Raw genomic sequence first — 57380 nt, 5'->3', positions numbered from 1 at the left:
GGAATTGTCGATCACAAGAGTGACAACAGTATCGCGGAACTGCGTGTCGCGTTCCTTCTTGAAGGAGAGCGGCTGCATCGGATCGATAATCAGGCGCACGAGGCGTGCCGGATCGAGATAGCCTTCTTCCAAGTCGAAATCCCAGGAGCGGTTCTGCTGCGCCATCAGGCGGCGCTGCAGTCGGTTTGCCAGGCGACCGACCGCACCTTGAAGATGCGCTAGCTGCTTGTCGAGGAAAGCGCGCAAACGATCGAGTTCCGCCTCGTCGCAAAGCTCTTCGGCCGTGATCTCCTCGTCGAATTCCTGCGTGAAGATGTGATAATCCACCTTCTCGTTGAAATCGTCGAACGGGCTGTTCGGCCGGCGGGTTTCGCCGGGCGTTTCGGAATGGTCGTCGGCCTCGTCGGACATTTCGTCGTCCGACATTTCGGCACCGTCCATCTCGCCTTCGTCCATCTCCTCGTCGGCAGCTTCGCTCTGCTCGGCGGGCGCTGCGTCGGAGCCGGCCTCTTCCTCGACCTCTTCGTTTTCGGTCTCGCCGCTGCTCGGCTGATCCTCTTCCGACTGGTTCTCGATCTCTTCCGGCTCGTTCTCGTCGCCGTCCAGATCCTCGGCCATCTGCATGGAGGACAGCATGTGGCGGACGAGCTTTGCAAACGCCTGCTGGTCCTCGATCACGTTTTTCAGGTTATCGAGATCGGTAGAGGTATTTTGCTCGATGAAGGGACGCCAGAGATCGAGCACCTTGCCAGCGCTTTCCGGCGGCTTCTGGCCGGTCAGCTTTTCGCGCACCAGCATGGCGACCGCCTCGCCGATCGGCGCTTCCTCCTGACGCTCGATGCCCGAAAAATTCGCCTTGGCGTATTTCTCTTCCTGCATCGAGTTGAGGTTCGCAGCGACACCGGACATGCGAAGCGCACCGATGGATTCGACACGCGCCTGCTCGACGGCATCGAAGATCGCCCGGGCATCCGACCCCTGTGGCGAAAGCGTCGCGTGAACGTTGCTATCGTGGCAGGCGATCCGAAGAGCCATGGAATCGCCCAGACCACGGGTCACGGCAAGCTCGTGCGCGGTTGGCCGCTTGGAAATTTCCGGCAGGCGGATACGCTCGCCGGCTAGTCCCGGACGCTCGTTGGCGAAGGAAACCTCCACCTCGTGATTGCCGGCAATCGACCGCACGCAGCCGGTTATCGCCCGCCGCATCGGCTCGGTATCGACCGGACCGGCGGGCTTGCCCCTGGAATTATCTCCGCGACCTGCCATAGGCTTCGCTTCCTCTGCGTTATGCTCCCAGAACGATGTTGGCGGCGCTTTCCTTCAGCTCGACGCCGAAGGCGCGCTGGTACTGCTCGGCCACCAGGGTCCGCTCCAGTTCATCGCACTTGTTGAGGAAGGTAATGCGGAATGCGAATGCCACGTCACCGAAAATCTCGGCGTTTTCCGCCCAGGTGATGACGGTACGCGGGCTCATCACGGTCGACAGGTCGCCGTTGATGAAGGCCGAACGGGTGAGATCGGCAACGCGGACCATCTTGGAAACAGTCTCGCGACCTTCCTTGGTGGCGCCGAAAGATTTTACCTTTGCGGCAACGATATCGACTTCCTTCTCATGCGGCAGGTAGTTCAACGTCGTCACGATGGACCAGCGGTCCATCTGCGCCTGGTTGATCTGCTGCGTGCCGTGATAGAGGCCGGTCGTATCGCCGAGGCCAACGGTGTTTGCCGTGGCGAAAATACGGAAGGCGGAGTGAGGACGGATGACGCGGCTCTGGTCGAGCAGCGTCAGGCGGCCCGAACTTTCCAGAACGCGCTGGATAACGAACATCACGTCGGGGCGACCCGCATCATATTCGTCGAAGACGAGCGCGACATTGTGCTGGTAGGCCCAGGGCAGGATGCCGTCCTTGAATTCGGTAACCTGCTTGCCGTCTTTGAGAACGATCGCGTCCTTGCCGACGAGATCGATACGGCTGACATGGCTATCGAGGTTGATGCGCACGCAGGGCCAGTTGAGGCGGGCGGCGACCTGCTCGATATGCGTGGATTTACCGGTGCCGTGGAAGCCGGAAACCATGACGCGTCGGTTATGGGCAAAGCCTGCGAGAATGGCGAGCGTCGTATCGCGATCAAAGAGGTAATCCGGATCGAGGTCCGGCACGTAAGGGTCGCCGTTGCTGTAGGCGGGAACTCTCAGATCGGTATCGATGCCGAAAACTTCCCGAACGGAAACGGTGGTGTCGGGGAGGTTTGTAATATCCAGGTCAATCTTGCTCATCATAACTCCAGGGCACGGGCAACCGCCCGGCCATCATCATCGCTGCCTTGATTTTTGAGGCTTAGCAGAAACCCGCCTGCTTCAACAACTGATATGCTTGCACCACCGCACGAAAACGTTCTTCGGATCCGCGGTCGCCGCCATTGGCGTCCGGATGATGCTTTTTCACCAACTCCTTGTAGCGGGCCTTGATCTCGCTCGACGTGGCGTTGGCGCCGAGTTCCATCGTATTGAAAGCCTTTGCCTCCAGCGTCTTCAGCTTGCGCCCTTGCGTTTCGTATCGACCGCCGCCGCCGGCGCGCGCCTGCGCAACAAAGCCGAACGGATCCTTGAAACGCTGCTGCGTATAGGCCGAACCCGAGCGTGCCGACGAATGAATGGGAGCATCCTTGGCGTCTTTGTTGACGCCAACCTTCCATGTCGGGCGGTGACCGGTGATCGCTTCCTTCTGGTAGCGCGCGATCTCACCATCCGACAGGCCGGAGAAATAATTGTAGCCCTTGTTGTATTCCTTCACATGCTCGAAGCAGAAGATGAAGAACTGGCCTTCGGCATTGCGCCCGACCGGAGCCTTGTGCACACCCGGCCTGTCGCACCCGTCCCATTGGCAGGTCGGCGCTTGCGGCGGGGCATCTTGCTGCCTTTTCCGGCGCGTCCGGATACGGTCGAAATATTTGGAGTCGAGCTTCATGAGGCACACATTATGGGGCCCAAGATCGGGCCAAACAAGAATTGACAAAGCGGTTTGTTGCTGGTTTCTGGATCACCCTCTTGCGCCGACCACCGGAGCCTAAAAATGTCCGTCAAATCCCGTATCGAAGCCGCGCTTCGCGATAATCTCACACCCGAAAGGCTCGATGTGATCAACGAGAGCCATCAGCATGCCGGCCACCAGCCGGGCATGGACGGAGATGGCGAAACACATATGCGGGTGCGTATCGTCGCAGCGGCATTTTCGGGCATGAGCCGGATCGACCGGCACCGGGCGGTCAACGCTCTTTTGAAACCTGAACTGGACGCCGGTCTTCACGCGCTCGCGGTGGAAGCCGCAGCGCCGGGAGAACCGACACGCTGGTGATGGGGTCTAGATGGGGATTGGCTGGGCAAAGGCCAAGAGCCGGGATCGCGAACAGGCCCGCATCGATTTCTCCTGAGACGACCCTGAAGCTCCAAAAGACGTGATGTAGTATCTGATTTAGGCTGCGATCTGTGGCTCTTCGGCGATAACCACCGTATTGCGTCCGCGGTGTTTGGCCTCGTAAAGCGCTTCATCGGCTCGCTGGAGAAGCTTTTCGATCGCCATCTGCGCAGGCATGGCCGAAGCGACGCCTAGACTTGCGGTCACGACACCATGATCCGACTTGCCATGTGGGATAGCAAGCCCCTCAACCGCTCTGCGGATCTTTTCAGCCGTCGCCAGAGCCTGCAGAGACGTCTGACCCGGCAATAGGACCAGTATCTCTTCTCCACCAAAACGGAAGACGCAATTCGCCTTGCCCACGGTCGCACAGATGTGCTGCGAAACCGTGCGGATGCAGGCATCTCCATCGATATGGCCGTAGAGATCGTTGAATCGCTTGAAGTGGTCGATGTCGAGCAGGATGGCGGAAACGACCGGCGTCTCCGCTTCCGCGCTCCAGCTCTCACGCCCGATACGCGCCAGCGATCGGCGGTTCAAAAGCCCGGTCAGCTCGTCTCGCTCGGAGTTTACCTCCAGCTGTCGATACAGAAGTGCGGCACGCAACTGGTTAAGAAAATTGCGTCGGTCAGTGCGCTCCAGAAAATAGGCGGCAGCGGCAAGGAATATCGACAGCATCAGGTAAAACGTGACGATGCCGCCAAAGGTAACGGCGTCGAACGCGCCAGTGAGATAGGCCGCAGAAAGATGCGAGAGGCACATCAGCGCCAGTCCTGCGAGCATGGCGGGAAACAAGGGGCGAAGCGCGATGACGAAAAACAGGAACGCCGCGGAGTTGTAGTTCTGCTAGATCAGAAGGTAGGAACTCTGGCTACCGACGGCCGCCGCCATTGGCAGGCTGACGCCCAGCACGGCAACCAGGACGCTCAAGGCATCATAAAGACGTGAACTCGGCCAATGGCGCACCGCGAAGGCGGATGCGATGACTACAGGCGTGAATACGAGAAGTCTGAGAGCCGTTACTTCGGTCAACACATCGGGGATCATGGCCCGATCACCGAAATAGACCAGATCGTAGATCAGAAGACCGATCACGGCCCAGATGCCGATGAGGCGATTGCGCTCCGCGACATAATCCTGCCTGAACAGCAATTCGATTTCCGGCTTGAAACGCAGAAGCGCGAAACGATGCGCGATCTGGGCCTCTACCTGCTCCAATGTCACGATACTCATGGCAATACCTTAAACATACGGTAGTGCCGGCGTTAGGTTACAAAACTAAAGATTGAGCTAAGCTTTTGTGATCATTTGTCGGCATTGCGCACGCCGCCCGAGCCGAACTACTCCGCAGCCGGCACCGCATCGTCCGCCGGCCTGATCCTCAGCCGGGTGATCCGGTTCTTCTCCCGCTTCATCACGATGAAGCGCTTGCCGTAGAAGGTAAACGCCTGCCGTTCTTCGGGAATGAGCATGGATGAGTTGATGACGAGACCCGCGATCGTCGTCGCATCGCCATCCGGCAGGTCCCAGCCGAGCGCACGGTTGAGGTCGCGGATAGTCACCGATCCGTCCACCACGACCGAACCGTTAGCTTCCTTGCGCACGCCCTGGATCTCGACATCGTGTTCATCGGCAATGTCGCCGACGATCTCTTCCATGATGTCTTCCAGTGTGACGATGCCCTGCACCTCGCCATATTCGTCGACCACGACGGCGAAATGCACCTTTCGCTTCAGGAAGGCCGCAAGCTGGTCCTTGAGACTCGTGCTGTCGGGCACGAACCACGGCTTCTGCATGATTTTCAAAATATCGACATCGGCCGGCGTCGTGTCCGGCTCCAGAAGCGCGCGCAGCAGGTCCTTGGCATGCACCACGCCGATGATGTTTTCAGTCGAATTGCGCCACACCGGCATGCGGGTATAGGGGCTTTCGAGCACCGTGCGCACGATCACGTCCGCCGGATCATCCGCATTAACGGCGACCATGGCCATGCGGTGGCGCATCACGTCGGAAACTTCAAGTTCGATGAGATCGAACAGCTCGCTCAGCCGGTCGCGGTCCTCGGCACCGAAATTGCCCTCCCGATGCATGGCATCGAGCGCGGCATGCAGCTCGTCATGACCACAGAGTGTCAGCGTTTGGCCGTTGAGCGATGTCCCGGTCGCACGCATCAGCCCACGGATGACCGCGTTTATGCTGCGCGAAAGGAGGCCGCCGACAGCTGTCATTTTGCGAGCTTTTCTTTCAGGAAGCTCAGGACTTCCGAAGATGGAACATCGTCAGCGACAAATGACTGGCCGATACCGCGGGTGAGAATAAAGGTCAGCTTGCCGCCCTTCACCTTCTTATCCTGCATGATCGCATCGAGAAGCACGTCCGCACCCGGCAGATCACCCGGAATCTCACTCATCCTGGTCGGCAGGCCGACAGCCTTCAGATGCGCCTCGACGCGCTTTGCGTCATCCGGGCTTGCGAGATTGAGGCGGGTGGAGAATTCATGCGCCAGAACCATGCCGATCGCCACACCTTCGCCATGCACCAGCCTTGCGCTGTCATACTGCGTGGCCGCTTCCAGCGCGTGACCGAATGTATGGCCGAGATTGAGCAGCGCGCGACGCCCCATCTCGCGTTCGTCCTCGACGACGACATCGGCCTTGGACTGGCAGCTGACGGCGATTGCCTCGATCCGCTCCGGGCCGCCTTCGAAAACTTGTTTCCAGTTCTTCTCCAGCCATTCGAAAAAGGCCGGATTGTCGATCAGCCCGTATTTCGCCACTTCCGCATAACCGGCGCGGAATTCACGCGGCGAAAGCGTATCGAGAATGGATGTGTCGGCCAGAACCAGATCCGGCTGGTGGAACACGCCGAGCAGGTTCTTGCCGTGGCGCGAATTGACGCCGGTCTTGCCGCCAACGGAACTGTCGACCTGCGACAGAAGCGAGGTCGGGATCTGCACGAAGCGCACGCCGCGGCGCACGATACCGGCCGCAAAACCGGCAAGGTCGCCGATCACGCCGCCGCCGAGCGCGATCACCGCGTCATTGCGCTCGATGCGGGCCGCGAGCACCATGTCGCAGACGGTTGCCAGATGATCGAAGCTCTTGGTCTTCTCCCCGGCAGGCAGCGTCAGCGACACGGCTTCGATACCGTCGGTCTGCAGCGCATCCATCAGGGCTTCGAGATAGAGCGGGGCGACATGTTCGTCGGTGATGATCGCAGCCTTGCGTCCCTTGAGCCGCGAGGTGATCTCGCCGCCGGCACGGGCCAGCAATCCCGGACCGATCAGGATATCGTAGGCCCGGTCTCCGAGCGGCACATGCACAAGGCGTTCGGGGGATCGGGACTGCACTGTCATTCTGTATCACCTTGTTGGGCCGGATCGGACTGGACCACACCGGATTGAGCCAAACCGGTAATTGCCTCCAGAACCGCGTTGGCCATCAATTCCTTGCGAATATTCACCGACATCACCGTCAGATCGGCCTCGGCATAAATCGGGTAACGCTGGATCATCAGGTTCTCCAGCGTCTGTCTTGGATTTTCGGTTTTAAGCAGCGGACGGTGGTCTCGCCGGCTGACCCGGTCCCACAATGTATCGAGATCGGCATTCAGCCAGATCGACAGGCCGCCCTGTTTGATCTGGGCGCGGGTCGCTTCATTGATGAAGGCGCCACCGCCTGTGGATACGACCCGCGGCCCCTGTTTCAGCAGCCGTTCAACCACCCGCGTTTCCAGCGCCCGGAACTCCGTCTCACCATATTGTGAAAACAGTTCCGCGATCGTCATCCTGGAAACGGACTCGATTTCCGCGTCGGTATCGACAAACGGAATTCCGAGCGTCTGGGCGACCAGCCGGCCGATAACCGACTTGCCCGCACCCATCAGGCCGACAAAAATCAGGTTGCGGTCGCCGAGCGCTTCGCGAGCCTGGTCCCGTAATGTCTGTCGCTCGACTGTTAGTTCTTCACTCATGATGCCGTCCGTTCGCAAAAACGGTATCAACAAATGTTCATTCAGCGTCAAGCCACGCACGCGACCAGATCCCTCAAGATCACGCCGCAGATGCAGTTCTTGTCGATCTGTAAACCATTCGGGCTATAGTGCGCCGTAACGATACGGAGCCTTTTCATGCCCACTCTCTTCCGCTTCCTGTTCATCCTGGCTGCCATTGCCGGCGTGATCTATGGCAGCATGGTCGCGCTCGTGGTGCTGGTCGAGCCGAAAGACCGCGAAATCACCATCAGGGTCCCCTCCGAACGGCTCAACCCGCCCGCGCAGCAATAGGCGAGGCCATTCTCATGCGAGATCTGTCCGCTGCCCATATAGAAGCTTTTCTGGAAATGCTGAGCGCAGAACGGGGCGCTGCCGAAAACACGCTTCAAAGCTACCGACGGGATCTGGACGACCTCTATGATTTCCTGATTTCCCACAAGACCACGCCGCTTCTGGCCGAAAGCAAAAACCTGTCAGCCTATCTTGCCAATCTGGGAAAACGCGCCTTTGCGCCCTCCTCTCAGGCGCGCAGGCTCTCCGCCATGCGCCAGTTCTACAAGTTTCTTTATGCGGAAGGCCTGCGCGGCGACGATCCGACCGCAGTGCTCGATGCACCGAAGAAACAGCGCGCCCTGCCGAAAAACCTGAGCGAGGCGGATGTCACCCGGCTTCTGGAACGCGCAGCACTGGAAGCGGCCGAACCCGCAAAGGATCGCCTCAACCGCCTGCGCATGCTGGCGCTGCTGGAACTGCTCTACGCAACCGGCATGCGCGTCAGCGAACTCGTCTCCCTGCCGCTGAAAGTGCTCGAACAGGACGGGCGTTTTCTAATGATCCGCGGAAAGGGCAACAAGGAACGGCTCGTTCCGCTGTCGCGATCTTCGATCGCAGCACTGAAATCCTACGGCGAAGCGAAGAAGGCGGCGGGAACCGATGGCGAGCCCAGCCCGTGGCTGTTCCCCTCGCATGGCAGCGCGGGTTACTTACCGCGCCAGGTCTTTGCCCGCGACCTCAAGGGATTGGCGGCAAGGGCCGGCATAAAGGCCGCGTCCATATCGCCGCATGTCATGCGCCACGCCTTTGCCAGCCATCTTTTGGCGCATGGCGCAGACCTGCGCGTGGTACAGGAACTGCTTGGACATTCAGACATTTCGACCACTCAGATATATACGCATGTGCTGGAAGAAAGGCTTCGTCAACTGGTGGAAACACATCACCCCCTTGCAAAAGAAGCCAAAAACCGGGATTAGAAGCCCCAAATGAAAAATGGGAGCTCTACGTTCCCATGGGAAAACAACGGGAAACCGGATCTGATGCAGACTTATCTCGATTTCGAAAAGCCCATCTCGGACCTCGAGGGCAAGATTCACGAGCTGAAGAAGCTCGCGACCGAAGACGAGAGCATCGACACGTCGGACGAAATCACCAGGCTCGAGGCGCGCGTCAAGGAAGCCACCCGCGAGATCTATTCCAAGCTCGGTGCCTGGGAAAAGACTCAAGTTGCACGTCATCCGCAGCGCCCGCATTTCGTCGATTACGCGGCGCATCTGTTCACCGAATTCACGCCGCTCGCCGGTGACCGCAATTTCGGCGAGGACGCCGCCATCCAGGCAGGCCTTGCCCGCTTCAACGGTATTCCGGTCGCCCTGATTGGCCAGGAAAAGGGTAGCGACACCAAGACTCGCCTGAAGCACAATTTCGGCAGCCCGCGTCCTGAAGGATACCGCAAGGCGATCCGTATCATGGAAATGGCCGACCGTTTTGGCCTTCCCGTTATCAGCCTTGTCGACACGGCCGGTGCCTATCCGGGCGTTGGGGCGGAAGAGCGCGGCCAGGCTGAAGCCATCGCCCGTTCGACGGAGATGTGCCTTGGCCTGAAAGTTCCGATGATCTCGATCGTCATCGGCGAAGGCGGCTCGGGCGGCGCAATCGCGATCGCTACCGGCAACCGCGTCTACATGCTCGAACATTCGATCTATTCGGTCATTTCGCCAGAAGGTGCAGCCTCAATTCTCTGGCGCGATTCGACACGCGCCCGCGAAGCGGCGACCAACATGAAGATTACCGCGCAGGACCTGAAGGGCCTCGGCATTATCGACGACATCATTCCGGAACCGAATGGCGGTGCGCATCGCGAGCCGGTCACGGTCATGGATGCTGCCGGCAAGGTCATTTCGTCGGCTCTGACAGACCTTTCGAAGCTCTCGGGCGAAGAAGTACGCAACGCACGCCGCCAGAAATTCCTGGAAATCGGCCGGAACCTCTAATTGTCGCCTTCTTCATCGAAGGTTGCCAATTTCGGCCACATTGATCATAACAGTGGAGCGCGGAGGTTTTGCTGGACAGGCGATTTTGAGCGGTTAAGAAAATGTAAAGCTTACCGTATCATTATCGCACGCCTCTGCCCCCGGTTTGATGACGAACTAGATATGTGGTCCGTTCCGATGCGTCTGAAGCACATCGCCCTCGCTCTTCTGGTTGCAACAGCCCTTACAGGCTGCAACGATACGCTGGATTCAGCGACCAGCGTCGACATTTCCAAGGTCAAGAACAAGGTCGAGCAGCCTCTGCCGGCAAAGATCGTCGCCGACATGCAGGCGAAGAACATGCCGCGCAATTCGCCGATCATGATCCGCATCCTCAAGGAAGAGGGCAAGCTGGAAATCTGGAAGGCGAAAGCGGACAACCGCTTCGAGGTGATCAAGAGCTACGACATCTGCGCGTGGTCGGGAAAGCTCGGCCCGAAGATCAAGGAAGGTGACCGTCAGGCACCCGAAGGTTTCTACAGCCTGACGCCGGCGCACCTGAACCCGAACTCGCAATATTATCTCGCGATCAACACCGGCTTCCCGAACCGCTACGATGCAGCCAACGGACGCAACGGTACGAACCTGATGATCCACGGCGCCTGTTCGTCGTCGGGCTGCTATTCGATGACCGACGAGCAGATCCTTGAGATCTATGCCTTCGCCCGTGACGCTTTCAAGGGCGGCCAGACCTCCGTGCAGCTGCAGGCCCTGCCCTTCCGCATGACGGCGGAAAACATGGCGCGCCATCGCGATAGCGAGCACAGCGACTTCTGGAAAATGGTCAAGGTCGGCTACGACAATTTCGAAGTCACCAAGCGCCCGCCGGAAGTGGCGGTCTGCGGCAAGAAATACGTCTTCAACCAGGAGGCCAAGGGGCCGCTCAGCGCAGCCGCTGCCTGCCCGGACATGTCGACACCGCCGGCACTGGTTTCGGCTCTTTCCTCCTACAACAAGACGTATGACGTGGCTTTCGAAAAGGCCGTCGACAAGCTTGGCAAGAAGGTCTGGTACGAGCCGAGCGAAGCCGAACGCAAGGCAGTCGTTGCTGAAAAGCGCAAGGGCCGCGAACTCGCCTACGCACCGACAGGAACCTCGCTCGAAGCCGGCAAGCTGATGAGCCAGTCCGAATTCCAGGAAATGATGCAGAAGCGCATGGCTGCCGGCCAGCCGAAGCCCGCATCGACCCAGCTAGCTTCGCTTTCTGCCGCTCCGCAGCCGGCAACCGTTGCCGAGCGCATGAAGCAGGATCGCCTGCCGGCAGCAACCGGCGCCATTCCGGCTGCGACAGGTGCAACCGTCGCCAGCACGGGCGCACCGACGATCCAGACCGCAGAAGGCCGCACGGCAGCTGTTCCGGTTCCCGAACAAAACCCGATGAACCCGCTCGCCTATGCAGCGCCCGCGGCACCGGTCAGCGAAGCCAAGAAGCCTTTCTGGAAGTTCTGGGACAAGCAGTGACCTCGCCGACAGACATGATCTATGACCTCAGGGGGCTGAAATGCCCTCTGCCGGTGCTGAAGACCCGTCGCAGGCTGAAAGCTCTTTATGACGGCGACCGTCTCATCGTGGAGACCACCGATCCGCTCGCAGGCATCGATATCCCGCATTTCTGCAGCCAGGAAGGTCACGAACTCCTAGACAGCGAGAAGACGGCGGAAGGCCACCGCTTCATCATTCGCAAGGGTGTTTCTGCTATCGGCTGAAGCCGGGCACGGCCAGCGGATTGTCTTCCAGCGCCGCCCGGTCCGGGCGGTCGAGCCGCGGCTCGCCGGTAAACGCCGCGAAAAGATCTGCGACGAATTCCTCCGTCAGCCCCTTGGTGATCAACACCATCCGGGTTTTCTGGTCGGAACCGTCCGGCCAGCGCGGCAGACGCTGCGGTGGATGGAAGATCGCCTGCACGCCATGCAGAACCAGCGGCCGCTCCGGATTGTCCGACAGCTTCACCACCGCCTTCATCCGCAGAAGCTTCTCGCCATGGGCGGATCTTAAGAGATCTATGAACATGTCGATCGCCATCGGATCGATCGGCCGGTCATGCACGATCGAAAACGACCTTATATCGTCGCCATGACGGCTCACATCATGATGATGGTGGTGGTGCCTATGGTCGTGTGTGTGGTGATGACCGTGATCATGGGCATGCCCGCAATCGCATTCATCATCATGATCGTGGTGATGATGGTCGTGATGATCGGCAGCAATCTCATCGCGCAGCCAGCGATCCACATCCGCTATCTTCGAAGATGGATCATAAAGTCCGTTTGCCAGCATCGACAGGCTGCTGACGGAAGCATCGTCGCCATCGGAAAGCGGCGCACGCGGATTGAGCGCGGCAAGCCGGGCACGAAGGGCCGACAACTGCCCGGCATCCGCCAGCGTCTGTTTCGAGACGATCAGTCGGTCGGCAACCGCCACCTGCTTCACCGCTTCCGCATGGGCGTCGAGCGTCGCAAGGCCATTGACCGCATCAACGACCGTCACTACGCCTTCGAGCTCGAAATTCTGGGCGATCACCGGATTGCCCATCACCGACTGCATCACCGGCGCCGGGTCGGCAAGGCCGGTGGTTTCGATGACGACACGCGTGATCGGCTTGGCGCGGCCGGTCTGGATCGCGTCCATCATCGAGGCCAAGGTATCGACCAGCTCGCCGCGCACCGTGCAGCACAGGCAGCCGTTCGAAAGTTCGATCATCGAGTCGCCGGAAGCCTCGACCAATAGATTGTCGATCCCGACCTCGCCGAACTCGTTGATGATGACGGCGATATCCTTGGCCGCAGGATCGCGAAGCATCCTGTTGAGCAAGGTCGATTTTCCGGCACCGAGAAAGCCGGTGATGATGGAGACCGGGATGCGGTCCTGACCGAGGGCCATATGCTGTTCCAATCAGAATGTCGGACGCGGTACCGGGATCGGGATATTGGCGTAGGTTTTTTCGCCGATCTTCGTTTCGACCGGTTCGGTTCCCGGGATCAGGCCGGCAAACACATAGGCAGGCGGATGCGTCATTTCGTGAAGATAGGGCGAGTGCATGATCGTCCGGCCTGCATCGTCGCGCGTTTCGCTGCGAACCTTTGCTGCTTTCGGATTGCAGATGTCCTGGGTGAGGTCGTTGACCACGGCCGTATCGCCGTAAGGCGCGAGCGACGCCAGCGGTGTGCCCTGGCTGCCCGTCGTGGTCAGGCCCTGCTGCAGCAGATTGGCGGAATCGTCTGCACGGCCCGCAAGGCTGTCCGCCCCGAGCACGACCGAGATCACCGTGCGCCCGTTGCGGGTGGCCGAAGACACCTGGTTGAAACCGGCCGCACAGATGAAACCGGTCTTCATCCCGTCGGCACCGTCGAAACGGCCGATCAGCGTGTTGAAGTTCGGATACTGCTTCTTGCCGGTATCGATGCCTTCGATGGTGAAATAGGTCGAATATTGCGGGAATTCCCGCTTGATCTGCATCGCAAGGATGCCGAGGTCACGGGCCGTCGTATATTGTCCCTTGCCCGGCAATCCGTGCGGATTGATGAAATGCGACGAGGACATGCCGAGCCGCTGCGCCTCGGCATTCATCATCGCCACGAATTGGTCGGTAGAGCCGCCGACGGTCTCCGCCACGGCAACAGCCATATCATTGGCGGACTTCACCAGCATGATCTTCAGCGCATTGTCCATGGTCAGCTGCGAGCCGGGCCGGAAATACATCTTGCTGGCCGGCTGGTCAGTGGCGAATTTGCTCATCGTCACCGTGCTGTCCAGCGACAGGCGACCGCTCTTCAGCGCCCGGAACGTGACATAGGCCGTCATAAGCTTTGTCAGCGAAGCCGGGTACCATTTCCGGAAAGCATCCTGATGCGCGATCACGCGGCCCGTATTGGCATCGATGATCATGCGCGGGTTGGCGAGCGCAGCATTGGCGGAGGCGAAAACTCCGAATGCCGTCACGAGGCAGGCAAGCCGTCTGGCGGTGCGGTGGCGAATATTTAGGTGCGGCAAGATCGTCCTCGTCCGAATGTTAACGAGTGGGGCCATTAGATGGCCTATATGTCGAAGCAATGGCAAAGAAGATTGATTACGTCAATCACCCGGCGCACTATGCAAGACGGAGGGTGAACATAACCACGTGAAGCCGGATCGCATCGGGCAGGAATGCGGGTGGGCTTCGCGGCCGCGACTGCGGAAAACGAAAGGAGGAGCATTGACGGCACCAGCATCTTTGCCGGAAATGCTCTGGACGTTCAGGAAAGAGATACTATGCCCATATTGAACCGCGCAGCCGAGCTTCAGGGCGAAGTGACCGGCTGGCGACGATTTCTGCACCAGCATCCCGAAATTCTCTATGACGTTCACAATACCGCGGCCTTCGTGGCGGAAAAGCTGCGCGAATTCGGCGTCGACGAGGTCGCAACCGGCATCGGCCGCACCGGCGTCGTCGGCATCATCCGCGGCAAGGGCGAAGGCACGCGCACGATCGGCATGCGCGCCGACATGGACGCTCTTCCGCTGACGGAAATGACGGCCAAGGACTACGCCTCGACAACCCCTGGCAAGATGCATGCCTGCGGCCATGACGGCCACACGTCGATGCTTTTGGGTGCCGCAAAATATCTCTCCGAGATCCGTAATTTCAACGGCAGCGTTGCCGTCATCTTCCAGCCGGCCGAAGAGGGCGGCGCCGGTGCGCTGGCGATGGTCGAAGACGGCCTCATGGACCGTTTCGGCATCGAGGAAGTCTATGGCATGCACAACATGCCGGGAATTCCTGTCGGCCAGTTCGCCATCCGCAAGGGCGGCATCATGGCAGCCCCCGACCGTTTCACCATCACCATTACCGGTCGCGGCGGCCACGCCGCCCAGCCGCACAAGACGATCGACCCGATCTTCATCGGCTCCCAGCTTGTCGGCAGCCTGCAGGCGATTGCCGCCCGCAATGCCGACCCGGTCCAGTCGGTTGTGATATCGGTAACGCGTTTCGACGCCGGAACCTCCCATAACATCATCCCCGACACGGCAACGATCATGGGCACGGTCCGCACCCTGAGCGAGGATACCCGCGATCTGGCGCAGAACCGCATAAAGCAGATCGTCGACGGACTGGTGAGCGCCCATGGCGCGAGTGCAGAGATCGAATATTACCGGCAGTGCCCGGTCACCTTCAACCACGACCTGGAAACCGACCACGCGATCGAGGTGGCGACCGGCGTGGTGGGGGCCGCCAATGTCGATGCGAATGTCGACCCGACCATGGCCGGCGAGGACTTTGCCTTCATGCTGAAACAGCGCCCCGGCGCCTTCATCTTCATCGGCAACGGCGACACTGCCCCGCTTCACAACCCGAAATACGATTTCGACGACGAATCGATCGCCTACGGCATTTCCTATTGGGTAAAACTCGCGGAGAAACGGCTATCGGAATGATCGCCGGAAAAAGGCTTGGCTAATCCGGACGGCTTTTGTATGGATGAGCGCAAGTGGTCCCATAGCTCAGTAGGATAGAGCGCAGGATTCCTAATCCTGAGGCCGATGGTTCGAATCCATCTGGGATCACCACTTCCACAAAATCTTATCGACAACGCCGCCCTCAAGGCCGCGCCGGCTGCGGCATGTCGCTTTGCGGACCGATCGAACTTGTAAACGTCCGGTCGACCGATTGAAGACGCGTCCAGGAGACGGACACGCCGAAAAGCAGGATCGCGATGATCGGGATAACAAGAAGCACAACGCCGCCACTGATGCGCATGACCAACTCCAAAACTACATAGTCATGGGTGGGACCTTGTGCGCAGCAGCTTAACGGTTCGTTAATTTGCGCCGGTTTTACACAAGAGCAAGGCTTGCTCCTGCCTCCTTTTGAAACAAAGGCGGCCAGGCACAAAATGGCCGAAAAATGGCCTCAATCGCCACCGCGGACGCAGCTAAACCGGATCAACTGGACTCGAGCCTGCAAACTTACGATCAGCTGATCATCAGTCCAGTAGCTCGCGAATCCGAACGGCAAGCTCTCGCGCGGTATAGGGCTTCTTCAGCCAGCTTCCCGACAGGGCAAGTTCTCGCCCCGCAATTGCCGGCTCTGCGTAACCCGAGGTGAACAAAACCGGGATATGCGGCTTTTCCGAGCGGACGCGGTTGGCCAGTTCATCACCCGTCATACCACCCGGCATCACCACGTCGGTAAACAGAAGCGCGATATCCTGATGGCGATCAAGCTGGGAAAGCGCCTGACTGCCGTTCTCTGCCTCGATGACCTCGTAACCAAAGCTCGTCAGACGTGAGACCGTGACACGGCGCACTCGCGGATCATCCTCGACAACCAGAATTTTCTCCGGTCCACCGGGAAGCGGGCTTTGCGCCTGATGCACCACGGCATGAAGATTTTCACGATCGACTTTCTTCTTTGCGGCGGGCAGGAACATCCTCACCGACGTCCCCTGCCCCGGCTCGCTGTAGAGCTGGATATTGCCGCCCGACTGCTTGACGAAGCCATAGACCATGCTGAGGCCAAGCCCCGTGCCGGCGCTCACACCCTTTGTGGTGAAGAACGGCTCGAAGGCTTTTTCCTTCACCTCCGGCGTCATGCCCGTGCCGGTATCTGTAACGGCAACCAGAATGAACTCGCCTGTCCGCATGTTGGAATACATCTGCGCATAATCGACATCGAGCTTGATCCGGGAAATCTCGACCGTCAGCTTGCCGCCACGCGGCATCGCATCACGCGCATTGATGACGAGATTGAGGATGGCGTTCTGCAGTTGCGACGCATCGACAAGCGCCTCGTTCGGCGCACCTGCAATGATCGTCCTGAATTCGATCGCCTCGCCGAGCGTGCGGCGCATCAGCTCGGAGAAGCTCGAGACGAGCTGCCCGACATCCACCAGCTTGTTGTTGAGCGGCTGGCGTCGCCCGAAGGCCAGCAATTGGCCGGTCAGCTTCGCGCCGTCATCCGCAGCCGCCTGGGCTTCCTGCAACAGGACACGAAGATTGGGATCTTCGAGCTTGTATTCCATCATCTCAAGATTGCCGCTGATGACTGTCAGGAGATTGTTGAAGTCATGCGCAAGACCGCCGGTCAGCTGGCCGATCGCTTCCATCTTCTGCGATTGGCGAAGCTCCTCCTCGATCTTCTGGCGGCTGGTGAGGTCGCGGATGAAACCGGTAAAGATGCGCTTGCCGCCAGTGCGCGCTTCGCCAACCGCCAGTTCCATCGGGAAGGTCGTGCCGTCCTTGCGAAGCCCGGTCACCACACGGCCGTAGCCGATGATACGCCGCTCCCCCGTTTCCATATAGTTGGAAATGTAACCGTCATGAGCATCGCGATCGGGATTGGGCATCAGCATTCTCACATTCTGGCCACAGACTTCCGAAGCGCCGTAGCCGAACAGCCGCTCTGCGGCGGCGCTGAACGAAGTGACCGTCCCTCTATCGTCGATGACGATCGTGGATTCCGGAACGGTGTCGAGGATCGAGCGCAGATGCGCTTCCCTTTCTGCCAGATCGGTCTGTACCCTTTTCATCGCGGTCACATCGTTGTTGGTCTGGATGATTATGGGCGCTCCGTCGACCGACAGGGAGACGGCAACCAGACGCGTTGCAACGAAAACCGCAAGGCCGTCGCGTGTGCGGTGCTCCAGCTCTCCCTGCCAGGAATACTCCGATGCCAGCTGCTGCCTGATTTCATCGAGCGGCTTGGGAAAGCGCGTCTGCAGCAACTGGTGAACGGACTGGCCAACCGCCTCCTCACGCGACCAGCCATAGAGCGCCTCACAGCCCGAGCTCCACCGGGTGATGATACCGTCACTCCCGTGGACGATGACATTGGCATCGTCCAGAAGGTGAAGAACCGCATCCAGTTCAGCCTGGGTTGTGAGAGTGTTTCTTATCTTGTGTGGCATCAAATATCCTGGCTGCGCTGCGGCTTAGTGGTGGCGCCGATCTTCGGCTGCACCTGCATCTCCCCAGCCGTATTCATCGTCGTCTCCAGCCAATTGTGCAAGCAACATCGGCTTGATGACCTTCACCGAATGACGGCCCACGCAGCCCAGAACGCCCTTGGTGCTGAGTTTGGTGATCGTGCGCGAGACGGTCTCGATCGTCAGGCCGAGATAGTCCGCCATGTCCTGGCGCGTCATCGGCAGCTGCACCATCGACTGGACGTCGCTCTTGGCCGCCGCCCTGCGAAGGTGCTTCAACAGGAATGTGCAGAGGCGTTCCTCAGCGCTCTTGCACGAAAGCAATACCATCTGGTCCTGGGCAGCGGCCATTTCATCACAAACCCGTTCGAACACCTGCGGGCGCAGTTCTTCCGAATCTTGTACGGCTGCCTCGAAATTCTTTCTGGTCAGCCGGCGAACCTTTGTCCCGACAATCGCTTCGGCGCTGTAGAGGTAATTGCGCTTCAGCGACACGCCGAGAAGATCACCGTCGAAAACAAAACCGGTGATGACCCGGCGACCGTCCGAAATGATCCGGAAGATGCGCAATGCGCCTTCGACGACCTCGAAGACATGCTTCGCTTCGTCGCCCTCGAAGAAGATCGACTGGCCGGGGTGAATAAACTCGACCGGCTGCCGCGAGAACAGACCATTGAGCGTTTCCGGCTCTGCTTCATGAAGAAGAGTTGCTGCTGTGCGTTCGCGATTATAGCTGGTGAGAAGCATGGTATTAACCCCGTCGTTTGATAGGGGTAGTTGACCTGTCGGCAGTAACACGCGAATGCTACAGCCGTAAAAGACGGTTCGAATTGGTAACAGTTTGTAACAGCCCGGCTAGTTTTAATGTCTATTGACCCAGCCCATGCGGCACACATCCTCGTCGTCGATGACGATCCTCGTATCCGCCAGATGCTTTCCCGATATTTCGAGGGTGAAGGCTATCGGGTTACGACCGTACCCGATGGCGTCGAGATGAACGTTGCGATGCGTCAAAATAGTATCGACGCCGTGCTGCTCGATCTCTCGCTTCCGGGTGGACGCGACGGCCTCGACCTTGCGCGCGATATCCGTGCGAAATCCGACGTGCCGATCATGATGCTGACCGGCCGCGACGACGTCGTCGATCGCATCATCGGCATCGAGATCGGCGCCGATGATTACATCGCAAAACCTTTCCATTTGAGAGAAGTCCATGCCCGCCTAAAATCCATATTGAGGCGGCGGCAGCCAGCCACACCGCGGGTTGTGCAGGAAGAGGATCAGGTTATCCGCTTCGAAGGCTGGGCCCTTAACATCTCTCGGCGGCAGCTGCTCGATCCTGCTGGGGCCGAAATTGAACTGACGACCGGCGAATTCGACATGCTCGCAGCGTTCCTCAACCACGCAGGACGTGTGCTGACGCGTGACTTTCTCATGGACATGACACGCGGCCGACAGCTTGAGGCGTTCGACCGCACGATCGACGCCCAGATTGTCAGGCTTCGACGAAAGATCGAGGCGGATGTCAAACATCCCCAGTTCATCAAAGCGATCCGCGGCGTGGGCTACATTTTCACCGGCAAGATAGGATAATCCAGCGGGACTTCGTCATCGATCCCGCAAATTAGGCCATGGTCCCATGGTCCGCGCTCCAGGAAGCCGGTCAGTACGGACCAATCCGGAGGCAGGGCAGTCCATATGTGGATCGTTCGGCACTTTTCCTTGATCGCAAAATTTCTGACAGCTGAAAAAAGTAGGCCCAGCACCTGTCTGTTGTCGACAAGGCTCACCGATACAAAGAGCGGGACTTCGACCTGGCGTCGCAGGTCCCCGTCACCTCTAACCGCGACATAGGCGATGCCCCGGATATAGCCCATGCTGTCCTTGACGATGAACCAGCAGCGGCACAACAATGTCGTGGCCGTGAGCGCCGTCCACTGCTCCAGATCGACTCCCGGCATGGCTCGCTCAATCAGTGCATAGGCACGCAACACGTCTCTGGGGCTAAGTGTGCCGATCTTGTAGCCCATTCGCTTCGTCCGCACCGTCTGCACGTTCATTGTTGATCAGATGACAGCCGAGCTATTTTGACGCACCCAAAGGATGTCACCTTGATACTAATCAACCGCAGGCTGGAATGATGAAGGCACAGAAGCGCGGATTACTGCAGCGCTTTACCCCTGATGCGGGAAAAGGCTTTCGACCGGGCCTCACGACGAAACCGTGCCGCCGTGCCAAACAGCGCACTGACGCTCGCCGCACAGAACATGCCGATCAAGACACCGGCTCCGCACCATATCACTCCGGCTAAACTGACTGGCAAAGACGGCATGAAGCCCCGCCAGGCATCGCTTAAAATTCTGTGATCTGGCTGCCTTGCGATCACCACAGGCCTCAAGACAGAAGAGGCAGCGGCAAGATCTTCAAGTTGGTCCGAAAGCAACTGATATCGCGCTACGCTTCGCCGCATTGCATCAACCTGCTGATGCAGAGAGCTCTCGTTCGAGGAGGCGTAAATATTCAGTGCCGTTTGCCGGTCGAGGCCGGCATGATTCGCCTGTTCGTCGAAAATCTGGATGGCGGTTGTAAGCTCGTCTATCGCACTGGCGAGACGGTATCGATATTGCTGGGCGAATTCCGGCGCCTGAGAAAACAGCAGGGCGCAGCCTCCAACAATCAGAACTACCAGCACCCGGCGAACAAGAAACACGGCCAACCCTCGGCTTCGTCATAGTCGTCAACGAATCCGGATCGCAAAGGTTGCAATTCGAAGTAAGCCCCACCCCGCGCGGATAAGCCTTATCGTGTGGGACGCGGCTCCCTGACCCGCTCCATCCTGAAGCCGAGGCCGATCAGCCGACCGGAAAGATGCGCAAGCACCGGCCATCGGGCGATCCCGCGAATGAAGCCGGGTGGGCCTTTGCGCTTGTGCTCATTCGCCTGATCCGCCCGCCGGCTGCTGCGCATCATTAACTGCAACTTCTGCGTCGCTCGGGTGGGAAAGCTGCGGCGTTTTTCGACGGCCGCGAGATCAGCATCGGCAAGCCTGCCTTCGCGAAGCGGGCGCGAGAGGATATTTGCCGCCGCGACGGCATCCTGGATGGCAAGGTTCACGCCTACCCCGCCGATCGGAGACATGGCATGTGCCGCATCGCCAATGCAGATCAATCCCGACCGCCACCATTGCCTGAGGCGATCGATCCGCACCGTCAGAAGGCTCGTATCGGAAAATGACCGTATTTCGTCCATTCGCGATGCCGGAAGCGGCGAGACATCCGCCACCATCTTTCGGAAAGCTTCGATGCCATGATCGCAGATTTGAGCGAATGTCGTCCGACGGACGACATAACCGCATTGCCAGTAGTCACCGCGATCGATCAGGACGAAACCCTGCCTTGGGCCTGCATGGCCCATGACCTCGTTGGGATCGCCATCCTGTTTCGAAAGCTTCATCCAGACGACTTCGCTCGGCACGCCGAAATTTTCGACACGCAGCCCAGCTTTGGCGCGAACGACGGAATTACGGCCATCCGCACCGACGACAAGATCACTCTCAATTTGAATGTCGCCTTCTGCCGTTCGGGCAACAACGCCCGAGACCCTGCTAACATCTTCGACGACGCGGGTAATCTCGGCATTCATGATCAACCGGAAATTGGGAAGCCCTTGCGCGGATGCCGCCAGGAAATTCAAAAAGTCCCATTGCGGCATGAAGGCGATGAAACGGTTTTTCACCGGCAGGCGGGAAAAGTCCGCAATCGTGATCCTCTTTCCTCCCATCTCGGCCGAGAGCTTTTCAGCCCGCGTATGCGGCAGGGCGAGAAATGCGTCGATCAGGCCGAGCTGATCGATCACTTCAAGCGTCGAGGGATGGATTGTGTCGCCGCGAAAATCCCGCAGGAAATCCGCATGTTTTTCGACGACGGTGACATCGACGCCGGCCCGTGCCAGCAGAAATCCGAGCATCAGCCCGGCGGGGCCGGCACCGGCAATGACACAGGTCGTCTTGATCTTCACGATTTCACTCATCGCTCCATTTCGCTCTGATCAGCCGCCGGATCAAGTCGTATCAGATCACATCTGCCTCGTCCCAAGCGCTCTTGTGGCAGCCATCGTTCACTTGTAGACCAACGGCAACAGTGAATATGGAAACGGCATGGCAGACATGGATAGACGCCGCATCAGCATTCTCGGGTCGACCGGCTCGATCGGTGTCAACACGCTCGACGTGGTAGCGCAACTGGGCGGACGGAACGCGTTCGACATCGCCGCAATCACCGGCAACAGCAATGTCGCGCTGCTCGCAGAACAGGCCGTGACGTTCGGCGCCCGCCTCGCCGTCACGGCCGACGACAAGCAATATGCGACGCTGAAGGATGCGCTTGCCGGCACCGGCATCGAGGTTGCGGCCGGCCGTGCGGCCCTGGTGGAAGCAGGCCAGCGCCCGTCCGATTGGGTCATGGCTGCGATCGTCGGCACCGCCGGCCTCGCGCCGACGGTCGCTGCCGCCGAACGCGGCGCAGATATCGCGCTTGCCAACAAGGAATGTCTGGTTTCAGCCGGCGAACTCTTCGTCAAGGCAGTCGCGGATGGCGGCGGCAAACTCATTCCAGTCGACAGCGAACATAGCGCGATCTTCCAGTCGCTGGAGGATGACCAGCGCCACGCAGTCGAGCGGATCGTGCTCACCGCATCCGGCGGGCCTTTCCGCACCTGGAGCCGCGAGCAGATGGCGAATGTGACCGCCGATGTTGCGCGCGCCCATCCCAACTGGTCGATGGGCCTGAAGATCTCGATCGGCAGCGCCTCAATGTTCAACAAGGCGCTGGAGATGATCGAGGCCAAACACCTCTTCAATGTCCGCCCTGACCAGATCGAGGTGATCGTGCATCCGCAGTCGATCATTCATTCCATGGTCGGCTATACCGATGGCTCAGTGCTTGCCCAACTCGGTTGCCCCGACATGCGCACCGCAATCGGTTATGCCCTGACCTATCCGGAACGCCCGAAGCTCGATGTCGAACGGCTGGACTTCGCCAAACTGGCGCGGCTGGACTTCGAGGCGCCAGACGAGACGCGTTTTCCGGCATTGCGGCTTGCGCGCACCGCCATGGATCGCGGCGGCGTACAAGGTGCGGTGATGAATGCGGCGGAAGAAACCGCCTTCAACGCCTTCCTGGAAAAGCGCATCGGCTTCCTGCACATGGCGGATATTGCCGAGGACGTGATGGAAGACATGGTCGGCTACGGTTCTGCCATCACCATGGACGACGTCTTTGCTGCCGACGCGGAAGCCCGACGGCGTGCTGCTGAAGCAATTGCCCAAAAGGAAATGGCCGCGTAAGCGGCCATTTTTCTTTAACTCTGGATTTTTGGATCAAGCCACATGCCGCGCCAGCGCGCAGCGTGACCAGAGTTGATGCAGCGAGCCGACCAGATGCTCGAGATCGGCATCCGAATGTAGCGGCGTCGGCGTGATGCGCAAACGCTCGGTCTTGCGCGGCACGGTTGGATAGTTGATCGGCTGCACATAGATATTGCAGTTATCCATCAACAGGTCCGAAATCCACTTGCACTTGGCGGCATCGCCGACCATGACCGGCACGATATGGCTGGGGTTCGGCATATGCGGAATGCCCTTGGCATCGAGCATGCTGCGCAGCTTGCGGACACGCTCCTGATGGCGCGCGCGCTCCATCTGGCTGACCTTCAGATGCTTGATCGAGGCGATCGCGCCGGCAGCAAGAGCCGGCGGCAAGGATGTCGTGAAGATGAAGCCGGAAGCGAACGAACGGACAAAATCGCAAAGTGCCGCCGACGCCGTGATATAACCGCCCATCACGCCGAACGCCTTGGCAAGTGTGCCCTCGATGATCGTCACACGATCCATCAGGCCTTCGCGCTCGGCAATACCGCCGCCGCGCGGGCCGTACATGCCCACCGCATGAACTTCATCCAGATAGGTCATCGCGCCGTATTTGTCGGCGAGATCGCAGATCTCCTTGATCGGCGCGATATCGCCGTCCATCGAATAGACGCTTTCGAACGCGATCATCTTCGGCGCCTTCGGATCGGCCGCCGCAAGCTTGGCTTCAAGGTCGACGAGATCGTTATGCTTCCAGATCACCCGCTCACACTTGCCGTGGCGGATGCCTTCGATCATCGAAGCGTGGTTCAGCGCGTCGGAGAAAATGATGAGACCGGGGATTTTCTGGCCAAGGACGCCGAGCGTCGCCCAGTTCGACATGTAGCCGGAATTGAAGATCAGGCCGGCTTCCTTGCCATGCAGATCTGCGAGCTCGCGCTCGAGAAGAACGTGGTAGTGGGTGGTGCCAGAAATATTCCGGGTGCCTCCCGCACCCGCGCCACAGTGATCGATGGCTTCATGCATGGCCGCGATCACGGCCGGATGCTGGCCCATACCGAGGTAGTCGTTGGAACACCAGACGGTCACATCCTTGGTGCCATCAGGCGTGTGGTGCGTCGCTCGCGGGAAACTTCCACGCTGTCGTTCGAGATCGGCGAACACGCGGTAACGGCCTTCCTGATGCAGTCCGTCCAGTTCGCTTTTGAAAAATGCCTCGAAATCCATGCTTACGCTCCAAAACCTGCGTCAGGCCTTTTTTTGATTTTTGCCATCTTCTTCGTCAACCCGAAAGAGGCTGCTTGCGCTTGCCTGCGGCAATAGGCCCATTTTAGATTTATTCCAATCCGAATCTTAGCGGTAGCCGAAATGTGAAGATTGACCCACATCAAGCATCTGGCGAATAAATTTGCCCCAACTGGACACAAGCAACGTTGACAGACAGTGATTGAAGAACCGGCCTCGCCACTATCCTGGGCAGCATTCTTGCATCGTTTTCGGCAATCCGAACAATAAAATACATTGCTCATATGGACTCTTTACAAGCGAGACCTATTGTTCCAACGGAAACGTAGCGCCGTCAGGGAATGGTTGCGACGAAACGGAACTGGAGGAAGCCATGAAGAAGGCTCTGATTATGTTGATGGTGGGCGCATCGCTCGCAAGTTGCACGGCGACCGAGCAGGGAGCTGGCATTGGAGCTGCATCAGGCGCCATTATCGGTGGCGTTGCCACCGGCAACGTTCGCGGCGCGGCAGTCGGCGCAGCCGTTGGCGGCGTGGCCGGTGCGCTGATCGGCAATGTCTCCGAGCAGCCGGGCCAGTGCTACTATCGCGACCGCTATGGTCGCCGCTACATCGACGATTGCCCGCGCCGTTATTAAAGCGCAGGAACCGACATAACGTCAGATATTTCAAATATGTGGCCCCGAAGCCAGCTTCGGGGCCTTTTATTTCATCAAATCATCATGCAGCCGAGATCAAGGGTACCCCTTTTAGGATTTTCCGGGTACAGAGGTTTCAAGCGACCATGAGGGTCTTCACCGACAGCTGCGATACTTAAGTCTGCGTATGGAAAAGAGAAAAGCTGGGAGGATGAGCGACTGGAGCAGCCGGCGGAGAAGCCTGGCCTGCTTGCTGGCTGGTAGCCTGGCTCTTTCGCCCGTCTTTGCGCCGGAGGCATACGCATTCAAGATATTCGGCATCACGTTGTTCGGCAGCGACGAGGAAACCGTCGAAGTCATCGATCCGGTTCGTTATGAAGCAACGATCGAAACAGGCGACGCGGACGGCGACCTGGCTGACCGGTTGAAATCGGCCGCCGCACTTGTGAATGACGACGAAAAGCCGGTTTCCGGTGATCTCGGCATCATCGTCAAGGCGCGCGAAGACCGGGACCGCCTGGTGGCCGTTCTTTACGAAGAAGCCCGATACGGCGGTATCGTCAACATATCGATCGCCGGAACCGATATCGACCAGCTCCCCCCTAATCCGACATTCGACCATTCCAAGCCTGTTCCGGTAACCGTGAATGTGACGCCCGGTCCCGAATTCAAGCTCGGCGCAGTGCGCTTCGAGGGAGACGCGGCGGGTAGAAACCCTGCTGATTACGATCTGGAACCGGGCGGACCGGCCGGCTCGCTGATCATCCTGAAAGCCGGCGAAAAGATCGTTGTCGATTTGAAAGAAGAGGGGCGCCCGCTTGCCCACCCTCTTCAGCGACAGATCACGGCAGATCATGCAAAGCGGACAGTCGATGTGGTGCTTGGCGCCATCGGCGGACCTGTGGCGCCGTTCGGCACAGTAACGGTCAAGGGCGCTCGGGCCGTCAATCCTGACTTCATCCAGAGTTACTCCCGTCTCGACCGGCGCGAACGCTACTCCCCGGAACAGCTCAAAAAAGCCTCGGAACGTCTACGCCAGCTTGGCGTATTCTCCAGCATCACCATCCATGAGGCCGACAGCTTGGCTCCCGATGGTTCCCTGCCGCTTGCGATCGAGGTATCCGAAGGCAAGTTTCGCTATTTCGGCTTCGGTCTTGAATACGCGTCGACTGATGGCGCAGGGGTTCAGGGATATTGGGGACATCGCAACCTGTTCGGCCAGGCGGAATCGCTGCGGCTTGAGGGGGCTGTTTCCGGCATCGGCGCCACGACAGACGTGACGACATTCGATTACTCCGCCGGCATCACCTTCACCAAACCCGGTTTCTACGTCCCGGAAGCGACCTTCGTCTCCAAGCTCGAAGCCAAGAGCGAAAATCCCGAAGACATCTACGAAGCCCAGTCGATCACCTATTCCGCCGGCATCGCTTACGAACTTAACGCCACCGACAAGGTCACTGGTGGCGGCGAGATCTCCTACATCCGCGCCGACGACGCGTTTGATCGCAATGACTACCTGACCTTCAGCCTGCCGGTATCCTTCGAGCGCGACACGCGAGACAACAAGCTTGATCCGACCGAGGGCTATTACGGAACAGTCTCCGCCAAACCGAGTTATGAGGCACTTAAGGGCAATGTCTTCTCGTCATTCGAAGGCTCCATCGCAGGTTATTATGGGCTTGGCGCCGAAGACAAGGTGGTTCTCGCAGCCCGGCTGGGTGCTGGCACATTGGTCGGAACAGGCGACTTGCAAGATATTCCGGTAACCCGTCGCTTCTACCAGGGCGGGGGCGGATCGGTGCGTGGTTACAGCTATCGCGAGATATCGCCCTATAATGACGATGACGATGCGGTAGGTGGCCGCTCTTACGTTTTGGCGTCTTTCGAAACGCGCGTAAAAGTGTCAGAGAATATCGGCATCGTTCCGTTTATAGACGTCGGAACGGTAGCAACCGAAATCGTGCCTGATTTCTCTGATATTCGTGCGGGTGCAGGACTGGGTCTGCGTTATGCAACGCCCTTTGGCCCCATTCGCTTGGATTTCGCAGTTCCGCTCAGGCGCTATGACGGTGGAAATTCGTTCGGTATCTATGCTGGCATCGGCCAGGCTTTCTAAAGAGGCAGCAATACAATTATGACATTCATCGTCCGCCTTCTGAAATGGACATTGAGAGCCGCAATCGCGGCTGTCGGCGTTCTTTTCGTCATGGCGCTCGGCGTTGTTCTTTTCGTCGCCTTCACGCCCGTGGGCGGCGATATCGCTGCCAGCCGCATATCGTCACTTGTGTCCACTCCCGATCGTTCGATCACCTTCTCGCGGCCGGAAGGCCTTCTGACCGGTGACCTTCGCGTCGGCGCACTGACGTTGTCCGACAGCAAGGGCCCTTACGCCCAGATCAACGGCATCGAGATCGACTGGTCGCCGACAGCGCTGATCACCGGCGAGTTCCGTGCCGACCGCATCACCGCAGGCGCGATCGACGTCTATCGTCCACCGGAACCAACCGCCGCAAAGCCTGCCACAACCACGACTTCGTCGGGGGGCACGACATTGCCCGTCGGCATCAGGGTCGCACAGCTCGACCTGCCGGACATCAATCTCGCTCAAGCGCTATCGGGCCGTGACTTCGCACTTTCGCTGAAAGGCTCGATCGATGCGACGGGGCCGAATATCGCGCTAGATCTTCAGGCGACCCGCAAGGATGAGCCGGATGCCAGAGCGCTTGCCGACATCGTTTATGCTCCCTCCGAAAATCGGCTGACACTTAAGGCATCGGTATCCGAGCCACAGGGCGGGCTTCTTGCACGCCTGCTGCGGCTACCCGGCGCTCCGGCCGTGCAACTCGCCCTCGACGGCGAAGGCCCCTTGTCCAACTGGGCTGGCAAGCTTTCCGGGAATGTCGACGGCCAGCCGGTTATCTCGGTCGATGGTCGGCATGTAATGGTCGATAATGGCGGGCACCGCGTCGAGGTCAAAGGCGGCGGCCAGCTTGCCACTCTGATGCCGCCTGCACTTCGCGACTTGTTCGACGGCACGACCGATATCGATATCGCGGCAACCTATTCGAAATCGGGCCGCGTCGATTTCCAGCGCGGCCAGCTGACCTCGGGTGCCGTACGCATTTCCGCCAAGGGCGCGTGGGACCCAAAGGGTGACAACAGCTTGACTGCAAGCCTTGCTGGCACCAAGGGACCGGTCGAAGTGGCATGGCCGATCAACGGCCAGCCAAGCCGTTTTTCGCTCGAAACCCTGAATTTCACCCTGACCGGAGCCGCCGCGGCCGCGCGCTTTAACGCGACCGCATCCCTCCCCTATGCCGAGCTTCCGCAAGGGCGGTTCCGCCAGATCAGGCTTCAGGCGGAAAGCGAAGACCTTGATCTGATTGCTCGTGCAGGCAGCATCCGCAGCCGCTTCACCGTGGGCGACCTGAATTTTACCAATGCCGATATCGGCCGGATGGTGCGGGGACCGGTAACGCTCGATGCACCGCTGCGCCTTGCGCCACCCGCCATCGGGCTTGATGCCGCCACCTTCGAAAGCGCAGGCTTCAACGGCACCGTCAGCGGTGCTTATGACACGTCCAAGCAGGCGGTGACCGGCAATTTCCGCCTTTCAGCCAATCCGAGCATCCTGCCGCCGGCACTCGCGCCACGCTTCGAAGGTGCTATCGCTGCAGAAGGATATGTGGACGTCGTTCAGGGCGGCCGCATGAGCCTGGAAAACCTTGTTATCAAGTCGAACGCGCTAGAAGCCCATGGCAACGTGCTGATGGAAAACGGCAACGTTTCCGGCCGGCTTGCCGGTCGCCTGCCGGATATCAAACGCTGGCTGGGTGACGCGGAAGGCGCCGCAGGCTTCGACATTTCCGCGAAGGGCCCGCTGACCGGCGCGAATGTCAGAGCCGTCATCAATTCAGCCGAAGCCCGGCTTGCCGGTCGCAGGCTGGAAGACCTGAGCCTCATCCTAGAAGGCACGGCAAATCCCGATGCGCCGCAGGGCCGCCTTACCGTCAACGGCTCGATCGACAGCAAGCCGATCCGCATCAGCAGCGACCTGGCATCGGCGAACGGCGAAACCCAGGCACCGGCGATCAATGCCGAAATCGGCCCGAACAAGCTGACCGGTGCCTTGACCTTCTCTCCGGAATTCATGCCGTCCGGCCAGCTCCAGTTCGATTTCCCCGACGTATCGCTGCTCGCAGCGCTGGCCGCTCAGCAGGCCCAGGGTGATCTCAAGGGTTCCGTCACCTTCAATCGCGAAGACCAGACAACCGGTGCCGTCATCAAGGCGAACGGTTCGGCAATTCGACGCGGCAGTGCAGGCCTGGTGCAGCCGGCAATCGACCTGACCATACCGGACATCAAGACGATCGCCGCACAGGGCTCTATCCGTGCCGCGCGTCTTGGAACCGACAGCATCTTCCTTGAAGGCCTGAATGTCGGATTGGATCACTCCGGCACAACGACCTCGATCGACCTGTCAGCCAATTACGACGGCGCGCCTTTGACCACCAAGGCGACGATCGAAACCGCAAATGGTCTTGCCATCGGCCTGCAGAATTTCGAGGCAACACCGCGCAAAATCCCGGTACGTCTGGAAAATCCGACACGCATCGTCATCGAGAACGGCGGCGCACGCCTGTCGAACCTCACCCTTGCGACCGGCACCGGCAGCGTTTCTGTAAACGGCACGGCCGGCTCGACGCTCGATGTGGCCGCAACGATCAATGCGCTGCCGGCAAGCCTGCTCAACACCTTCCTGCCCACCATCCACGCGGCAGGCAACATTTCGGGCACGATCAATGCAACGGGCACAAGCTCTGCTCCCGCAATACGATATGATTTAGAATGGAGTGATGCCCAGCTTCGCCAGATGCGCGACGCTGGCATCAGTCCGTTTCGCATCTCTGCGACCGGCACCTTTGCAGATGGCGCAGTCACACTAGACGAAACGCGCATTGCCGGCAGCGGCGGCATGGAAATCACCGCCGACGGCAAGGTACTTCTCAACGCGAACGGTGGCCCGGCGCTGAACATCAATGCTCGCGCCAAGGCTATTCCCGCCAGTATCGCCAATTCCTTCGTTCCCAGTCTCGGCGCCGAGGGCATGATTTCCGGCACTGTCACAGCCACCGGCACACCTCAGGCACCTGCAGTCCGTTACAATCTCCGCTGGGACAATGCAGCCGTCAGCCAGACCTCGACTGCCGGCGTTGCAGCAGTCGACATAACCGCTGAAGGCACATTTCAGGATGGCCGCGTTACCGTCGACACTCGCCTTTCCGGCGGAGGAGGCATCGCGCTCTCGGGCGGGGGCACAGCCGTGATTACCGGTGACCGGCCGCTCGATCTCAAATTCTCCGGCAGCCTTCCCTTCTCCATTCTTGCAGGTCAGCTTTCCGCCCAGGGCTTCATTCTGGAAGGCACCGGCAATGTCGATATCGCAGTCCGAGGCAATGCAGCGTCTCCGGCGATTACCGGCACGCTTGTCACATCCGGCTCGCGCTTCATTGATGTCCGCCGAAACCTCGCGATCAATTCGCTTACCGCCAATATCGCATTGGACGGCAAGACCGCACGTCTCTCGGGCATCTCGGGTTCGCTATCAGGCGGCGGCACCGTCACAGTTGATGGCACCGTCGGCATCGAACCCGCATCCGGCTTCCCCGCAGACCTGACGATCAGGCTGGCCCAGGCGAGTTATGCCGATGGCACCCTGTTTGCGATCACGGCAGACGGCACTCTCACATTCAAGGGTCCGGTGATGTCCGGCCCCATACTGGGCGGCGACATCGCGCTGACCAAGGCTTCGATCACCGTTCCGGCCAAGCTCCCGACCTCGCTCCGTTCGATCGATATCCGGCACCGCAACGCACCAGCTGCAGTTCTGCGACAGATGGAAGAGATCAGGCCGAAACAGGCATCGGGCAGCTCCAACCCCATCAGGCTCGAACTCAAGGTACGCGCACCAAACGGCATCTTCGTCCGTGGCCGCGGCATCGATGCGGAGCTCGGCGGGGAACTGACCGTCGCAGGCACGGCGATCGAGCCGCAGGTATCGGGCGGCTTCGAAATGCGCCGCGGCCGTATCATCATTCTGACCAAACGTCTCGATTTCACCGAGGGCGATATCACTTTCGGCGGCGGCCTGATCCCGGTCCTCAACATGTCGGCCGACACGACATCCGGCTCCACGACGATCACAGTCGGTGTAACCGGAATGGCCGACGACCCGACCATCGCCTTTTCTTCCTCCCCTGCCCTGCCGCAGGATGAAGTTTTGGCGCAGCTGATCTTCGGCCAGTCCATGTCACGGTTGTCGCCGCTGCAGATCGCCCAGCTGGCAGACGCTGTTAGCCAACTTGCCGGCGGCGGTTCGACCTCGCTTCTGCAGACGTTGCGCAGCAATCTCGGCGTCGATGATCTGGACGTCAACACCGATGCAACCGGCCAGACAACCGTTTCGGTTGGCCGTTACATCAATAACCGCACCTATCTTCAGGTAGAACAGGGCGGCGAAGGTGGGGCGCAGGCGACGATCAATCTCGATGTCGGCCGCGGCGTGAAGCTCAAGGCAGGAGCCGGCACCGAGGGCGGCAAGGCCGGTATCTTCTACGAGAAAGAATATTAAGGCCTTAGCCTCTAGACCGCGATTTTGCGTTCTATGATTTATGTTTGAGAAATAATCCTCGATTAAAGTCGGCATCGCGCAATCTGAGATTCGCCGTGCTTCGGCGCCGGATTGCGACGTGATGGGATTTGCACCTGAATTCGTCAGGCGCGGTGACCACCATGCGGGCAACGGACAGCTGGGGCATTTCTGATGGCGACCACGATCAATTCCACCATGTATAACGGCGAAATGCTTGAGATCATCGCCTTCCGTCTTCACGATCAGGAATTCTGCGTCAAGACGACGACGATCCGCGAAATCCGCGGCTGGGCACCGTCCACGCCCCTCCCACATGCACCGAAGGACGTCATCGGCGTCATGAACCTGCGCGGCTCGGTCATTCCGATCATCGACCTTGCCTACAAACTCGGCATGAAGAGCACTGTTGCCAACGAGCGCAGCGCCATCGTCGTCGCCGAAGTCCACAACATGGTAATCGGCATGCTCGTTGACCGCGTTTCCGACATCCTCACCATCCCCTCGAGCCAGGTTCAGCCGGTTCCGGAAGTCTCCGCCTCCTTCGATAAGTCCTTCTCCGAAGGGATCATCGCCAACGAGCACGGCATGATCTGCTTCCTGAACCTCGCCAAGATGTTCAAGGGCACCGAAATGGAAGATATTGCCGCCTGAGGCAAGCTTTCACAGCAAAACCAAGTCAAAGAGCCGCGAAAATGCGGCTCTTATTTTTCCTGGCTAATAATTGTAGTTTTAATAAAGGTCGCATTAATTTTTTGATGTCCTAATATAAGTGGAAGTTCAGCGCGTTGTCTGAAGCGCAACCTCCATTGACTATATGGCAGTAGCCGCCACAAGGTTACGTCTGAGGGACACTCAATGCTGGGACTGGGCAAGACGGCAGGTGCGCTGGACACTCTCGCCGCGATATCGCGATCGCAAGCAGTCATCGAATTCGATCTTGGCGGAAACATCCTAAACGCCAATCCCAATTTCTGCGAAGCGCTGGGTTATTCGCTTGCAGAGATCAAGGGAAAACACCACCGCATCTTCTGCGAAGCGGACTATGTGGCATCGGCCGAATACAAGGCTTTCTGGGCCAATCTTGCAGCCGGAAATTTCGACGCCAAAGAATATAAGCGGATCACCAAGTCCGGCCGCGAGATCTGGATCCAGGCCTCCTACAACCCTGTTTCGCGCGGCGGCAAGCCCTACAAGGTCATCAAGCTCGCAACCGATATAACCGCAGCGAAAATCAAGGCAACCGAGGACGCCGCAAAGCTTTCCGCCATCAGCCGCTCGCAGGCTGTCATCGAATTTCTCCCAGATGGCACGATCCTGGATGCAAACGAAAACTTCTGCGCCGGCCTCGGTTACGACCTGTCGGAGATCAAGGGCAAGCATCACCGGATGTTCTGCGAACCCGGCTACGCCGCATCACAGGACTACGCGGAATTCTGGCCGCGCCTCGCCATTGGAGAATTCATTGCCGATGAATTCGTCCGTTACGGCAAGGGTGGTAAGGAGATCTGGATCCAGGCGGCCTATAACCCTATCACCGACCTGAACGGCAAGGTCTGCAAGGTGGTGAAATTCGCCACCGACGTGACCCCGCGCATGAGCGCGATCGGCATGCTCGGCACGGGTCTTCGCGATCTGGCCGACGGCAAGCTCGATCAATCGATCGAAACCCGCTTCGTTCCCAGCATGGAATCGACCCGCCAGGATTTCAACTCGGTCGCCGCCAAGTTGCGCGACGCGATGAAGGTCGTCTCGCAGAACGCTTCCGGCATCGCCTCTGCATCGAGTGAAATCCGCGACGCGTCTCAAGAACTGGCAAAACGTACCGAGCAGCAGGCCGCATCGCTGGAGGAAGCTGCAGCGGCGTTGGAAGAAATCACCCGCACGGTCGGCGATTCCAGTCATCGCGCCGAAGAAGCCGGACGGCTTGTCACCAACACACGCCAGAATGCCGAACAGTCCGGCCTTGTTGTCCAGCAGGCAATCGCCGCCATGGACGAGATTGCCAAGTCATCCAATGAGATCACCAACATTATCGGTGTCATCGACGACATCGCCTTCCAGACCAATCTCCTGGCGCTCAATGCCGGCGTCGAGGCCGCCCGCGCAGGCGAGGCCGGCAAGGGATTTGCAGTCGTCGCCCAGGAAGTCCGCGAACTGGCGCAACGCTCAGCCAAGGCCGCCAAGGAGATCAAGACCCTGATCAATACCTCCAGCCATCAGGTTTCCGGCGGTGTCGAGCTTGTCGGACGTACGGGAGGCTCATTGCGCGATATTCTCGGTCAGGTCGCGAGCATCCACGACAACGTCTCTGCCATTGTCGAAGCTTCTCGCGAACAGGCATCGAGCCTCCGCGAGATCAGTCAGGCGGTGAACCATATGGATCAAGCGACGCAGCAGAATGCCGCCATGGTGGAAGAGACGACCGCGGCCAGCCACTCGCTGGCAAGCGAGGCACAGAGCCTGCGCGATCTTCTGATGCAGTTCGATATCGGTGAAGGCACGCGGCTCGCATCCCGACCGGCCGCCCATAGCGCTCCTCAAACCTCACATTTCGGCACGGCCCCGTTGCGAATGGCGCATGCCAATCTCAAGAAGGCAGCCGGCTGGGAAGATTTCTGAGCAGAAACGGAAAAAGGGAGGCCGATCCGGCCTCCCTCACGATCTCAGCCCTTCGGCTCGAAAGGAGCCGGACGCCGGCCCACCCCCTGCCGCTCCAGCATCCAGCCCGGATATTCCGGCATCAGCGCACTGACCTCGTCGAGCTTTTTCAGGTCCTCAGCATCGAGTTTCACAGAAACAGCCTTCAGGTTTTCATCCAGTTGCTCAATCCGCTTGGCCCCAATGATGACGCTGGTGACGAAAGGCTTGGCAAGGATATAGGCCAGCGCCACCGCAGCCACGCTCGTTTCATGCCTGGCCGCAATCTCCCGCATGGCGGCAACGCAGGCCCAGGCGCGGTAATTGTCGACCGGCGGGAAATCGAATTCCTGACGCCGTCCCTCGCCATTTCCGGGCGCGCCGGGGCCGTATTTACCCGAAAGCAGACCTCCGGCGAGCGGCGACCATACCATGAGGCCGAGCTTTTCCTCCTGCATCAACGGCACGATCTCACGCTCCAGGTCACGGCCGGCAATCGAATAATAGGCCTGCACCGTTTCGAAACGGGAGAAACCTCGCCGTTCCGAAATGCCGAGCGCCTTGGCAATCCGCCACGCTGCCCAGTTAGAAAGCCCGATATAGCGAACGAGCCCGCGTGAAACGAGATCGTCGAGCGCTCTCAACGTCTCGTCGATCGGCGTGACGGTATCCGTGCCATGGATCTGGTAGAGATCGATATGATCGACCTGCAGCCGCTCAAGGCTTCTCTCGACCGAATCCATGATATGCCCGCGCGATGCCCCGCGGTCGTTGGGCTTGTCGCCCATCTGGCCTAGAAATTTGGTTGCGATCACGATGTCCTTGCGGGCAACGCCGACATTGCGGATGGCCTGGCCGAGAATCCGCTCCGAAGTACCGAAGGAATAGACATCCGCCGTATCAACGAAATTGACCCCGGCCTTGATCGAACGGTCGAGGATCTGGTCGGCAGCATCCTGATCGACGCCGGCGATCTTGCCCCACAAGGCGGCGTTGTCAGCCTCGCCGAAGGTCATCGTGCCGAGGCACAGTTCGGATACGAACAGCCCTGTATTGCCCAATTGATTGTATCGCATGAACGGCTCCATCTGGGAGATATGCTATGTGAAATGAGAAGATGCCCCGGCCGCAGGATTGCACAATCCGCGAAAGACACGGCGCATCAATAACCGACATTGATCGGTTTGGCAAGATAAACGGAGGCATCTCCGTTTATAAAAGCTGCCCGGCCGCTGACATCAGGCCAAAGGCATCACGCCACGTCGGCGACAGATCCCGTGCCGATGCGCTCCGCACCGGCAAATATCTCGAAATCCTCACCGCGCGTCAGCGCCACGAGCGTCATGCCGGCTTCTTCCGCGGTACGAATGGCAAGCGCTGTCGGTGCCGAGATCGCCACGAGCGTCGAGCTTCCAAGGATTGCCGTCTTCTGCACCATCTCCACCGAGATGCGGCTGGTGACGACGACGATGCCCTGACCACCCTCTCGCCCAGCGCGGATCACCGCTCCGGCAAGCTTGTCCAGCGCATTATGCCGGCCGACATCCTCGCGCACCGCGATCAATCCCTCGCCGGGAATGAAAAAACCTGCTCCGTGAACCGCATGTGTCTCGGCATGCAAAGGCTGCGCGCCGTTCAAAGCTGCCATCGCAGCCGTAATGTCTTCAGGCGTCAGTAGCACCGCAACATCACTGACATCCGGAACGACCCGCATGGCCTGCTCGATCGACTCGATGCCGCAGAGCCCGCAGCCAACAGGCCCGGCCATATGCCGCCGCCGGGCGCGCAGGGCGTCCTCCTTGTTTTCCGCAAGCCGCACCTGCACGTCGAGGCCCTGGCCCTCCTCCAGAACCGCGACCTCCTCGATCTCGGCCAGTGAAGCGATGATACCTTCCGTCAGGCTGAAACCGATGGCGAAGTCTTCTAGATCCGCCGGTGTGCCCATCATGACGGCATGGGTGGAGCCACCGTAGGAAAAGGCGATCGGCACTTCCGCAGGCACCACACGCGAGCCTGCACGGACCACTCCATTCCGGCGAATGATCTCCTGCGCCACGATCGTCGTCCTGAAGCCGGTCATGACCTCTCCTCGATTGCCTTATCTATTTACGGTGCCACCACTATCACGTAGTGCTTCCGTGATCGATCGCCAGTCGCATACTGCCGATCGTGGATCCTTGAAAACTATATCTCTGCCATGTCCCTGCCGAGGCCCCTCGCCTCATGCAGCAGAGCAGAGACTAGGGGAGTAAACGGCTCCCGATAAGGTGCAACCAGCCCCACCATGTGTTTCGCTTCCGGCTCCACAATTGGGATCATGCGGAGGCTCTGCGTGAAGCCGAAGGATTTTGCGACATTGCGCGGCATGATGCTGGCCCAGCGCCCGGTCGCCACATGCGATAGCAGCACCACCATCGAATTCGATTCCAGCATCGGCGTGATCGACACGCCTGCATTGGAAAGATGCTGGTTGATAATCCGCCGGTTCTGCATGTCCGGCGTCAGCAGGCACAGCCGCAGATCCGCCATCTCGGCCCACCTCACACTCTCCCGGTCCGCGAGAGGCGTCCCTTCAGCCGTAACAAGCGTATAGTTTTCCGAATAGAGCGGAACGCTGGTCACGCGCCCGAGCGGCTCGTTGTCCAGATAGGTAATCCCCGCATCGATCTCGAAATCGTCGAGCTGCGACAGAACCTGCAGCGAATTGCGCGAAACGATTGAGAAGGTCACGTTCGGATGTTTCTGCTGAAACGGCTCCGTCAGCCGCGGCACCATGGCAAGCGCGGTGGGAATGACGGCAAGCCGGATATGTCCCGCCAGCCCCTTCTTCGCCGCCCGCATTTCCTCGCGCATCGTCCGGGCATCGCCGACGATACGTTTGGCCCATTCAAGAACCCGCTGCCCTTCAGGCGTCAGCCCCTGAAAGCGGGACCCGCGCACCACGAGCTGAACACCGAGCTGCTCTTCCAGCTGGCGAATGGCGGCCGACAACGAAGGCTGGGCAATGCCGCACTCCTCGGCAGCCCGCCCGAAATGACCTTCCCGCGCCAGAACGATGAAGAATTCCAGCTTGTCGATCATCGCGGCACCGCAAAAGATTTGAGGGAATAGGCGGCATCTGATGGCAGCTGGCCCTCGATGGAACGCCACGCTTCGGCAACGCCGACGTAATCTTCTGCCTTTCGGCGCAGGAAACCGGTGAGCAGAAGTTCGCGGCGAAGCGAAGGAACAAGCATTTTAACAGCCTCTTCGAATGCACGGGCAAGACCGTCGGTCGCCACATCCGGCAATGCGCTGATCAACGCCATTCCCGGCGTCGGACGCGTGCAACCGATCACTTCGACGGCATCAGCTTCCGGCATGTAGCGCTTCGCCAGGGTGAAGGAGACGACATCGATCGCCGCAAGCTCCGCCTCACCGTTCGCCACGGCCTTGATCGAGGCGCGATGGGCACCGGATGCGCGAACATTCACCTCGTTCATATCCACGCCGGCCGCCACGAGCGACAGCATCAGCGTTGCAAAGCCGGACTGGGAACTGAACTCGTTGATCACGACAGGCCCGCGAAACCTCTCAAGTTCCGTGGACCTGCCCTTCGGCACGATCAGCACGCTGTAATAACAGCCGGGCGCGCAGCCGATATCGTAGGTGGGAGATCCGATCAGCCGGACATGGCGGTTAAGATCCATGGCAAAGGGAAGCGCACATGTCTGTCCGAAGACAAGATCGGGAGAATGCCACATACCAGCCAGATCATCCTGCCGCGTCAAAGCTTCAGGCGCATCAATGCCCCGGCGCAGCAGACAGCCCCTGAGCAAAGTCCAGAACTCGTCCGTGGCCGCCGAAATTTCCGGCCAGTCATACATGGGTAGGCCTGCAAGCATCTCGTCCTCGACATCGTCAGGACAAGTTCTATCTCTTCCTGCTTGAACCTGCCAACAGGCAAATCCGGCAGTACTTGCAGGCCACACCTGTTTCGACAAAGTCTCAGATATGCAGGGAGTCGGAAAGTTCCTTGAGCATCTGAGCGCTGCGTGTCAGCGCCTGCTGCTCGGACGGTTCGAGATCCGGCAACAAATCAGCCGTGACGCCACGGGCGCCGACGACACGCGGCAGGGAGAGCGTCACATTGTCGACGCCAGCAACATGGTCCGTATGGATCGCGACAGAAAGCACCGATCCCTCGTCCCGCGTGATTGCCCTGACGATCCGGGCAATGCCGGCCCCGATGCCGTAATAGGTTGCCCCCTTGCCCTCGATGATCTTGTAGGCGGCATTGCGCACGTCGTGGTCGATCGCCTTGCGGACATCCTCGGTGATCGGCTTGCCGAGTTGCGCGGCAAACGAGATGAGATCGGCCGAACCGGCAACCGCACCGGACCATGCGAGCACTTCGCTGTCCCCATGTTCGCCGATCACAAAGGCCGGAATGGACTGCGGCGAGATTTCGATATGACGGGCAAGCAGGCTGCGGAACCGCGCCGTATCGAGGATCGTGCCCGACCCGATCACCCGGTTGCGCGGCAGGCCGGAAATCTTTGCCGCGATGTGGGTGATGACATCGACGGGATTGGCTGCGACCAGCAGGATAGGGTCAGGTACGACCGCCAGAATCTCGCTGACGATACTGCGAATGACGACGGCATTGCGTTCCAGAAGTTCAAGCCGCCCCTCTCCGGGCCGCTGCCCGACACCGGCGGAAAGCACCACGATCCCGGCACCGGCGAGATCCGCATAGCCGCCAGCCCTCACCCGCGTGGCGGACATAAACGGCACGGCATGGGAAATATCCTCGGCCTGCGCCACTGCAAGCGCCTCGTTCTTGTCCACAAAAACGATCTCGTTGGCATAACCGGCAATCGCCAGCGCAAAGCCCGCTGAACTGCCCACCATGCCCGCACCGACAATACCGATCTTCATCGCAATCACTCCATGAAATGCATCAACCATAGCAGGTCGGCATCACGGCGCCATGGCGAAATCAGCCGATCCGTGTGGCGCAAAGACGCTCCTCGTCCAGCACCACGCCAAGGCCCGGCGCATCGCCCAGCTCCAGCCAGCCGTCGTGGTGCCTGAGCGGCGAGACCATCGGATAATCCCGCCGCGCCTCGCTCCATTCGGGATTGTCGTAAGGGTATTCGAGAAACGGCGCATCGCCCGCACCTGCCGTCAGATGCGCATTGGCGAGAACTCCGATCCCGTTCGTCCAGCTATGGGGCGTGAACATCACGCCCGCCTCGCGCGCCTGGTAGACCAGCCGCCGGCAACCGGTAATGCCGCCCACCAGTGCCACATCCGGCTGGATCACATCGAAGGCGCGTTCCTCGATGATGTCGCGAAACTCGTAAAGCTCACGAGTCATCTCGCCGCCTGCGATCTTCACCGACGTCGCCTCCTTCAAAGCCTGCATCCCCTTTCTGTCGGAACGGAACAGCGGTTCCTCCATCCAGTAGACGCCGAGCTTCTCCAGTTCCTTCGCAACCGCAAGCGCATCCTTGAAGCTCCAGGGCAAGGTCGTGTCCCAAGGCATGCGCCAGCCTTGGTTACAGTCGACCATCAATTCCAGCTTGGTCCCAACCCTTGACCTGATCGCTTCCAGCGCCTTCACGTCATCACGCCAACTGGTCCGCCCACCGGCGGAAGATGAAAAGCGCACTTTCATTGCCGGAAAACCTTCGTCGATATAACGCTCCGCCTGATCTGCCATCGCCGAAGGCTCACGCAACACGCCGGAAGACGCATAGAGCCTCACCCTGTCCGATCGCCCGCCAAGCATCCTCCATACCGGCTCGCCGGTAATCTTGCCGGAAAGACCCCACAGCGCCAGATCCAGCGGCCAGCAGCGACCATAATGAAAGTTGATATGCGACAAGACCTCGTAATGCCGCTCCAGATGCCGCGGGTCCTCACCGATAAACAGGTCTTCATGCCCCTCGAACCCTTTCATCAGGTCGCCCGAACCGATCCCCTCACGACCCTCATCATCCCTCACTCTGACGATCGTCGCATCGAAATGCCCCCGCGCGCGCCCATCCCAGCTCGCCTTGAATGGCGGATCGAGAGGGAGACGGTGATGGGTGATCTCGATGGATGTGATGCGGGGCATATGGTCCTCTCTCACTTCAGACTAGGCGTCTCTCGGCTGCTTGTGCATGGATCCTCGGGTCAAGCCCGAGGATGACGAGTTTGTGGTTGGCGGCAAATCTCAAACGCTACCATTGCGGTTTGTGGAGCGCTTGATTTGGTGACCCATGGCACTCACTTTCAGCCGTCATCCTCGGGCTTGACCCGAGGATGCGCACACAAGCCGGTCGCCCTTCACCATCAGCATGTACCCACAGGCGATCGAGAAAACCTCACCCGAACTGCTGCCAGATCGTCTTGTAGTCGCAATACTTGTCAACCGCATGCACCGAGCGATCCCGCCCGAAACCGGACTGTTTGAAGCCGCCGAACGGTGTCGAGAAATTCGACATGTCATAGCTATTGATCCACACCGTACCGGCATGCAGCGCCTCAGAAAAACGATGTGCCCGGTCCATGTCTTTCGTGAACACCGCGCCTGCCAGCCCGTAGATCGTATCATTGGCAAGCCTTAGCGCCTCTTCCTCCGTATCGAAGGGGATCGCCGCCAGAACCGGCCCAAAAATCTCCTGCTGCGCAAGGCTCATGTCGTTGGTCATGTCGACGAACACGCCGGGCGAGATGTAATAGCCGCCGGTTTCCGACATCACCTGCTCGGCCCCGAAGGCACGCCGTGCACCGTCCTTCTCGCCATCGGCGATCATGCCGAGCACTTTCCGCATATGGGCTTCCTCGATCAGCGCGCCGATCTGCGCCGACGGCTCGAACGGATGTGCCAGCGCGATATCGCTCTTCGTCACCGCCTCGATCTTCTCGATCAGTGTCTCCTGTATCGAACGCTGCACCAGAAGCCTTGTCGAGGCATGGCAGGTTTCACCGGAATTGTAGAAACAGCCCCAAGCAACGGCCGAGGCCGCCGCATCGAGATCGGCATCTTCAAACACGACGAGCGGCGACTTGCCGCCAAGTTCCAGCGCCACTCGCTTGACGTTGGATTGCGCCGCATAGCCCATGATCAGTTTGCCCACCTCGGTCGAGCCGGTAAAGGCGATCATGTCGACATCCATATGCAGCGCCAGCGGCTTGCCCGCCTCCTCGCCGTAGCCGGTCACGACATTGAAGACACCGGCCGGAAGCCCCGCTTCAAGCGCCAGCGCCGCCAGCCGGATGGCTGTGAGCGACGATTGCTCTGCCGGCTTCAGCACCACCGAATTGCCGGCAGCAATCGCCGGCCCGAGCTTCCACGCATCAATGATCATCGGATAGTTCCATGGTGTAATCGCCCCGATTACACCGAGCGGCACCTTGCGCACCAAAGCCCTCGCATGTGGCCCGGTCGGCGCGATCTCGTCATAAAGCTTGTCGATCATTTCCGCATAGAACTGGATACCGTCAGCGCAAAGCCGGACGTCGACATTCAACGACGCCAGAACCGGCTTGCCGACATCCAGCGTTTCCAGCATCGCCAGTTCTTGCGCATCAGCGCGGATCAACTCCGCCCATTTCAGCATGATCCGCTTCTTTTCCAGCGGCTCCTGCCTCCGCCAGACACCACTTTCAAAGGCAGCTCGCGCGGAAGCCACTGCAAGATCGATATCACCCACGCCACCGCGTGCCAAAACCGCACCTGGTTTGCCGTCCATCGGCCGCCTGCGGATGAATGTCTCACCAGACAGCGCATCGCGATACTCACCGTCGATGAAATGCCGGCCTTCCAGCTTGAGATCGGAGAGAGCGTTTTCCCAATAGTCACGGCTGTAGGTCTTTGTCATCGCAGCACCTCGTCAAAGCGTTTTCGGCAGCGTCATGATCTTCGCGGCAAAGACGTCGATATCCGCATCCGTGACCTCTCGAATGGTCGAGCGCCGCATCGGCTGGTTTTCGGGCGCCCGCATCTCCGCAGCCAGATCTTGGGCAGAGAAAGCATCGAACGCCTTCGGCAGGACGCGCTCGATACCACAGCGATCGATCAGCCCGGAGACAAAGGCCGGAAGTTGGGTAGCACCGGATAGCCCGATGGCCCGCGCTGCATCGTTGAGATCGGCCGTATGTTTTGCGACCAACCACGGCAGCGTCGCCTCGAAGCCAAGCGCGGTCGCCAGCCCATGATGCACGGCGCCAAGCCCCGCCAGTGCATGGCTGATGTTGTGAGCGATCGCCGTGCCGCAATTGTCGATGGCGATGCCGGCATAGCATGAGCCCAGCAACACCTTGCCGCGCGCCTCCAGATTTCCCGGCGCCTTGACCGCCGCTTCCAGCGAGCCTGCAACCAGCCGCAACGCCTCATGCGCATAGAGCTTTGCTCCGGCATGAGTCCAAACGGGGGCGTTGCGGTTGGTCGCGGCCTCGAAGGCATGAATGAAGGCGTCCATGCCGCACCATGCGGTCAGGTTCGGCGGCAACGAGATCGTCAGTTCGGGATCGAGCATCACCAGATCCGGCTTGGTTTCCGGCCCCCAGATCCAGAGTTTTCTCCCCTCCGGCCCGGCAAAGATATTGGTGGCGGATGTCTCCGACCCCGTCCCGGCCGTGGTCGGTACCATGATCTTCTTCAGCGGCTTCTTCGGCAAGGGATTGGCAGCCAGCGCATAAAACATCGGGTCCTCGCCAGACGCGGCACAACAGGCCGCCACCTTGGCAATATCGAGCGCCGAACCACCACCGACACCGATCACCATGTCGGCTCCCTTCGCCATCTCGCTGGCGGCTCTCAGATGATGAAGCTTCGGTTCACCGGAGAAATCGGAATAAAGCCGCGGCTCAATTCCGGCCTCCGCCAGTCCCCCTGCAAGGTCCTTCGCCAGACCTCTTGCGACGAGAAAGCCGTCCATGACGATGAGGGCAGCGCGTATGCCCTCGAAGTTTTTGACCATGGCCGCCAAGCTGCCGAAAATGCCGGCCCCGAAGCGGATTTCGGGAATGAAGGAGCTGGAGAACTGCATGGCGGCCCGCGATGGTGAAACGGATATCCATACTCTGCATCACAATCTCAGCTCTTCAAATCCGTCAAAATCTCAGCATATTTGATAATCTGGGATCATGGAGGAATAGATGCTGGACCGCATACCGCTGGAGGCTTTCCGGGTTTATGACGCCGCCTGCCGGTTCATGAACTTTTCCCGAGCCGGCCGTGAACTGCACATAACCCAGGCCGCAGTCAGTCGCCGTATTCAGGGTCTTGAGGGACAGCTTGGAGCAAAGCTCTTCACCCGCCGCGGCCGCAACCTTGCCCTGACGTCGGAAGGCGAACGGTTGGCCCAGCGGGTTCGCGCCACGCTTGAATATCTGGAAGAAAGCCTCGAGCCTTTTCGCGGCGGTGGCTTTGAGACCATCTCGATTGCCGCCAGTGGCTCGGTCTCGCATCTCTGGCTTGCCAAGCGTCTCAAGGATTTCGACAACGGCAATCCACCCGTTTCCGTAAGGCTGCTGACCACGGACACCCCTTCTGAACTTGCCTCGGAGGCCAACGATCTCGTCATTCTCTATTCCACCGGCGAGCACCCACGCTGGAACCTGACGCCGCTAATGAAGGAAGTGCTGGTGCCGGTCGCCTCGCCGGGTTTTATTCAAAGAAATGGCCTCAACCCGGCCTTGATCCGGCCCGACGAAATCGCCCGCCTCGACCTGATCGATTACGAGCGCTTCAACGCCCACTGGATTTCCTTCCGCCAATGGTTTGCGCGGCTCGCCATTCCGCCCAAGGCGCGTATTGCGCCCCGACTTTCCTTTTCCACCTATTCGCTTGCGGTTGATGCGGCTTTGCGAGGAGAAGGCATCACGCTCGGCAGCACCGGCCTCATTGCCGATGAATTGGCTTCAGGTACACTCATCGAGCTTGGAACGCATCGCCTCGACACTGGCTACGGCTACCACCTCGGCACCCCGCGTTATCGCTCGCTGACGCCAGGCGCGATACGGCTGCATCAGCATCTGTCATCGGGAATATAGACAGAAAGTGGCTATAGTTGACGAGCGGCCCCGCTCCACGTCGTCATCCTCGGGCTTGTCCCGAGGATCTGTTGTCGCTTCAGCTCCCGTTAGATTTCGGATTCGGCGATCTGGTTAGATCCTCGGGACGAGCCCGGGCATGACAGCGAGAGACCTTAAAACGAAAAAAGCGGCCCGCAAGGACCGCCTTTCAAACTGCGATGTCGCGCAAATTACGCGGCGACAACGATACCGTTCAGCTGCGTCAGGTCCGTCAGGAACTGCTCGAGACGGGTCTTGTGCTCATCGCCCGTCGCTTTGCCGATCTCAGCCTGCGTGGTTTCGATGCGGCTCTGCAGCGTGTCGACCGTCAGTTCGGCAGCAGGGATGGCGGCATCTGCCAGCAGCGTGCAGCTATCCGGCAGGATGTCGGCAAAACCGCCGAACACCACGTATTTGTTGACCTGTCCCGAAGCGAGTTTCACCGAAACCACGCCCGGCTTGATGGTCGTCATCGTCGGCGCGTGGCTTGCAAGCACCGTCATTTCGCCAAGCGTCGCCGGGATCACCACTTCGGATACTTTTTCCGAAACGAGCAGGCGCTCGGGCGAAACCAGTTCAAAATTGAAAGCGTCGGCCATGAAGGTCCACTTCCCCTAATTCCCACGTCGATGAATATCTTTACGTGGGCTTGCGTGTCTTATGCAGGAATGACGCGCCGAAATATCCGGCGCGCCGTTACAATTTGCAATTAAGCGGCTTCAGCCAGCTTCTTTGCTTTTTCGATCGCTTCTTCGATCGAGCCGACCATGTAGAATGCAGCTTCCGGCAGGTGGTCGTAGTCGCCGTTGACGAGACCCTTGAAGCCCTTGATCGTGTCTTCGAGAGCAACCAGCTTGCCCGGCGAACCGGTGAAGACTTCGGCAACGAAGAACGGCTGGCTCAAGAAGCGCTCGATCTTGCGGGCGCGGGCAACGGTCATCTTGTCCTCTTCGGACAGTTCGTCCATGCCGAGGATGGCGATGATGTCCTGCAGCGACTTGTAACGCTGCAGCGTCGTCTGAACCTTACGGGCGATCTCGTAATGCTCTTCGCCCACAACCAGCGGGTCGAGCATGCGCGAGGTCGAGTCGAGCGGGTCGACAGCCGGGTAGATACCCTTTTCAGCGATCGAACGCGACAGAACCGTCGTTGCGTCCAGATGGGCGAACGAGGTTGCCGGTGCCGGGTCGGTCAAGTCGTCGGCGGGAACGTAGATGGCCTGAACCGAGGTAATAGAACCGGTCGTTGTCGTGGTGATGCGTTCCTGCATCTGACCCATGTCGGTAGCAAGCGTCGGCTGATAACCAACGGCCGAAGGAATACGGCCGAGCAGAGCCGACACTTCCGAACCAGCCTGGGTGAAGCGGAAGATGTTGTCCACGAAGAACAGAACGTCCTGGCCCTTGTCGCGGAAGTCTTCAGCGATCGTCAGACCGGTCAGAGCAACGCGTGCGCGTGCGCCCGGCGGTTCGTTCATCTGGCCGTACACCAGCGCAGCCTTGGAGCCTTCGCCGCCGCCGTGCTTGTTGACGCCCGATTCGATCATTTCGTGGTAAAGGTCGTTACCTTCACGGGTACGCTCGCCAACGCCGGCGAATACGGAGTAACCGCCGTGAGCTTTGGCGACGTTGTTGATCAGTTCCATGATGAGAACGGTCTTGCCAACGCCGGCGCCGCCGAACAGGCCGATCTTACCGCCCTTTGCGTAAGGAGCGAGAAGGTCGACGACCTTGATGCCGGTGACCAGGATCTGGCCTTCTGTCGACTGCTCGACATAGGAAGGAGCTTCCTGGTGGATGGCGCGCAACGTAGAGCGGTCCAGCGGACCAGCTTCGTCAACCGGCTCGCCGATGACGTTCATGATACGGCCGAGCGTCTGATCGCCAACCGGAACCGAGATCGGAGCGCCCGTGTCCGTGACCTTCTGGCCGCGGACGAGACCTTCGGTCGAGTCCATGGCGATAGTGCGGACCTGATTTTCACCAAGGTGCTGCGCGACTTCGAGAACCAGGCGGTTGCCGTTGTTCTCGGTCTCGAGTGCGTTGAGGATCGCCGGCAGTTCGCCGTCGAACGCGACGTCTACGACAGCGCCGATAACCTGGGTCACTTTGCCGAGGGACGAGCCCGTTGCGGTAGCCATGATTCTTACCCTCTTCTTTTCGGTCAGAGCGCTTCCGCGCCCGAAATGATTTCGATGAGTTCCTTGGTGATCTGTGCCTGGCGCTGACGGTTGTAGGACAGCGTCAGCTTGTTGATCATGTCACCAGCGTTGCGCGTTGCGTTGTCCATCGCGGACATCTGCGCACCGTAGAAGGAAGCGTTGTTTTCGAGCAGTGCCCGGAAAATCTGGACTGCGATGTTCTTCGGCAGCAGTTCTTCAAGGATCTCTTCTTCGCTCGGTTCGTATTCGTAGAACACAGGCGAAGCAGCGTCCGTAGCAGCCGCCTCGAACTTCGCGGGAATGATCTGCTGTGCGGTCGCGACCTGCGAGATCACCGACTGGAAGCGTGCAAAGAACAGCGTCGCAACGTCGAATTCACCGGCATTGAACATGTCCAGCACCTTGCCCGCGACTTCATCAGCCTGGACGAAACCGAGCTGCTTCACTTCGCGGAAGGTGATGTAGTGAACGATGTTGTCCTTGAACGAACGACGCAGAACGTCGTTGCCCTTGCGGCCGACCGTCAGGATCTTGACTGTCTTGCCCTGCGCGATGAGCTTCAAGGCATGATCGCGCGCCAGACGAATGATCGAGGAGTTGAAACCGCCGGCAAGGCCGCGCTCGCCGGTGGCAACGACCAGGAGATGAACCTGATCCTTGCCGGTTCCGGAAAGCAGAAGCGGTGCACCCGCATTGCCGGCGTTGGCAGCCGAAAGGCTCGCCAATACCTTGTTCATCCGTTCTGCGTAAGGACGGGCGGCTTCGGCCGCTTCCTGCGCACGACGCAGCTTCGCCGCGGCGACCATTTTCATCGCCTTGGTGATCTTCTGCGTCGCCTTGACGGAGGCGATCCGGTTTTTCAGATCCTTAAGTGAAGGCATCCGTTATCGGTCCTTAAGCTAGATCCGTACTTTTAGGCGAAAGACTTCGAATAGGCGTCGAGCGCCGACTTGAGCTTCGCCTTCGTGTCGTCCGAGATCTGCTTCTCGGTGCGGATCGTGTCGAGAACTGCCTTGCCTTCCGAACGGAGGTAGGAGAGCAGACCCTGTTCGAACTTGCCGACATCGGAAACCGCGATCTTGTCGAGGTAACCGTTGACGCCTGCGAAGATCACCGCAACCTGTTCTTCCGTCTTGAGCGGCGAGAACTGCGGCTGCTTCAGGAGTTCCGTCAGACGTGCACCGCGGTTCAAGAGGCGCTGCGTCGAGGCATCGAGGTCGGAACCGAACTGCGCGAACGCGGCCATTTCGCGATACTGGGCAAGCTCACCCTTGATCGAACCGGCAACCTGCTTCATCGCCTTGACCTGAGCGGCCGAGCCAACACGGGAAACCGACAGACCGACGTTAACGGCCGGACGGATGCCCTGGTAGAACAGGTCGGTTTCGAGGAAGATCTGGCCGTCGGTGATCGAGATCACGTTGGTCGGAATGAAGGCCGAAACGTCGTTACCCTGGGTTTCGATGACCGGCAGAGCCGTCAGCGAACCGGCGCCGCGCTCGTCGGAGAGCTTGGCAGCGCGCTCGAGAAGACGCGAGTGCAGATAGAAAACGTCGCCCGGATAAGCTTCGCGGCCCGGAGGACGACGCAGAAGCAGAGACATCTGACGGTAGGCGACGGCCTGCTTGGAAAGGTCGTCATAAGCGATCAGCGCGTGCTGGCTGTTGTCGCGGAAATATTCGCCCATGGCAGCACCGGCAAACGGTGCGAGATACTGCATCGGAGCCGGGTCCGAAGCGGTAGCAGCGATAACGATCGAGTATTGAAGTGCGCCGCGTTCTTCGAGAACCTTGACGAACTGGGCAACGGTCGAACGCTTCTGGCCGATAGCAACGTACACGCAGAACAGCTTGTCGTTTTCCGGACCGTTGTCGTGGATCGGCTTCTGGTTCAGGAACGCGTCGAGAATGATGGCGGTCTTGCCGGTCTGGCGGTCGCCGATGACGAGTTCGCGCTGGCCGCGGCCAACCGGGATCAGGGCGTCGATGGCCTTGAGGCCGGTCGACATCGGCTCATGAACCGACTTGCGCGGAATGATACCGGGAGCCTTGACGTCGACGCGCGAACGACGGGTCGCGTTGATCGGGCCCTTGCCGTCGATCGGGTTGCCGAGCGCGTCAACGACGCGGCCGAGCAGTTCCGGACCAACCGGAACGTCAACGATGGCGCCGGTCCGCTTGACGGTGTCGCCTTCTTTGATCGAACGGTCGGAACCAAAGATAACCACGCCGACATTGTCGGATTCGAGGTTCAGAGCCATGCCCCGGATCCCGCCCGGAAACTCGACCATTTCACCAGCCTGCACGTTGTCGAGACCGTAGACGCGGGCGATGCCGTCACCAACGGAAAGAACCTGGCCGACTTCCGAAACTTCGGCATCCTGGCCGAAATTCTTGATCTGGTCCTTGAGAATTGCGGAAATTTCCGCTGCACGGATATCCATCAGCCGACCTCTTTCAATGCAAGCTTAAGGGTGGAAAGTTTGGTGCGAAGGGACGTATCGATTTGACGCGAGCCGACCTTGACGATGAGGCCGCCGAGGATCGACGGATCGATCGTAACGGCGATGGTTACGTCCTTGCCGGTTACGCCCTTCAGCGCCGACTTGAGTTCTTTTTCCTGCGTTGCAGTCAACGCATGAGCCGAAGTGACTTCGGCGGAAATTTCACCGCGATGCTCGGCAGCGATCGCGCGGTAGGCGCGGATCATGCCCGGCAGAGCGAAGAGGCGGCGATTGCCGGCCACAACTTTGAGGAAATTCAAAACGGTCACGGAAAGACCGGCTTTTACAGCAATGGCGCTGACCGCCTTCTGCTGCTCATCTGCAGAAAAGACCGGGCTCGCCACGAGGCGCCGCAAGTCTTCACTTTCGTCCATCATCGCTTGGAACCGATCAAGATCGGCACCGACGGGATCAATCGAACCGGTCTCCGATGCAAGCTCGAATAGCGACAGAGCGTAACGCTCCGCGACACCGGAAATAAGCGGGGATGTCTCGGCCACAGGCATAGTTTCCCTGAATTACACCCCAAGCACCAAGTCCGAAAATGACGATCGGACAAGACCTTGAAATTTATTGAATTTCCATCAGAACCCGCAGAGCCTCCGCTCGCCGTTTCCGACGTTCGCGGTTCGTCTAGCATAGGATGTAGGGACTCGCAACACGCCGAGACGCCGAAAAAGCCGCACCCACAAGGCGATGCAGAGATTATTTGCGGCTTTCGCCAGCAAATCCGGGCCATCGGCATTCGGGCGCGGCGATATGCGACATTAGATGTAGCCGAACACGTAGGCGAGCGGCGCGAGAGACAATACACCCTCAAGTAGAAAAAACGCAATATTCTGCGGCGTTACGCCGCGGTCCACGAAGATCGAAACCAGTCGGCCCAGCGCGCCAAGCGCAAGCACCACCCCGGTCGCCATATAGAACCATTCCTGCGCAAGCAGGATCGGCAATACGCCAAGACCTATATAGCGCGCGCCCGCGGCCCTGACCGAGCCGTAGCCTTCCGGCCTTACCTCTCCAACCTGGAAGGCGGAAAGTCGCAGGCAGGTGCCGGGAAACAGAAAGATCAGCAAGCCAAGCAGCGCCGTTACGGCACAGCCGACAAAAGCAATCTGTTCGTTCAGTTCAGTTGGGAAGTAGAGTTCCATGCCGTCGCACCCCTTCGAATCGCACTGATTCTAGCCAACAGGGTAAACAAGTTGCAAAGATTAGCGTCGCATCATGCAAACATCGCATTGCGCGAGAGCAAGTGGAGAGCGTCAGTCCGAAGGATTACAGGAAGCTCTGCGGGTCGACGTCGAGCTGAACCTGCACGGTTCCCCGCGCCTTGGGACCATTACCGAGCATCGTCTTCAGAAAAGCCTGCATGTCGGAATTCCGCCGCCCATGAACCAGCAGACGGAAGCGATACCGACCGCGAACCAGCGCGATCGGCGCTTCGGCCGGCCCGAGCACCGCAATGCCGGAAACATGTGGGGCCGCAGCACGCAACCCGCGGGCATGGTTTTCCGCGTCAGCCCGCGTATCGGCAGAAACGATCAGCGATGCCAGCCGCCCGAACGGCGGCAAAAGCGCCTTCTCACGCTCATTGATCTCGCGTTCGTAAAACGCGGTGGAATCACCCGAGACGATCGCTTGCATAACCGGATGCATGGGCTGGAATGTCTGGATCAAGCCGTGACTCTTCAAGCCCGTACGCCCGGCGCGCCCGGTCACCTGACTGAGCAGCTGGAATGTCCGCTCGGCCGCCCGCGGATCGCCGTTCGACAGGCCGAGATCCGCATCGACAATGCCGACCAGCGTCATCAGCGGAAAGTTGTGCCCCTTGGCGACAAGCTGCGTGCCGATGACGATATCGACATCCCCCTTGGCGATCGCTTCAAGCTCCAGCCGCATGCGCTTCACGCCGCCGAGAATGTCGGAAGACATGACGATCGTGCGCGCATCTGGAAAATGCTTCTCGACCTCTTCGGCAATGCGCTCAACGCCGGGACCGCACGCAACCAGATGATCGAACGTGCCGCATTCCGGGCAGGCTTCCGGCGTCGGTTGGTGATAGCCGCATTGATGGCATTGGATCTGGTTCCTGAACCGGTGCTCGACCAGCCAGCTCGAACATTGCGGGCACTGGAACCGGTGGCCGCAGACCCGGCAGAGCGTCAGCGGCGCATAACCGCGACGATTTAGGAACAGCAGCGACTGTTCTTTCTTTTCCAGCGTCCGCGCCATCGCCCTGAGCAGAAGCGGTGACAGGAATCCGCCGCGCTCGGGCGGATGCCGGCGCATGTCGATCAGGTGCAGGTCGGGCAAAGCCGCATCGCCGAAACGCGTCGGCAACTGCACGAGATTGTAGCGCCCCGACAATCCGTTGACCTGACTTTCCACCGATGGCGTGGCGGATACCAGCACGACCGGAAAATCGCCGATTCTGGCCCTTACCACCGCCATGTCGCGGGCATTGTAGAAAACACGATCCTCCTGCTTGTAAGCAGGGTCATGCTCTTCGTCGACAATGATGAGGCCAAGCTCTTCGAAGGGCAAAAACAGCGCGGAGCGGGCACCGGCAACCACCCTCACCTCACCCGTCACCACGCCGCGCCAGACCTTTTCGCGCATACGCGGGGAAAGATCGGAATGCCACTCGGCAGGCTTGGCCCCGAATCGCTGCTCGAAACGCTCAAGGAATGCGGGGGTCAACGCGATTTCGGGCAGAAGGATCATCACCTGCTTGCCGCGCCGCAAAGTCTCGGCCACGGCCTCGAAATAGACCTCCGTCTTGCCTGATCCGGTAACTCCATCGATCAGCGAAGCGGCAAACCCGCCCTCACGGATGGAGGCGACAATTTCCCGCGCAGCTTCCTTCTGCGGTCCCTCGATACGCGGCGCAATATAATCGGGCTCCGGTCGCGCCACGACAGGCGGCGGGGGCAGGAAGATCGTATCGAACATTCCCTGCTTGATCAGCCCGTCGATGACGCTGAGCGACACGCCGGCAGCATGCGCCATGCCGCTGCGGGTCCACGGCACGTCCTGCTCCTTTGCCAGATCGAGCACACGCGTTCTGGCCGGGGTCAGCCGATCCGGCTCGCCACCGAGATACCGCAGGCCCTCCACCATCGGCTCGGGATCAAGTGCGGCAGGCGCGCGGATCGCCATGCGGGCAACCAGGCCAGGCGGAGACAATGTATAGGTAGACACCCAATCGACGAAATCACGCATTTCCTTCGACAAAGGCGGGCAGTCGAACACGAGCGTGATCGGCCGAAGCTTTTTCGGATCGAGCCGTTCGTCGTTTTCACCGTCCCAGACGACACCGATAAGCTGCCGCGGCCCGACCGGCACCTGTACGACAGAACCCGGCTCGACATGCATGCCGTCCGGCACCGCATAACTATAGGCCCCCGGCACCGGCAAAGGCACCAGAATCGGCACGACGCGCACCGGCGTCCGCGACGGCAAAAGCGCGTCACCGAACAGCGAACCCATCATGTCAGCAGAATCCTTAGCCATGCGGCGCGACCATGACGAAAGACGGAACAAAAGTGAACAGTTCGATGAAGAAAATCACGCCGTGGCGGCAAGCGTCGACACAGTCTGGAATTCGAAACGCGCATCGCCATCCCGGGCCAGGTCGAAAACCGTGTGGTTCTCCAGCGCCTTGGTCACCTCGGCCGGATCGCCCTCCAGCTCCTCCGGCTGGATCATGTGACCGACGGTAAAGTCGAACCGGTTGCCCTTCTTGTTGAGCAATTCATAAAACACCGTCATGTCGCGCAATTCGGTCGACCACTTGGCGAACCAGTAGAACAGGCCGGAATTGCGCGCGGTGATATGGATCGGCAGAATCGGCAGATTGTATTTGCGTGCCAGGCTGACGGCAGATGTTTTCCATGGCCGCTCGTTCAGCTTTCCATTCGCCCAATAGGCGATGCGGCCGGACGGAAACAGCACCATCACCTTGCCGTCCTCGACCGCCTTGTTGGTCAGGACCAGCGTCTCGCGGGTCTTCAGCTTGCTCTTGTATTCGTCACGCCATTCGACCGGGATGATCATCTCGGCAAACCGCGGGTTGACGCGCACAGCATCGCGATTGGCAAACACCATCAGATCAGGCCGCTTTGCCTTCAACAGATCGAAGACCGCCACCCCATCGGCAATCCCGGTCGGGTGATTGCTGACCAGAATGAAACCGCCCTTTTCCGGAATACGCTCGACATGCTTGGCCTCGATCTGCAGCTTCAGCAGATCGCTCATATATTCAAAGCACTGGAAACCGCTTTTCGGCGCAACGTCGTCGGCGAATTCGATGGCTTTTCCGTATCGCAGCAGCGTGTAGAGAAAAGGCCGCATCACCGGCCAGAACGGGCTGCCGACGATCCTCTGGCCGCGCTCACCGATCAGCGTATCGACGATATGCCCCGGCCGGCCGCGGGAGTTGAGTGTGATGGTCTCCGCGAATTGACTGAAGGTCGTCGAATTGTCACGGCGGGCCATACAAACTCCTTGCGCAGGGCAACCTTGTGGCAGCCCTGTATGATAAAACTTTGGCAGACGGCGCAGGCTTAGTATTTCCGTAACGCTGTCGGTAGCAATCTGGTGCTCCTTTCCACCAAAATCAACGGTCGAGACGCTTGAACGAACTGCTGATTATCGCCGCGCCCGATCTCGCCGCCAAGCGCCACGAATGGCTGGAAAGCCTGAAAAGCGAGCGCCGGCTGTCGCCCAACACGCTCGATGCCTATGAGCGCGACACGCGACAGTTCCTTACCTTCCTGACCCGTCATCTCGCCGGCCCGCCGGCGATTTCCGACATCCACACGCTCCGCCCGGCAGACCTGCGTTCCTTTCTCGCCGCCCGTCGCCGTGATGGTTCAGGCTCCCGCTCGCTCGGCCGCCACCTTGCAGGCCTCCGTTCCTTCCTGAGCTACATGGAGCGTCAGGGACTGGTGAATGCCGCAGCAGCCGGTGCAATCCGAGCACCGAAACAGCCGAAATCGCTCCCCAAACCGCTGAGCGACCGGCAGGCGACAAGCCTCACCACGACCGAAACCCAGCTCCAGGACGAGCCCTGGATCGCCGCACGCGATGCCGCTGTCCTGGCGCTTCTCTATGGCTGTGGCCTGCGCATTTCCGAAGCACTCGGGCTTCTTCCCGGCGAGATCGAACCCGGCACGACAACGCTGCGCATCAAGGGCAAGGGCGGCAAGACCCGCATCGTGCCGCTTCTTGCCGCCGTGGCGGATGCCGTCACCCGTTACCGCGATATCTGCCCCTATCATCTGACCGACGAAAAGCCTCTCTTCCGTGGTGCGCGTGGCGGCCCGCTACAGCCGGCAATCATCCAGCGCCAGATGCAGAAATTGAGAAGCGCCTTTGGCCTGCCGGATACGGCAACGCCCCACGCGTTGCGCCACTCCTTCGCGACACATCTGCTTGCCGGCGGCGGCGACCTGCGCACCATCCAGGAACTGCTCGGCCATGCCAGCCTGTCGACGACGCAGGTCTATACCGGCGTCGATACCTCGCGCCTGCTTGAGGTTTATGACCGCGCCCATCCTCGCGCTTAAGGCCGGGGCCTGTGAACCAATCGGTAACCAATCCCGTTAAGCAACTGTCGAAGCCGCGATGATACGTTTTGGACCGATTAATCCGGATCCGTGACATGAATTCCTCATTCCTCGACAGCCCCCTTTTCGAACGCCTGCAGGGTTTTGCGCTCTGGCTGCTCGCATTGCTGCATGTCGCGGCCCTCGCCTCGCTGATCCTCATCCTAGGCATGTTGTCATCCGCCGATGCACAGGAAGAAGCCTGCCATGGCGTTAATCTCGTCGACGAGATGAGATCAGAAAATCCGGATGCTTATGCCAAGGCGCTTGCGGAAGCCGAAACGGTCCCGAACGCCAAGGGAATTTTCTGGAGAATAGAAAAGCCGGGCGTCGCCACCTCATATCTGCTCGGCACCATGCATGTCACCGATCCACGCGTCCTCAAAATGCCGCCCGGAGCCGACAAGGCGCTCGCCGATGCCAAGACTATTATCATCGAATCCAACGAGATCCTTGATGACAAAAAGGCCATGGCCGGCATTCTCGCCAAGCCGGAACTGACCATGCTGACCAACGGTAATACGATCGAAAAGCTGATGAAGCCGGATGATCTTGCCGTGCTCGAAGAAGGATTGAAGAAGCGCGGCGTTCCGCTGGCGACCGTCTCTCGCATGCAGCCCTGGATGCTGATGTCGCTTGTATCGCTGCCGGCCTGCGAACTCGCCCGCAAGGGAAACACCGCCTTTCTCGACAAGCGCATCGCACTCGATGCCGCAGCCGAGGGAAAACCGGTCAAAGGCCTGGAAACGCTCGCCGAACAGCTCACCGCCATGGCTTCTATCCCGACCGAGATGCATTTGAAGTCGCTTGTCGAAACGATCAAGCTCGGCCCGAAAATGGATGACGTTTTTGAGACGATGACGCAGCTCTATCTGACCGGCGAGATCGGCTTCACCATGCCTTTCCTCAAGCAGGTTGCGCCTGACGGCGGCGACAATGCCGGTTATGCCGAGTTTGAGGAACTGATCGTGACGAAGCGCAACCACCTCATGGCCGAACGCGCAGCACCTATCCTCGGCGAAGGCAACGTCTTCATGGCCGTCGGCGCCCTTCACCTGCCGGGCAAGGACGGCCTGGTGGAACTGCTGCGCAAACAGGGTTTCACGCTATCGAAAGCCGACTAGATACTTTTTGACGCTCGGCCCGGAGCAGTGAGATTTGGTCATTGCACCGGCTGGAAAACTCTACGATGGTTCGGAGCCTGAAAGCGATATTAACAGCTCTTTCGACGGTTCCCATGTTCGCACATATATTGCATCGTAGCCTTGTTTTCCTGGCCGCCAGTCTTTGCCTTCTTCTTGGCCTGTCCGCTATTGCCAACGCCGAGCCGGTATCATGCGGCGGGATCGATCTCCTCGCGAAAATGAAACGCGAGGACCGCAAGACTTACGACCAGATTCTTGCCGAAGGCCGCAAGATACCGAATGCGCGAGGCCTCTTCTGGAAGATCGAGAAACGCGGCTTCAAACCGTCCTACCTGTTCGGCACGATGCATGTGTCAGATCCGCGGGTGATCAAACTACCCCACACCGTCAAGAAGGCGCATCTCAAGGCCAAGGTCATTGTCCTGGAATCCGACCAGCTGCTGGAACTCGGCAAGGCCCGCCTTCTGGCCTTCACCAAGCCGGATATGATGATGATGCCCGCTGGCAAGCGCATCGAAGATTTTCTGACTCCAGAGCAGCGCGGCGTCGTCGATACGGCCCTGACGGCGAGGGGCGCACCGCTTTCGGCAGTAAACTATCTGAGACCCTGGATGGTCACCAGCATCGTTGCCTCGGCCTGTGAGCAATCACGCGCCAAAGACAGAACACCGGTTCTGGATCAGCAGCTGGCACTTGATGCCATCGAGAACAACATACCCCTGAAAGGTCTGGAGACACTTGAGGAGCAATACGGCGCTCTGAACAAGATGTCGCTCGAAGCACAGGTAAAGAACCTCATCTCTGCTATCGCCCATCCCGAGCAGTTCGCCAACATCGATGAGACAATGCTCAGGCTCTATTTAAGCGGTGACATCAGGCCACTAGCACCGCTTTTGAGATGGCTTTCCCAAAACGACACGACGATGGCGGCTGACAGTTTCGCGGAATTCGAAGACGAGGTCATCACCCGGCGAAACCACACCATGGCGGACAGAGCCAAGCCATTCCTGCAGGACGGCAACGCCTTCATCGCCGTTGGTGCGCTTCATGTCCAAGGGGACGACGGCCTGGTCGAGCTATTCAGAAAACAGGGCTTCAAAGTCACGCCTGCGATCTGACCATCTGCGATCATGTCCAGCTCCTCCGATGAGATCGAAGACGGTGTCTGTAGACTTGAGGCTGCCTAAATTCCAAATCACGTCCGCCCGCTCGTCATCCGGCGCAGGATATTGGTCTTCCAATAAAACTGATGCACGAGCACGCCGAGAATGTGCAGGCAGATCAGCACCCACAGAGCCGTCTTCATCCAGCCTATATGGGCAAATGCCGCCATGCTGTTCTTGAAATAGAAGGCTCCGATCCCGGCAAGCGGCATGATGATGAACATCGCGTAAAGCGACCAATGCGTGATCGTTGCCACGACGCGCGAAAAGGCTGGCTCCGCTTCCGGATGCGGCGGAACACCAAGCGCAATGCGAAGACAGAGCCGCGTCAGCGCCAGCACCAGGATCGTAATCCCCACATAGGCATGGATATTCGCCGAGGTCATGATGTCGGGAGGGATAGGCTTGTCACCGAAATAAAGTTCCCCGAATGCCGTCATCGCATCGGAGAACAGAAGATTGAACAGGATCAGCACGGCCATGAGCCAGTGCAGGATGCGCTGCGACAGAGAGAATGCGGTCTTCATGTCCGTCACCTTCCTGAGTGAGCAATAGACATGAAGTTTAGGACGGATGCGCAAAAGAAAAAGGCGG

At 59.5% G+C, this 57380-nt stretch carries 50 protein-coding genes, 1 tRNA gene and 2 pseudogenes (1 of these 53 cut by a window edge); 19 read left to right on the top strand and 34 right to left on the bottom strand.

All coding sequences use genetic code 11. The features are described from left to right. From cobT to MRBLMR1_RS26575, 3 genes are all read right to left on the bottom strand, one after another. Positions 1–1266, bottom strand: partial view of a cobaltochelatase subunit CobT gene (gene cobT, locus MRBLMR1_RS26585; protein WP_148148211.1) — the 5' portion only. 642 nt of this gene lie to the left of the window's left edge; 1266 of the gene's 1908 nt are visible here — the first part of the coding sequence; it begins with the start codon at positions 1264–1266; its stop codon lies beyond the left edge, outside the window. A gap of 19 nt (positions 1267–1285) precedes the next feature. Further along, positions 1286–2278 carry a cobaltochelatase subunit CobS gene (gene cobS, locus MRBLMR1_RS26580; protein WP_148148210.1) on the bottom strand — a complete coding sequence of 331 codons (993 nt, stop codon included), beginning with the start codon at positions 2276–2278 and terminating at the stop codon, positions 1286–1288. 61 nt (positions 2279–2339) lie between these two features. After that, positions 2340–2969: a J domain-containing protein gene (locus MRBLMR1_RS26575; protein WP_148148209.1), complete on the bottom strand. Its 630-nt coding sequence runs from the start codon at positions 2967–2969 to the stop codon at positions 2340–2342. A 105-nt stretch (positions 2970–3074) separates the two neighbouring features. On the opposite strand from MRBLMR1_RS26575, the gene MRBLMR1_RS26570 reads away from it, so the two are divergent. Beyond that, positions 3075–3356, top strand: a complete 282-nt coding sequence (locus MRBLMR1_RS26570; protein WP_148148208.1) for a BolA family protein — start codon at positions 3075–3077, stop codon at positions 3354–3356. Positions 3357–3473: 117 nt separating this feature from the next. Here MRBLMR1_RS26570 and MRBLMR1_RS26565 read toward each other — a convergent pair whose 3' ends face one another. The 5 genes and pseudogenes from MRBLMR1_RS26565 to MRBLMR1_RS26545 all read right to left on the bottom strand — a co-directional run bounded on the left by MRBLMR1_RS26565 (position 3474) and on the right by MRBLMR1_RS26545 (position 7388). Further along, on the bottom strand, positions 3474–4178 hold the full coding sequence (locus MRBLMR1_RS26565; RefSeq protein WP_500066950.1) for a GGDEF domain-containing protein: 705 nt from the start codon (positions 4176–4178) through the stop codon (positions 3474–3476). Positions 4179–4262: 84 nt separating this feature from the next. Next, positions 4263–4649 (bottom strand): hypothetical protein, encoded by a 387-nt coding sequence (locus MRBLMR1_RS26560; RefSeq protein WP_500066949.1) that lies wholly within the window; start codon positions 4647–4649, stop codon positions 4263–4265. A gap of 107 nt (positions 4650–4756) precedes the next feature. Beyond that, positions 4757–5539 (bottom strand): annotated as a pseudogene (locus tag MRBLMR1_RS26555) (CBS domain-containing protein); the annotation flags it as partial. Positions 5540–5640: 101 nt separating this feature from the next. Then, on the bottom strand, positions 5641–6771 hold the full coding sequence (gene aroB / locus MRBLMR1_RS26550) for a 3-dehydroquinate synthase (RefSeq protein WP_148148206.1): 1131 nt from the start codon (positions 6769–6771) through the stop codon (positions 5641–5643). Continuing rightward, positions 6768–7388: a shikimate kinase gene (locus tag MRBLMR1_RS26545; RefSeq protein ID WP_148148205.1), complete on the bottom strand. Its 621-nt coding sequence runs from the start codon at positions 7386–7388 to the stop codon at positions 6768–6770. The genes aroB and MRBLMR1_RS26545 overlap by 4 nt, the downstream gene beginning before the upstream one ends. Positions 7389–7544: 156 nt before the next feature. Here MRBLMR1_RS26545 and MRBLMR1_RS26540 point away from each other — a divergent pair, with 156 nt between their 5' ends. The 5 genes from MRBLMR1_RS26540 (at position 7545) to MRBLMR1_RS26520 (ending at position 11421) form a co-directional block, all read left to right on the top strand. Beyond that, positions 7545–7700: a hypothetical protein gene (locus MRBLMR1_RS26540; protein WP_183686328.1), complete on the top strand. Its 156-nt coding sequence runs from the start codon at positions 7545–7547 to the stop codon at positions 7698–7700. A gap of 14 nt (positions 7701–7714) precedes the next feature. Beyond that, positions 7715–8659, top strand: coding sequence for a site-specific tyrosine recombinase XerD (xerD, locus tag MRBLMR1_RS26535; RefSeq protein ID WP_148148204.1), 945 nt, complete (start codon positions 7715–7717; stop codon positions 8657–8659). Positions 8660–8722: 63 nt separating this feature from the next. After that, entirely contained in the window at positions 8723–9676 is a 954-nt protein-coding gene (locus MRBLMR1_RS26530) for an acetyl-CoA carboxylase carboxyltransferase subunit alpha (RefSeq protein WP_148148203.1), read from the top strand. Positions 9677–9853: 177 nt separating this feature from the next. Beyond that, on the top strand, positions 9854–11176 hold the full coding sequence (locus MRBLMR1_RS26525; RefSeq protein ID WP_148148202.1) for a L,D-transpeptidase family protein: 1323 nt from the start codon (positions 9854–9856) through the stop codon (positions 11174–11176). Positions 11177–11190: 14 nt separating this feature from the next. Continuing rightward, entirely contained in the window at positions 11191–11421 is a 231-nt protein-coding gene (locus tag MRBLMR1_RS26520) for a sulfurtransferase TusA family protein (protein ID WP_148148273.1), read from the top strand. Here MRBLMR1_RS26520 and MRBLMR1_RS26515 read toward each other — a convergent pair. Together MRBLMR1_RS26515 and MRBLMR1_RS26510 are read right to left on the bottom strand one after the other, a co-directional pair. Continuing rightward, positions 11411–12595, bottom strand: coding sequence for a CobW family GTP-binding protein (locus MRBLMR1_RS26515; RefSeq protein WP_148148201.1), 1185 nt, complete (start codon positions 12593–12595; stop codon positions 11411–11413). The two genes, MRBLMR1_RS26520 and MRBLMR1_RS26515, sit on opposite strands and share 11 nt — an antisense overlap. Positions 12596–12607: 12 nt before the next feature. Then, positions 12608–13705 (bottom strand): D-alanyl-D-alanine carboxypeptidase family protein, encoded by a 1098-nt coding sequence (locus tag MRBLMR1_RS26510; protein ID WP_286195004.1) that lies wholly within the window; start codon positions 13703–13705, stop codon positions 12608–12610. A 258-nt stretch (positions 13706–13963) separates the two neighbouring features. Here MRBLMR1_RS26510 and MRBLMR1_RS26505 point away from each other — a divergent pair, with 258 nt between their 5' ends. After that, on the top strand, positions 13964–15127 hold the full coding sequence (locus MRBLMR1_RS26505; protein WP_148148199.1) for a M20 aminoacylase family protein: 1164 nt from the start codon (positions 13964–13966) through the stop codon (positions 15125–15127). 55 nt (positions 15128–15182) lie between these two features. Next, positions 15183–15259: transfer RNA gene (locus MRBLMR1_RS26500), tRNA-Arg, on the top strand. A 31-nt stretch (positions 15260–15290) separates the two neighbouring features. Here MRBLMR1_RS26500 and MRBLMR1_RS26495 read toward each other — a convergent pair. The 3 genes from MRBLMR1_RS26495 to MRBLMR1_RS26485 all read right to left on the bottom strand — a co-directional run bounded on the left by MRBLMR1_RS26495 (position 15291) and on the right by MRBLMR1_RS26485 (position 18363). Next, complete coding sequence (locus tag MRBLMR1_RS26495; protein ID WP_183686332.1) at positions 15291–15449, bottom strand: hypothetical protein; 159 nt, start codon at positions 15447–15449, stop codon at positions 15291–15293. 226 nt (positions 15450–15675) lie between these two features. Further along, positions 15676–17598: a hybrid sensor histidine kinase/response regulator gene (locus MRBLMR1_RS26490; RefSeq protein WP_148148198.1), complete on the bottom strand. Its 1923-nt coding sequence runs from the start codon at positions 17596–17598 to the stop codon at positions 15676–15678. Positions 17599–17622: 24 nt separating this feature from the next. Continuing rightward, entirely contained in the window at positions 17623–18363 is a 741-nt protein-coding gene (locus MRBLMR1_RS26485; protein ID WP_148148197.1) for a helix-turn-helix domain-containing protein, read from the bottom strand. Between the two features lie 117 nt (positions 18364–18480). Here MRBLMR1_RS26485 and MRBLMR1_RS26480 point away from each other — a divergent pair, with 117 nt between their 5' ends. Further along, on the top strand, positions 18481–19209 hold the full coding sequence (locus tag MRBLMR1_RS26480) for a response regulator (RefSeq protein ID WP_148148196.1): 729 nt from the start codon (positions 18481–18483) through the stop codon (positions 19207–19209). On the opposite strand, the gene MRBLMR1_RS26475 is transcribed toward MRBLMR1_RS26480, so the two are convergent. From MRBLMR1_RS26475 to MRBLMR1_RS26465, 3 genes are all read right to left on the bottom strand, one after another. Then, entirely contained in the window at positions 19182–19646 is a 465-nt protein-coding gene (locus tag MRBLMR1_RS26475; RefSeq protein WP_148148195.1) for a hypothetical protein, read from the bottom strand. The genes MRBLMR1_RS26480 and MRBLMR1_RS26475 overlap by 28 nt on opposite strands. Positions 19647–19777: 131 nt before the next feature. Then, positions 19778–20326 carry a DUF2937 family protein gene (locus MRBLMR1_RS26470; RefSeq protein WP_500066957.1) on the bottom strand — a complete coding sequence of 183 codons (549 nt, stop codon included), beginning with the start codon at positions 20324–20326 and terminating at the stop codon, positions 19778–19780. A gap of 89 nt (positions 20327–20415) precedes the next feature. Then, positions 20416–21645, bottom strand: coding sequence for an FAD-dependent oxidoreductase (locus MRBLMR1_RS26465; protein ID WP_148148193.1), 1230 nt, complete (start codon positions 21643–21645; stop codon positions 20416–20418). A 127-nt stretch (positions 21646–21772) separates the two neighbouring features. Between MRBLMR1_RS26465 and dxr the strand changes: the two genes are divergently transcribed. Continuing rightward, a complete protein-coding gene (gene dxr / locus MRBLMR1_RS26460) occupies positions 21773–22960 on the top strand; it encodes a 1-deoxy-D-xylulose-5-phosphate reductoisomerase (RefSeq protein ID WP_148148192.1) in 1188 nt (395 codons plus the stop codon). A gap of 33 nt (positions 22961–22993) precedes the next feature. Here the strand turns inward: dxr and hemA are convergent, their stop codons facing one another. Continuing rightward, positions 22994–24208: a 5-aminolevulinate synthase gene (gene hemA / locus MRBLMR1_RS26455; RefSeq protein WP_148148191.1), complete on the bottom strand. Its 1215-nt coding sequence runs from the start codon at positions 24206–24208 to the stop codon at positions 22994–22996. A 391-nt stretch (positions 24209–24599) separates the two neighbouring features. Here hemA and MRBLMR1_RS26450 point away from each other — a divergent pair, with 391 nt between their 5' ends. From MRBLMR1_RS26450 to MRBLMR1_RS26430, 5 genes and pseudogenes are all read left to right on the top strand, one after another. Further along, the gene (locus tag MRBLMR1_RS26450) at positions 24600–24863 is read left to right on the top strand and encodes a YMGG-like glycine zipper-containing protein (RefSeq protein WP_148148190.1); all 264 of its coding nucleotides are present in this window, start codon (positions 24600–24602) and stop codon (positions 24861–24863) included. Between the two features lie 187 nt (positions 24864–25050). Next, a complete protein-coding gene (locus tag MRBLMR1_RS26445; protein WP_183686343.1) occupies positions 25051–26979 on the top strand; it encodes an autotransporter assembly complex protein TamA in 1929 nt (642 codons plus the stop codon). Positions 26980–30426: 3447 nt separating this feature from the next. Continuing rightward, positions 30427–31494: pseudogene (locus tag MRBLMR1_RS26440) on the top strand (translocation/assembly module TamB domain-containing protein); the annotation flags it as partial. Between the two features lie 192 nt (positions 31495–31686). After that, positions 31687–32166: a chemotaxis protein CheW gene (locus MRBLMR1_RS26435; RefSeq protein ID WP_148148187.1), complete on the top strand. Its 480-nt coding sequence runs from the start codon at positions 31687–31689 to the stop codon at positions 32164–32166. A gap of 204 nt (positions 32167–32370) precedes the next feature. Next, on the top strand, positions 32371–34134 hold the full coding sequence (locus MRBLMR1_RS26430; RefSeq protein ID WP_148148186.1) for a methyl-accepting chemotaxis protein: 1764 nt from the start codon (positions 32371–32373) through the stop codon (positions 34132–34134). Positions 34135–34178: 44 nt separating this feature from the next. Here the strand turns inward: MRBLMR1_RS26430 and MRBLMR1_RS26425 are convergent, their stop codons facing one another. The 8 genes from MRBLMR1_RS26425 to MRBLMR1_RS26390 all read right to left on the bottom strand — a co-directional run bounded on the left by MRBLMR1_RS26425 (position 34179) and on the right by MRBLMR1_RS26390 (position 43178). Further along, a complete protein-coding gene (locus tag MRBLMR1_RS26425) occupies positions 34179–35228 on the bottom strand; it encodes an aldo/keto reductase (protein WP_148148185.1) in 1050 nt (349 codons plus the stop codon). 176 nt (positions 35229–35404) lie between these two features. Beyond that, a complete protein-coding gene (gene fdhD, locus MRBLMR1_RS26420; protein WP_148148184.1) occupies positions 35405–36232 on the bottom strand; it encodes a formate dehydrogenase accessory sulfurtransferase FdhD in 828 nt (275 codons plus the stop codon). Positions 36233–36336: 104 nt separating this feature from the next. Further along, the gene (locus MRBLMR1_RS26415; RefSeq protein WP_148148183.1) at positions 36337–37233 is read right to left on the bottom strand and encodes a LysR family transcriptional regulator; all 897 of its coding nucleotides are present in this window, start codon (positions 37231–37233) and stop codon (positions 36337–36339) included. After that, positions 37230–38036 carry a PhnD/SsuA/transferrin family substrate-binding protein gene (locus MRBLMR1_RS26410; RefSeq protein ID WP_148148182.1) on the bottom strand — a complete coding sequence of 269 codons (807 nt, stop codon included), beginning with the start codon at positions 38034–38036 and terminating at the stop codon, positions 37230–37232. Before MRBLMR1_RS26410 ends, MRBLMR1_RS26415 begins: the two co-directional genes overlap by 4 nt. Before the next feature lie 103 nt (positions 38037–38139). Further along, positions 38140–39072, bottom strand: coding sequence for an L-lactate dehydrogenase (locus MRBLMR1_RS26405; RefSeq protein ID WP_148148181.1), 933 nt, complete (start codon positions 39070–39072; stop codon positions 38140–38142). A 61-nt stretch (positions 39073–39133) separates the two neighbouring features. After that, positions 39134–40258, bottom strand: coding sequence for a mandelate racemase/muconate lactonizing enzyme family protein (locus MRBLMR1_RS26400; RefSeq protein ID WP_500066948.1), 1125 nt, complete (start codon positions 40256–40258; stop codon positions 39134–39136). 250 nt (positions 40259–40508) lie between these two features. Beyond that, complete coding sequence (locus tag MRBLMR1_RS26395; RefSeq protein ID WP_148148179.1) at positions 40509–42008, bottom strand: aldehyde dehydrogenase family protein; 1500 nt, start codon at positions 42006–42008, stop codon at positions 40509–40511. A 12-nt stretch (positions 42009–42020) separates the two neighbouring features. Next, positions 42021–43178, bottom strand: a complete 1158-nt coding sequence (locus MRBLMR1_RS26390; protein ID WP_148148178.1) for an iron-containing alcohol dehydrogenase — start codon at positions 43176–43178, stop codon at positions 42021–42023. Positions 43179–43287: 109 nt separating this feature from the next. Between MRBLMR1_RS26390 and MRBLMR1_RS26385 the strand changes: the two genes are divergently transcribed. Then, positions 43288–44184 (top strand): LysR substrate-binding domain-containing protein, encoded by an 897-nt coding sequence (locus tag MRBLMR1_RS26385; RefSeq protein ID WP_148148177.1) that lies wholly within the window; start codon positions 43288–43290, stop codon positions 44182–44184. Positions 44185–44396: 212 nt separating this feature from the next. On the opposite strand, the gene MRBLMR1_RS26380 is transcribed toward MRBLMR1_RS26385, so the two are convergent. The 8 genes from MRBLMR1_RS26380 to MRBLMR1_RS26345 all read right to left on the bottom strand — a co-directional run bounded on the left by MRBLMR1_RS26380 (position 44397) and on the right by MRBLMR1_RS26345 (position 53366). Continuing rightward, positions 44397–44804: a F0F1 ATP synthase subunit epsilon gene (locus MRBLMR1_RS26380; protein ID WP_183686345.1), complete on the bottom strand. Its 408-nt coding sequence runs from the start codon at positions 44802–44804 to the stop codon at positions 44397–44399. Between the two features lie 110 nt (positions 44805–44914). After that, positions 44915–46345 carry a F0F1 ATP synthase subunit beta gene (gene atpD / locus MRBLMR1_RS26375; RefSeq protein ID WP_148148175.1) on the bottom strand — a complete coding sequence of 477 codons (1431 nt, stop codon included), beginning with the start codon at positions 46343–46345 and terminating at the stop codon, positions 44915–44917. Positions 46346–46368: 23 nt separating this feature from the next. After that, entirely contained in the window at positions 46369–47247 is an 879-nt protein-coding gene (locus tag MRBLMR1_RS26370; RefSeq protein ID WP_148148174.1) for a F0F1 ATP synthase subunit gamma, read from the bottom strand. A gap of 32 nt (positions 47248–47279) precedes the next feature. After that, a complete protein-coding gene (gene atpA, locus MRBLMR1_RS26365; RefSeq protein WP_148148173.1) occupies positions 47280–48809 on the bottom strand; it encodes a F0F1 ATP synthase subunit alpha in 1530 nt (509 codons plus the stop codon). After that, a complete protein-coding gene (locus MRBLMR1_RS26360) occupies positions 48809–49375 on the bottom strand; it encodes a F0F1 ATP synthase subunit delta (protein WP_148148172.1) in 567 nt (188 codons plus the stop codon). Before MRBLMR1_RS26360 ends, atpA begins: the two co-directional genes overlap by 1 nt. Positions 49376–49636: 261 nt before the next feature. After that, complete coding sequence (locus MRBLMR1_RS26355; RefSeq protein WP_148148171.1) at positions 49637–50020, bottom strand: AGROH133_08824 family phage infection protein; 384 nt, start codon at positions 50018–50020, stop codon at positions 49637–49639. A 124-nt stretch (positions 50021–50144) separates the two neighbouring features. Next, positions 50145–52382, bottom strand: a complete 2238-nt coding sequence (locus MRBLMR1_RS26350) for a primosomal protein N' (RefSeq protein WP_148148170.1) — start codon at positions 52380–52382, stop codon at positions 50145–50147. A gap of 54 nt (positions 52383–52436) precedes the next feature. Continuing rightward, positions 52437–53366, bottom strand: coding sequence for a GNAT family N-acetyltransferase (locus MRBLMR1_RS26345; protein ID WP_500066947.1), 930 nt, complete (start codon positions 53364–53366; stop codon positions 52437–52439). Between the two features lie 137 nt (positions 53367–53503). On the opposite strand from MRBLMR1_RS26345, the gene MRBLMR1_RS26340 reads away from it, so the two are divergent. From MRBLMR1_RS26340 to MRBLMR1_RS26330, 3 genes are all read left to right on the top strand, one after another. Further along, complete coding sequence (locus MRBLMR1_RS26340) at positions 53504–54439, top strand: tyrosine recombinase XerC (protein ID WP_148148168.1); 936 nt, start codon at positions 53504–53506, stop codon at positions 54437–54439. A gap of 95 nt (positions 54440–54534) precedes the next feature. Then, entirely contained in the window at positions 54535–55602 is a 1068-nt protein-coding gene (locus tag MRBLMR1_RS26335; protein ID WP_183828377.1) for a TraB/GumN family protein, read from the top strand. 239 nt (positions 55603–55841) lie between these two features. Continuing rightward, complete coding sequence (locus MRBLMR1_RS26330) at positions 55842–56741, top strand: TraB/GumN family protein (protein WP_500066946.1); 900 nt, start codon at positions 55842–55844, stop codon at positions 56739–56741. Between the two features lie 77 nt (positions 56742–56818). Here the strand turns inward: MRBLMR1_RS26330 and MRBLMR1_RS26325 are convergent, their stop codons facing one another. After that, positions 56819–57313, bottom strand: coding sequence for a cytochrome b/b6 domain-containing protein (locus tag MRBLMR1_RS26325; protein ID WP_148148165.1), 495 nt, complete (start codon positions 57311–57313; stop codon positions 56819–56821). Positions 57314–57380: the final 67 nt, after the last annotated feature.

The organism is Neorhizobium sp. LMR1-1-1.1 (assembly GCF_040675795.1).
GTDB lineage: Bacteria > Pseudomonadota > Alphaproteobacteria > Rhizobiales > Rhizobiaceae > Neorhizobium > Neorhizobium cellulosilyticum.
This window is presented reverse-complemented; position numbering and strand designations above follow the sequence as displayed.

What these genes read in the sequence shown, in the direction of transcription:
- cobS (WP_148148210.1), bottom strand. Translation starts at nt 2,278, where the DNA reads ATGAGCAAGATTGACCTGGATATTACAAACCTCCCCGACACCACCGTT.
- MRBLMR1_RS26575 (WP_148148209.1), bottom strand. Translation starts at nt 2,969, where the DNA reads ATGAAGCTCGACTCCAAATATTTCGACCGTATCCGGACGCGCCGGAAA.
- MRBLMR1_RS26570 (WP_148148208.1), top strand. Translation starts at nt 3,075, where the DNA reads ATGTCCGTCAAATCCCGTATCGAAGCCGCGCTTCGCGATAATCTCACA.
- MRBLMR1_RS26565 (WP_500066950.1), bottom strand. Translation starts at nt 4,178, where the DNA reads ATGTGCCTCTCGCATCTTTCTGCGGCCTATCTCACTGGCGCGTTCGAC.
- MRBLMR1_RS26560 (WP_500066949.1), bottom strand. Translation starts at nt 4,649, where the DNA reads ATGAGTATCGTGACATTGGAGCAGGTAGAGGCCCAGATCGCGCATCGT.
- aroB (WP_148148206.1), bottom strand. Translation starts at nt 6,771, where the DNA reads ATGACAGTGCAGTCCCGATCCCCCGAACGCCTTGTGCATGTGCCGCTC.
- MRBLMR1_RS26545 (WP_148148205.1), bottom strand. Translation starts at nt 7,388, where the DNA reads ATGAGTGAAGAACTAACAGTCGAGCGACAGACATTACGGGACCAGGCT.
- MRBLMR1_RS26540 (WP_183686328.1), top strand. Translation starts at nt 7,545, where the DNA reads ATGCCCACTCTCTTCCGCTTCCTGTTCATCCTGGCTGCCATTGCCGGC.
- xerD (WP_148148204.1), top strand. Translation starts at nt 7,715, where the DNA reads ATGCGAGATCTGTCCGCTGCCCATATAGAAGCTTTTCTGGAAATGCTG.
- MRBLMR1_RS26530 (WP_148148203.1), top strand. Translation starts at nt 8,723, where the DNA reads ATGCAGACTTATCTCGATTTCGAAAAGCCCATCTCGGACCTCGAGGGC.
- MRBLMR1_RS26525 (WP_148148202.1), top strand. Translation starts at nt 9,854, where the DNA reads ATGCGTCTGAAGCACATCGCCCTCGCTCTTCTGGTTGCAACAGCCCTT.
- MRBLMR1_RS26520 (WP_148148273.1), top strand. Translation starts at nt 11,191, where the DNA reads ATGATCTATGACCTCAGGGGGCTGAAATGCCCTCTGCCGGTGCTGAAG.
- MRBLMR1_RS26515 (WP_148148201.1), bottom strand. Translation starts at nt 12,595, where the DNA reads ATGGCCCTCGGTCAGGACCGCATCCCGGTCTCCATCATCACCGGCTTT.
- MRBLMR1_RS26505 (WP_148148199.1), top strand. Translation starts at nt 13,964, where the DNA reads ATGCCCATATTGAACCGCGCAGCCGAGCTTCAGGGCGAAGTGACCGGC.
- MRBLMR1_RS26495 (WP_183686332.1), bottom strand. Translation starts at nt 15,449, where the DNA reads ATGCGCATCAGTGGCGGCGTTGTGCTTCTTGTTATCCCGATCATCGCG.
- MRBLMR1_RS26490 (WP_148148198.1), bottom strand. Translation starts at nt 17,598, where the DNA reads ATGCCACACAAGATAAGAAACACTCTCACAACCCAGGCTGAACTGGAT.
- MRBLMR1_RS26485 (WP_148148197.1), bottom strand. Translation starts at nt 18,363, where the DNA reads ATGCTTCTCACCAGCTATAATCGCGAACGCACAGCAGCAACTCTTCTT.
- MRBLMR1_RS26480 (WP_148148196.1), top strand. Translation starts at nt 18,481, where the DNA reads ATGTCTATTGACCCAGCCCATGCGGCACACATCCTCGTCGTCGATGAC.
- MRBLMR1_RS26475 (WP_148148195.1), bottom strand. Translation starts at nt 19,646, where the DNA reads ATGGGCTACAAGATCGGCACACTTAGCCCCAGAGACGTGTTGCGTGCC.
- MRBLMR1_RS26465 (WP_148148193.1), bottom strand. Translation starts at nt 21,645, where the DNA reads ATGAGTGAAATCGTGAAGATCAAGACGACCTGTGTCATTGCCGGTGCC.
- dxr (WP_148148192.1), top strand. Translation starts at nt 21,773, where the DNA reads ATGGCAGACATGGATAGACGCCGCATCAGCATTCTCGGGTCGACCGGC.
- hemA (WP_148148191.1), bottom strand. Translation starts at nt 24,208, where the DNA reads ATGGATTTCGAGGCATTTTTCAAAAGCGAACTGGACGGACTGCATCAG.
- MRBLMR1_RS26450 (WP_148148190.1), top strand. Translation starts at nt 24,600, where the DNA reads ATGAAGAAGGCTCTGATTATGTTGATGGTGGGCGCATCGCTCGCAAGT.
- MRBLMR1_RS26445 (WP_183686343.1), top strand. Translation starts at nt 25,051, where the DNA reads ATGGAAAAGAGAAAAGCTGGGAGGATGAGCGACTGGAGCAGCCGGCGG.
- MRBLMR1_RS26435 (WP_148148187.1), top strand. Translation starts at nt 31,687, where the DNA reads ATGGCGACCACGATCAATTCCACCATGTATAACGGCGAAATGCTTGAG.
- MRBLMR1_RS26430 (WP_148148186.1), top strand. Translation starts at nt 32,371, where the DNA reads ATGCTGGGACTGGGCAAGACGGCAGGTGCGCTGGACACTCTCGCCGCG.
- MRBLMR1_RS26425 (WP_148148185.1), bottom strand. Translation starts at nt 35,228, where the DNA reads ATGCGATACAATCAATTGGGCAATACAGGGCTGTTCGTATCCGAACTG.
- fdhD (WP_148148184.1), bottom strand. Translation starts at nt 36,232, where the DNA reads ATGACCGGCTTCAGGACGACGATCGTGGCGCAGGAGATCATTCGCCGG.
- MRBLMR1_RS26415 (WP_148148183.1), bottom strand. Translation starts at nt 37,233, where the DNA reads ATGATCGACAAGCTGGAATTCTTCATCGTTCTGGCGCGGGAAGGTCAT.
- MRBLMR1_RS26410 (WP_148148182.1), bottom strand. Translation starts at nt 38,036, where the DNA reads ATGCTTGCAGGCCTACCCATGTATGACTGGCCGGAAATTTCGGCGGCC.
- MRBLMR1_RS26405 (WP_148148181.1), bottom strand. Translation starts at nt 39,072, where the DNA reads ATGAAGATCGGTATTGTCGGTGCGGGCATGGTGGGCAGTTCAGCGGGC.
- MRBLMR1_RS26400 (WP_500066948.1), bottom strand. Translation starts at nt 40,258, where the DNA reads ATGCCCCGCATCACATCCATCGAGATCACCCATCACCGTCTCCCTCTC.
- MRBLMR1_RS26395 (WP_148148179.1), bottom strand. Translation starts at nt 42,008, where the DNA reads ATGACAAAGACCTACAGCCGTGACTATTGGGAAAACGCTCTCTCCGAT.
- MRBLMR1_RS26390 (WP_148148178.1), bottom strand. Translation starts at nt 43,178, where the DNA reads ATGCAGTTCTCCAGCTCCTTCATTCCCGAAATCCGCTTCGGGGCCGGC.
- MRBLMR1_RS26385 (WP_148148177.1), top strand. Translation starts at nt 43,288, where the DNA reads ATGCTGGACCGCATACCGCTGGAGGCTTTCCGGGTTTATGACGCCGCC.
- MRBLMR1_RS26380 (WP_183686345.1), bottom strand. Translation starts at nt 44,804, where the DNA reads ATGGCCGACGCTTTCAATTTTGAACTGGTTTCGCCCGAGCGCCTGCTC.
- atpD (WP_148148175.1), bottom strand. Translation starts at nt 46,345, where the DNA reads ATGGCTACCGCAACGGGCTCGTCCCTCGGCAAAGTGACCCAGGTTATC.
- MRBLMR1_RS26370 (WP_148148174.1), bottom strand. Translation starts at nt 47,247, where the DNA reads ATGCCTTCACTTAAGGATCTGAAAAACCGGATCGCCTCCGTCAAGGCG.
- atpA (WP_148148173.1), bottom strand. Translation starts at nt 48,809, where the DNA reads ATGGATATCCGTGCAGCGGAAATTTCCGCAATTCTCAAGGACCAGATC.
- MRBLMR1_RS26360 (WP_148148172.1), bottom strand. Translation starts at nt 49,375, where the DNA reads ATGCCTGTGGCCGAGACATCCCCGCTTATTTCCGGTGTCGCGGAGCGT.
- MRBLMR1_RS26355 (WP_148148171.1), bottom strand. Translation starts at nt 50,020, where the DNA reads ATGGAACTCTACTTCCCAACTGAACTGAACGAACAGATTGCTTTTGTC.
- MRBLMR1_RS26350 (WP_148148170.1), bottom strand. Translation starts at nt 52,382, where the DNA reads ATGGCTAAGGATTCTGCTGACATGATGGGTTCGCTGTTCGGTGACGCG.
- MRBLMR1_RS26345 (WP_500066947.1), bottom strand. Translation starts at nt 53,366, where the DNA reads ATGGCCCGCCGTGACAATTCGACGACCTTCAGTCAATTCGCGGAGACC.
- MRBLMR1_RS26335 (WP_183828377.1), top strand. Translation starts at nt 54,535, where the DNA reads ATGAATTCCTCATTCCTCGACAGCCCCCTTTTCGAACGCCTGCAGGGT.
- MRBLMR1_RS26330 (WP_500066946.1), top strand. Translation starts at nt 55,842, where the DNA reads ATGAAACGCGAGGACCGCAAGACTTACGACCAGATTCTTGCCGAAGGC.
- MRBLMR1_RS26325 (WP_148148165.1), bottom strand. Translation starts at nt 57,313, where the DNA reads ATGAAGACCGCATTCTCTCTGTCGCAGCGCATCCTGCACTGGCTCATG.